Raw genomic sequence first — 56783 nt, 5'->3', positions numbered from 1 at the left:
GGCCGACGACACCCCGGGTGTCGGCTGGTGTGACTGCTACGCGCTGAACGTTGGCCGGGAGCTGGTCCACGCCTGCCCCTACACGGATTTCCCGCTGGTCGAGCTCGACACGAACAGCGTCCGGACCGTCACGCCGAACCCCGTCACCAGATGCACCGGCCTGGCCGTCTCCGATTCCGAACTCGCCTTCCTCGACCAGCACCGGGCCGACGGCGGGTTCCGCTGGGAGATCCGCCGGGCCCGCCGGGAAGGTGGAGCCGTCGTCGAGACGGGTCGCGAGCACCTGGTGCTGCCGGGCGGCCGGCAGCCGAACGCCTGGGCGCGCGGCAAGGTCGGCCGAGACGGGACGCTGTGGCTGTACGAGGACGGCGACCCGCGGCACTGGTACCGGTATGAGATCGGCGCCTGACCGGCCAGGAAGGCGACGCCGGGAGATCAGCCGCCGGGAGTCCAGAACGAGACGAGCCGGCCGCTGCCCGGCCACAGGTCCGCCCAGGCGCCGTCGAACTCGATGACCGCCGTCGCCGCGGTCGGAAAGTGATCGCCCGCCCCGCCGGTCAGCCCGAAGACGAGCTGGTGCATCGAGGGGTTGTGCCCGACCAGCAGAAGCGTGCCCAGGTCGTCGGGCTGCTCGCGCAGCAGGCCGAGGATCTCCTCGGCGTCGTTGTCGTACACCCGGGCCTCGAAGTCGACGGGCGCGTCGAGCGCGAGCCCGTCGAGCGTCTGCCGGGTGCGCAGGGCGGTGGAGCAGATGACCCGCTCGGGTAGCCGGCTCGCGGCCCGCAGCTCCTCGCCGGCCCGCGCGGCGTCGGTCCGCCCGCGGCCGGCGAGCGGGCGTTCGATGTCGGGGGTGCCCAGCGGAGACGCCGCCTTGGCGTGCCGCAGCACGATGAGTGTGGGCATCAGCGCGGCGAGAGGAGGACGGCGACCACCATGATCACAAGCACGATCGCGATCATGACGCCGATGAGCAAGGCGAAGCCCTTTGCCCCGGACGGCTGGGAGTTCTGCATCCCCCCAGTCTGCCCTGCCCGCGCAGCGCCCCGTCCACCCCCCACTCGGGTCCGGGGCTCGCCGCCGTACCGGCTCTAGGACGGCGAAAGGGCCGGGTGTCGCCACCCGGCCCTCTCCGCTCGTTCGTGCGTCAGGAGGCCTTGGCCGAAGCCGTCTCCTCGTCCGCCTCGGCCGAGTCGCCCTCGGCGTCCGGCGCGCCGGTCACCTCGGCCGGCTCGCCCTCGTCCTCGATCGAGGACGCGCGCCGCTTGGAGATCACGATCGCACCGACGATCACCGCGACGGCGATCACCGTGACGATGATCCTCAGCGCGTCGTTCGCCGCGTACGTCACGACCGCCTGAGCGATCAGCAGAGCGACCAGGTTCATGACCTTGATCAGCGGGTTGATCGCCGGGCCCGCGGTGTCCTTGAACGGGTCGCCGACCGTGTCGCCGATGACCGTCGCCGAGTGCGCCTCAGAGCCCTTGCCGCCGAGGTTGCCCTCTTCGACGAGCTTCTTGGCGTTGTCCCACGCGCCACCGGAGTTGGACAGGAACACCGCCATCAGGGCGCCCGCCGCGATCGCACCGGCCAGGTAGGCGCCCAGCGGCGCGTATCCGAGCGCGAAGCCGACCGCGATCGGCGTCATGATCGCCAGCAGACCCGGCGTGGCCAGCTCACGCTGGGCGTCCGCGGTGCAGATGGCGACCACCCGGCCGTAGTCCGGCTTTTCCGAGTAGTCCATGATCCCGGGCTTGGTGCGGAACTGGTTCCGCACCTCCATCACGACGCGTCCGGCCGCGCGGCCGACCGCCATGATCGCCAGACCGGAGAACAGGAACACCACTGCGGCACCGATGATCAGCCCGATCAGCACGTTCGGGTTGTCGACGCTCAGGGTGAAATTGCGGAAGACCGGACCCAGTGCGTTCTGCACATCCTTGATCGGATGGGCGGGGTTGTTGACCTTCGCGAGCTCGGACTCGATCGTCGTACGGAACGAGCCGAACAGCGCGGTCGCAGCCAGCACGGCCGTCGCGATCGCGATGCCCTTGGTGATCGCCTTGGTCGTGTTGCCGACGGCGTCGAGGCTCTCCAGGACGCTCGCGGCCTCGCCCTCCACATCGCCGGACATCTCGGCGATGCCCTGCGCGTTGTCGGAGACCGGACCGAAGGTGTCCATGGACACGATCACGCCGACCGTGGTCAGCAGGCCGGTGCCGGCGAGTGCGACGGCGAACAGCGCGAGCGTGGTGTTGCTGAAGCCGAGCAGGAACGCGCCGTACACGGCGGCGGCGATGACCAGCGCCGTGTAGACCGCCGACTCGAGACCGAGCGAGATGCCGGACAGGATGACCGTCGCCGGGCCCGTACGGGCCGAGTTGGTGACGTCCTTGACCGGGCGCCGGTTGGTCTCGGTGAAGTAGCCGGTGAGCAGCTGGATCGCGCTGGCGAGAACGATGCCGACGAGCACCGCCCCGAGCGCCACCCACCGCGGGTCGACGTCGGCCAGGTGCGAGTCGCCGGCGACCTGCGAGCCGTGCAGCTTGGCGAAGGAGTCCGGCAGGTAGAGGAACGTCGCCACCGCCACGACGATCGCGGAGATGATCGCGGAGATGAAGAAGCCCCGGTTGATCGCGCTCATGCCGGAACGGTCCTTGGCACGCGGCGCGACCGCGAAGATGCCGATCACCGCGGTGATCACGCCGATCATCGGCACGATCAGCGGGAAGACCAGACCCTCGGTGCCGAAGGCGACCCGGCCGAGGATGAGGCTCGCCACCAGCGTGACGGCGTAGGACTCGAACAGGTCGGCCGCCATGCCGGCGCAGTCACCCACGTTGTCGCCGACGTTGTCGGCGATGGTGGCGGCGTTGCGCGGGTCGTCCTCGGGAATGCCCTGCTCGACCTTGCCGACCAGGTCGGCGCCCACGTCGGCGGCCTTGGTGAAGATACCGCCACCGACACGCATGAACATCGCGAGCAGCGCGGCGCCGAAGCCGAAGCCTTCGAGCACGGCGGGGGCGTCGCCCTTGTAGATGAGCACGACGACGGCCGCGCCGAGCAGGCCGAGGCCGACGGTGAACATGCCGGCGACACCGCCCGTGCGGAACGCGATCCGCATGGCGATCTTCTCACCGCTCTCACGTGCCGCGGCGGCCACGCGGACGTTGCCGCGCACCGCCAGCCACATGCCGGTGAATCCCGTAGTGCCGGAGAACAGCGCACCGATGACGAAGAAGACCGATCTACCGATCCTCACTCCCCATTTGTGCTCCGGCAACAGGAGCAACAGAAAGGGGATCAGGATCACGAAGATGCCGACCGTACGGAACTGGCGCTTGAGGTACGCGAGTGCGCCCTCCTGCACCGCTCCGGCGATCTCTTGCATCTTCTCGGTGCCCTGGCCCGCCGCGAGTACCTCGCGGACCAGGACGCCGGCGACGGCCAGCGCCAACAGAGCGATCACACCGACAACGACCACAAGCGTCAGGTCGCTGCCGCCGAGATTCAGTTCTGCACTGGCCTGGGCGGGCACGTGAAGCCCAGACATGCATCCTCCTCGACAGGGCGTTAGATCCGGCCGCCTACGAGGGCTGACCGGCCATTACCACGCGTCAAGCTGGCAATGGTGCCGGGAGTCTACGCATGCGTAGCCGGAATTAGAAGCCTGCTCGATTGCTTAACGATATCGGGATAGAGATGTGACGTCACCTACACCTGACCTTAATCTGCAGGTGTTAGGTAAAGGCGTCTTTCCAGGTCAATGGCGCACGCCTTGCAAATTAGTCAATTCGCTGTAGACCATGCGCCTTACCCAATGAGATCGGATCTGGCTACTTAAACGGACATTATACACACGACCAAAAACCCCTTTTTACGGGGGGTGGTCGTCCGGACACGAAGAGCCCCTCCGGGCCGCGGCGGTACGCGGCCCGGAGGGGCTCTAGGCTCTTCGGCGTCGGCTCAGTCCTTCTTGGCCGGCCAGCTCATCGTTATCTCGACCCCCGACGGCGTCGAGGAGATGTTCACATCATCGGCGAGCCCGGCGATCACGGCGAATCCCAGGTTGAGGTTGCCGTTGAGCTCGGCCAGGTCGGGCGAGACCTCGGGGGTCCCCCCGGCGGCCGGGTCGTCGTTGGGCACGCGATCGGTCACCACGACCTCGAAACGGTCAGCCCCGTCCCGCAACTCCACCCGCACGGGCTCGGCGGGGCACTGCTGCTGGTGCGCCTCCACCGCACGCGAGCAGGCCTCGCCCACCGCCAGGCGTACCTCGTCGAGCAGGGCCTCCTCCACCCCACCCCGTCGGGCGACGGCAGTGGCGATGAGCCGCGCGGTGCGTACGTGCACCGGCAGGGGGCTGAACGTGAGCTCGACGGTCGCTGTCCTGGGGGCTATCTCGGGCGCCATCCCCGGCCTACTTCTGCTTCTTGCGATTCTCTCGCGCGTCGTCGACGGAGTCGAAGATGCCGAAGACCTTGGTCAGGCCGGTGATCCTGAAGATCTTGAGGATGCGCTCCTGCGTGCAGACGAGCTCGAGGGAGCCGTCGTGCGCCCGCACTCGCTTGAGGCCACCGACGAGGACGCCCAGACCGGTCGAGTCGAGGAACTCCACCTTCTCCATGTCGACGAGGAGGTGGTACTTCCCCTTGTTCACCAGGTCGATGAGCTTCTCGCGGAGCTTCGGCGCGGTGTAGACGTCGATCTCTCCCTCCACGTTGATGACGGTGAGGTCATCGTCAGTGGTGTAGTCGCTAACCTTCAGGTCCACAGATCCTCCTGCGCCGTACCGCGTATAAAAGTCGGGGCACGGGACCCCGCCGTGATTCAACCACGCTCCGCCACCGTGTCTACACGAAATCGGCACACAGGGCGACTTCCCCCACGTGCCGCGGGTCTCATGTGAGCCCTGGGGGGCACCACGGACGGCGGTTCAAAGCGTTGTGCCCAGGATGCCAGACTGGAAACCTCCACACGCCGAACCGCTCCGATGAGAAGGAGTGACGCAGGCCATAGACACTTCGCAGTCCGGCGGCGAGCGGACGCCGCCCTCCCGGCCGACGGGTGACGTCCTGCGTCGGCTCCTGAACGATCCGCGCAACCGCGAGCGCATCACCCACGTCGAGAACGTCCCGGCACGTGAGGGACGACACGCCGAGTGGCCCTCGTGGGCACCTCGGCTGCTCCTCGACCGCCTGCGCCACGCGGGCATCGAGCGTCCCTGGGAGCACCAGGCGCGCGCCGCCGAGATCGCGCACTCGGGTTCGTCCGTGATCGTCGCGACCGGTACGGCGTCGGGCAAGTCGCTGGCGTACCTGCTGCCCGCCCTCGACGCGGTGTTCGACGGCGGTTCCGTCCTCTACCTCTCGCCGACCAAGGCGCTGGCCGCCGACCAGCTCCGCGCGCTGCGCGGGCTCAAGCTCGCCCAGCTGCGCGCGTCGACCTTCGACGGCGACACGCCGCCCGAGGACCGCACGTGGGTCCGGCAGTACGCGAACTACGTGCTGACCAACCCGGACATGCTGCATCGCACCGTCTTGCCGGGACACGCCCGGTGGGCCCCGTACCTGCGCCGTCTCCGCTATGTCATCGTCGACGAGGCCCACGGCTACCGCGGCGTCTTCGGGTCCCACGTCGCGCAGGTGCTGCGGCGGCTGCGCCGGGTCTGCGCGCGGTACGGCACGACTCCCGTGTTCATCCTCGCCTCGGCGACCGCGTCCTCGCCCGGAGCGGCGGCGTCCCGGCTGACGGGCGTCCCGGTCGAGGAGGTGTGCGACGACGCCTCGCCGCGCGGCGCGACGTCCTTCGCGCTGTGGGAACCCCCGCTGACCGAGCTGCGCGGCGAGCACGACGCGCCCGTACGCCGTACGGCGACCGCCGAGGCCGCCGACCTACTCGCCGACCTCGTGGTGGAGGACGTGCAGACCCTGGCCTTCGTACGCTCGCGGCGCGGCGCCGAGTCGGTCGCGCTGGGCGCGAAACGGGCGCTGGCCGAGATCTCACCGTCGCTGCCGTCGCAGGTCGCGGCGTATCGCGCGGGGTTCCTGCCCGAAGAGCGCCGCGCTCTGGAGAAGGCCCTGCGCTCGCGGTCGCTGGTGGGTCTGGCCTCGACGAACGCCCTCGAACTCGGGGTCGACGTGTCCGGGCTCGACTCGGTGATCGTGTGCGGCTGGCCGGGCACGCGCGCGTCACTGTGGCAGCAGGCGGGCCGGGCCGGCCGCGCCGGCCAGGACGCCCTCGCCGTGCTCATCGCACGCGACGACCCGCTCGACACCTACCTCGTGCACCACCCGTCGGCGATCTTCGGTACGCCGGTGGAGGCGACGGTCCTCGACCCCGACAATCCGTACGTCCTGGCTCCGCACCTGTGCGCCGCCGCCGCCGAACTGCCGCTCACCGACGCCGACCTGCCGATGTTCGGCCCGTCGGCCACCGACGTGCTGCCCGACCTCGTACGCCGGGGCATGCTGCGGCACCGTCCGGCGGGCTGGTTCTGGACGAAGCGGGAGCGCGCCAGCGACCTGGCCGACATCCGCGGCGCGGGCGGCCCGCCGGTCCAGGTGGTCGAGGCGTCGACCGGACGGCTCCTGGGCACGGTCGACGAACCGTCCGCGCACACGATGGTCCACGAGGGCGCGGTCTACCTGCACCAGGGCGAGACGTACGTCGTACGGACGCTCGATCTCTCCGACTCCGTCGCCCTGGTCGAGGCCGCCGACCCCGACTACACGACGACCGCGCGCGACGTCACGGACATCTCCATCCTCGAGACTCTGCGCTCGACGTCGTGGGGCGAGGCGACGCTGTGCTTCGGCACGGTCGAGGTGACGCAGCAGGTCGTGTCGTACCAGATGAGGCGGCTCGCGAGCGGCCAGGTGCTCGGCGAACGCCCGCTCTCCCTGCCACCGCGCACGCTTCGTACGCGGGCCGTGTGGTGGACGCTGCCGGACACGTCTTTCCTGGGCGACGCCGATGTTGGCGGCTCGGCGCACGCGGCCGAACACGCCTCCATCGGGCTGCTGCCGCTGTTCGCGACGTGCGACCGCTGGGACATCGGCGGGGTGTCGACGGCGCTGCACCCGGACACGTCGCGGATGACGGTGTTCGTGTACGACGGCCACGAGGGCGGCGCGGGCTTCGCCGAACGCGGCTACGTGCGGGCGGCGGCGTGGCTACGGTCGACTCGCGAGGTCATCGCCGCGTGCGAGTGCGACCACGGGTGCCCGTCGTGCATCCAGTCGCCCAAATGCGGCAACGGCAACGAACCCCTGGACAAGGCCGGCGCGCTGGACCTGCTCGACGCTCTGCTGAAACAGGCGCCCCAAGAATGATGACTTGACCGGATCGCCACTTTAGTTAGAAGGTGTCACGTCTGAGCGGCTTCCTCGTGTCACGCGTCGAGGGGAAACACGTCCGATGATCTTGGTGGGAATCATCCTGGCCGGTGCCGCGGTCTGCGTGGCCGTCGGCATCATCTCCGAGAACACGGCTCCGGCGACACTCAGCGTGTTCGGACAGCACGTTCCCGGCGTAACGTCGCAGGCTCAGATCTTCGTCGCGGGCATCATCGTCACGATCTTTTTCGTCATCGGCCTGACGATCTCGTCTCTGGCCCTGGGCCGCTCGATGCGAGTCCGCCGCGAACTCCGCGAGCTGCGAGAGGAACATGAAGAGTCGCTGAGCACGCTGGAGATGGAACGCCAGCAGTTCCAGCGCGAACTCGCCCGTGCCCGCGCCCGCGGCGGAATACCCCAGACGACGAGCGACGTCCCGGTCGCCGGCCACCGCGACCCGGTCTCACCGTTCTTCGACCAGTCCGCCTGAGATTCTTCTGCTCACGTGCCAGGCCCGGCCCACCGCCGCGGTCTCGTGGACGTCGTTGTCCTCACTGGGCGGGCCGCAGCTCCAGCCGGATCACAGGCGCCGACTCGGCGAACTTTCACGCCCACCGTGTCATCCCGCTGGCCGACGGCCTGCCAGATCTGATCGCCGAGCCGCTGACGACACTTGCGGTCTACTGAGCCACCGGTAGCTCGCCGGACCTGACTACCAACCCGTCACGCCGCCCGCGGCCTGCTCGACCGAATCAGCGGCTTCGGCCGGCTCAGTTACGGCGGCGGCGTCCTTGGTAGGCACGGCCACGGCCCGAGCCGCGGCGGTGAGACGTGGGCGCGTCCGACGCGGGGCTGTCCGCCTGCTGCCCGTCGGCGGCGTCGGACTGGTCGGCGGCTTCCGTCTCGTCGGGCGCCTGGCCGGTGCCGACGGCCTTACCGAGGTCGAGCGTCTCCGCGTCGGCCGACTCTGCTGCGGCGGCCGTGCCCGTCGCGACGTTGAGCACCTCGGACGATTCGTCAGAGTTGATCGGCTGGGAGTCCGTCGCGGCCGGTGAGGCTTCATCGACCGGTGAGGCTTCATCGGCCGCCGGCTTGGTGAGAACACCCGTCGCAGCCATCATCGCGGTGGCCTTCCGGTCCTTCCCGCGCCTGGCCTTCGTCTTTCCGCGACCGGACCGCTTGCCACCCGCGGCGGCGCGTGCGCCTTCGGCGGCGAGGCGCTGGCGGCGGGACCACATGCCCAGATGCGCCGAGATGATCAGCAGGACGAGCGCGATGGCGAGGCTCTGCCCCCACTTGATCGGCGTCGTCTGGGAAACGTTCCGTGCGGCCGGCTGGGCCAGCGGCGAGGCGACCTGCGGCTCAGGGCTGGGGTACGCGAAGTTCAGGCCGGAGCCGTCGGGCGCGACGGACGGAAGACTGAACGGCGAGGCGCCATTGAGCGGGTTGGCCCCGGGATTCCCGACCGTGGCGCCATTGCCGACGTTTCCGGTCGGCAGCGATCCGGACGATGTACGGTTGCTGCCGCTGCCAGAGCCGGGGGTCTTGCTGGGCGAAGCGGCGTGCGTCGACTTCGCCGGGGAAGGCCGCGCCTTCACCGAGAAGCCCTCGGTCTTGTACGTGCACCCGGTGCCGTTACCGATCACCGCCAGCGTGAAGGCACCGGCCTTGGGCATGGTGACGTCGCCCTCGATCTTGCCGGTCCACTCACTCTTGCCGACCTGCTGGTTGAGGCCCGGCCCGGAGATCTGCAGGTGTGCCTGCAGCAGCATCAGCCCGTTGATCTGAGCACTGACGTGCACGGTCGAACCGACCGTGACGGTCCCGGACGGAGCCGCGATGGTCGCGCTCCCGAGCGGCGGACACGACTCGGCCGCACGCGCTGGCTGGCTGAGACCGACGGCGATCGCTGCGGCGACCATCGGGGTCATCAGGCCGACCGTGGCTGCCTTGCGGACCCTCGTCACGACGCCGTCCCTTCGTCGAGAACCTTTCATCGTCTCTGGCCAAAGCGGCACCAGACGACCAGCACCGATCCCCGAGTCGGCGGCCCATGATGCCGGAGGGTTTCATCGGCCACCGACCAACCGCAACCGCATGATCATCGGAACCCGACAGTCACCCTATCGGACTCTGTCTCTAATAGAGGCACGGTTTCCCACAAAATGCAACGATCCGAGTCGATCTTAGTAACGAACCCCCGGTATTCGACTCACAAATCGCACACTGGCCGCTACGCACGGACGCAGCCGTAGGCGGCCGTAGACCGAGAACACCACCCTCCGCTGTACTGCCCGCCATGCCGCATCCAGACCTAACCAAGGCCTGACCAACGCGCAGAACGAACCGACACTCGGAACTGACCAACGCGCCGGACCGACCAAGCGCGGAACCAACCCACGCGCGGGACTGACCGACGCGCAGGACGAACCGATATTCGGAACTGACCAACGCGCGGAACTGACCAACGCGCGGGCCGACCAAGCGCGGAACAAACCCACGCACGGGACTGACCGACACGCGGGATCGACCACGCGCAAGGCCGACCAAGGCGTGGGAGTGGCCAACGCGCGAGAGCGACCGATGCGGGGACGCGTCGCGCATGGCGCGTGGCGCGTGGCGCGTTGGCACTCACGCACGTGCCCGGCACCGAGGTCACCGAAGCCACCGAAGCCACCGAGTTATCCACAGAACTCGATTCAACTGGTCCGACGGCAACGACTTGGTCACGCTGAGTCATAGCGCTCCCGCGCCCACCACCCGACCAAGGAGGGGACCGCATGCACAAGCTGTCCGTACTGTGGCGCCGATGCCGCGACTACGGCGACCGAGGCATGTCCACCGCGGAGTACGCAGTGGGCACCGTCGCCGCCGCCGCCTTCGCCGGCGTGCTGTTCAAGATCGTAACCAGCCCGGAAATCCGAAAGATGCTCTTAACGATCATCCACAGAGCGCTCAACCTGGTCGGATGATCCGCCCCGGCCTCGGTCGCCTCACCCGTGCCGAGTCCGCCGATGCGGACAGGACATCCCCGATGCGTCCATCAGCGCGGGCGCGTCCCGAGCAACGCGACTCGCGATCGCGTCTCGAGCAACACAGCTCGCGATGGCGTCCCGGGCAACACGGCTCGCGATCGCGTCCCGGGCAACACGGCTCGCGACCGTCCGGCCTACACGCGCCCGCCGTCGGCCAGCACGGCGGCGGGCGACCCGCCGGCCGTCACCCACCCGATGGACGGCCACAGCGCGTCCGCGCGCGAACCGCACCGTCTCGACGCCTTCACCCAACCACGCGACGCGGTACGGCAAGAGGCGGTCGGCACGTCTCGCCGCGAGGCGGCCGACGTGGCTCGATCACCGCCGAGACGGCCGTCGCCTTGCCCGCGCTGGTGGTCGTCCTGGCGGTCGCGCTGTGGGGCGTGAGCGCGGCTGCCGCCCAGATCGCCTGCCTCGACGCCGCACGGGCCGGAGCAAGAGCGGCGGCACGAGGAGAGCCCCAGGCAGAGGTCCGTTCGGCGGTGCTCCGCGCCGCACCGCCGAACGCCCGAGTCATCGTGAGCCGCGACCAGACCACCACGAAGGTCGTCGTCCAGGCCCAAGCCGACTCACCCCTGCGAGGCCTCTTCCCCGCCTTGAAGCTCAAAGCACAGGCCATCGCCGCCACAGAACCCCAGCCGAACGACACCGCTTTCCCCACAGGAAGCGGCGCTCCGCCTGCCCCGACCGGATCAGAAGGTGCTCCACCTGCCCCGACCGGATCAGAAGAGGAGGACGAGAAGACTCAGTAACACACGAGCCCAGGACGGCCCCGCTGCCGCCCACACGGAACAACCCATTCGCGCGCCTGCGGTATGCCCCCGGCCTAAGCGAGGGGGTGACGCCCCGACCTGGGCAAGGGGGCGCCCCCGACCTGGGTGAGGGTGACGCCCCGACCTTGGTGAGCGGGTGCGCCACCGACCTATAAGAGGTGCCGCGGCGCACATGCTGCCGACATGCCACCGGTTTGGAATTGGAGCTTGCCGCCCGCTTTGGGCGGTGGGGCATGCGGCCGACTGGGAGAGGCGGACCATGTCCCCGGCAAGTCCATGGACTGGAAGTACACCACCGACCTGAGAAAGGAACGGACCGCTGACTTCGCCAATGCGGTGTGCCATCGGCACGTTCGCGGGCAGGCACACGACCGGGAAAGGCGACCCATGCTGCCGACAAGTCCGTGGACTGAAAGTGCACCGCCAACCTGAGAAAGGAACGGACCGCTGACTTCGCCAATGCGGTGTGCCATCGGCACGTTCGCGGACGGGCGACGGCCGGCAGATACAACCCATGCCGCCGACAAGCCCCTGGACTGGAAGTACACCACCGACCTGAGAAAGGAACGGACCGCTGACTTCCGAAAGGGGGAGCACGGCGATGCGTGAGCGCCGAATGGGCGATAGGGGCTCAGGAACCGTTTGGATGCTCGCGCTGATCGGCCTGACGTGGGCGATGGCGATGATGGCGATGACGGTCGGCGGCGTGCGTGCTGCTCGGCATCGTGCCTACGCTGCTGCCGATCTCGCGGCGCTCGCCGCCGCCTCACATTCCGCGGACGGGCCGCACGCTGCATGCGGCCTGGCCGCACGCATCGCCCGCGGTTCCGGCGGCCGTCTGCGGAGTTGTGTGCTTCACGGCAGGGTTTCGGAGGTGACCGTCAGCTCTGGCCTGACAAGCGTTCCAGCACTACGGAACCTGACCGCCACCGCACGGGCTCGCGCAGGACCGGAACAACTCCCGATCCCTACGACCATGCAACTCTCAGACAGCTAAACGAGGAGGTTCTGCGATGCTGCCGTCTTAACGACCGCGATCAGGCCCCTGCTCGTCACCAATGCACGTACGTCGACCAGCCCCCCGCGCCGGTCAGCCCCCCGCGCCGGTCAGCGCGGCGCGTCGGTCAGCGCGGCGCGTCGGTCAGCGCGGCGCGTCGGTCAGCGCGGCGCGTCGGTCACCCCCGGCGTTGATTAGTCCGGCGCGTCGGTCACCCCCGCGTCAGTCAATCTGTCGAGCGCGACGGGTCTGCCCTGGGCCAGGTCATGGCGCATGGTTTCCGGTGGTCAGACAGGTGGTTCGGGCAAGGATCGACCCAGTGCGGCGGCCAGGTCGATCGTTCTGCCGGGGGTGGGGCACTGCTTGGCCAGGCTGGTCTGATCGAGCCGACCGTTACGGGCTTGGAACAGGAACCGTGCGGCGGGGTGCCGTCTCATCTCCTCCTTGGTGAGTTCGCCGGCGATACGGTGTGCGGCGGCGGCCAAGGTAGGGAGTGACGACCGGAGATCCGCAGCCCACTTTTCGAGGTTTCCCAGCCAGCTTCGCGTCGCGGGATCGGAGCCCGGGGAGTACCGTGCGATCGCTTCCGCCAGCTCTGGCCAGGTGAAGTCGCGCCAAGGCTTGGTCTTCAGAACGGGCAGCTGCCATTCGACCTTGACCTTCGACCAGTGATCCGCGTGGGCCGAGACCGAGTGGACGGTGTGCTCCGGCAAGCACAGCGCGGTCAGGTTCCAGCCGTGGCAGGCACCGGTGTCCAGGCCGAAGATCCTGTCGTCGCGGATCATCGGCTGGCGCCCGGTCACATGATGGCCGAACACGACCGGCTTGGCATCGGCGTAATGGTCGTGCCAGTGCTCGCCCGGGAACAAAGTGGTCAGCTCCCGTTCGCCACTGGTCGAGCCGCAGAGGATCTCCTCTTTCTGGTCGGCCAGCGGAACCCCGGGCAGCATCGCGGCGTGGATGACGCGGACGTGCTCGTTCTCGAAGTAGTACGGCAGCGTCCGCATCCAGTCGACCGTTTCGGCGTAACGGTCACCCAACTGCAGGCGCGTGATCTCTTGCGCGTACGAGAAGATCCCGCGCACGTGCTTGCGTTCGTGGTTGCCCATGACCACAACCGAGTTCGGACGGTTGCGGAAAAAGCCGACCACCTCGCCGGGTGCCGGACCGCGATCGACCAGATCACCGACGCTGATCAACAGATCGTCCGGGCGGAGGCCGACTTCGCCGAGCAATTCGAGTAGCTCGTCGAAGCAGCCGTGGATGTCGCCGACGATGACAGTGCGCCGCACATCGGCGAGGCTACGGGGACCTTGATGCGGTGGCCAAAGGAATATCCGAGGACCTCTTCGCTCCTAGATCGCCACCTGTGCCACCCGGCGATGGGCCGCTTAGACCACGGCGCGTTCCCCGGAGAACGGGAGCATGACCAGCGGCACTGAGGCCAGCCGCCCCGTTTCCGGGAACCTCGCCGCCAACCCCAGGGCGACCGTAAGCCAGCCGGCCGCGAAACCGAGCAGCACGACGACCTCAACCACACCGAGCCAGTCGAGAAAGCTCGCCGACGGACTGGATCCCAGCAGGAAGGCGACTCCGGTGAGCGCCGCGATGGCGAGCAGGTTGGTCAGCAGACTCGCGATGACGTGACCGGTCAACACCGCGCTGCGCGAAACGTCCACGGTCGGCTCGTCCGGGGTCCTCGGGCGGAAGGCTCAGGGGATCAGCACGTTGCGGGCCATGCCGGCGATGGCGGGAACGATCCCCAGGATGATGAAGGCGGGGAGGAAACACAGGCCCAGCGGGGCAACCGCGCGGATGCCGGCGGTCCGGGCGCGGGCCGAGGCCGCGGCGCGGGCGGTACGGCGTTGGTCGCGGGCCAGGCGGGCCAGGGTCGCGGCAACGGGGGCACCTCCGGTGGCGGCTCTCGCGGCGGCTCGGCCCAGAGGGGCCAGTGCTGGATCGTCCGCGAGGTTGAGCCACTCCTGGGCCGGGTCGGCGCCCAGGCGGATGCGGGCCGCTACACGTGCCAGCGCTTCGCCGAGGGGGCCGCCTACCGCCTCCGCAACGGCCTCTACCGACGCGTGCCATGCCCCGCCACCGCGTAGGCACGCGGCGAGCAGATCGATCGTCAGTGGGAGTTCGGCGATGATCCGCGCTCGGCGCTGTCTCACGGCTCGAGGTTCGAGGCGTGAGAGCACGCGTATGCATCCCACGGTGATCAGCACGCCGGCCGTCCAGCCCGTCACTCCACCTATCAGCAGGCCAGAGACGAATCCGGCCAAGCCGCCGACGGCCCAGCGCATATGCGTGTCTCGCTTGCCGCGCTGAGCGGCGACCTCAGGCGGGGCGAGGAGAATCTTGGTCAGTCGCCTTGTGGCCTCGTTGCCGGGTACGGCCAGGAAACCTGCGACGCCGCAGCAGAGTACGGCCAGCAGCGACAGCAGCATCGTCACCATTGTCATCGCTCGGCTTTCTGGAACACGCCCGCACGCCATGACCGCCGACTACCTCGGTCGCCCCCGGCTGAAGGGCTCCGGCGTCGCACGCCCGCGCCGCCGAACAACCCCGGCCACGACCGCCGCGGACCGACTCCGGCGGCAGACGGCCGGACGCCCAACTGCCGGGAACGGGAACGGCGGAACGGGTTCAGGAGCAGGCGGTGTACTCGGCGGAAGTGGCGACAGTGGCGGAAGGAGACGAGCCGTCGTGAGGATGAGGCGCGGCGGCCAGTGTGGGCCTGTACGGGCCAGGGGCCGACGCCCCAGGACGATGACGGCAAGCACCCTGGCCACTTACCAGGAGCCGCGACGGCCATTCCGTCGTCTCGCCATGCCGTGGTTCCCGTTCGCACAGCCGTTCTCCTTCGCTTCGCCGTTTCCGCGGGTCCTGCGGCTCCGTTTCTCCAGCCGCTCCGTCGGCAGTGCCGCGCTTGTAGGCGCCGCCGTTCCCGTTCGTGGTTGCGGTTCCCGATCGCCCCGCCGCGCAGGCCCGCGCCCCGCCGAGCACACTCGTGCCGACACGCACGCTCGTGCCAGCGGACAGGCTTGTGTTGGTGGGCGTATTCGTTCTGCTGCGGTGGCCATTACGTGGCCAGGTGAGGGTCCACCACAGGCCCAGGGCATCGAGTGCGGCGCCCAGACAGAGGCACAGGGCACCCGACAGCGAGCCGAACAGGAACTCCAGGGCGACGTCGTGCGCGCCGCGGTTCCCGTTCGCGCCACCGCTGCACGCTCGCGCCAAGGTGACGCTCGCGCCAGCGTGCAGGCCCGTGCCGACGGGCGCGCTCGTGCCAGCGATCAGGCCTGCGTTGGTGGACGTGTTGATTGTGGTGGTCATTCGAGGTGCTCCGCTGACGTGGCCAGGTGGGAGGTCCACCACAGGCCCAGGGCATCGAGTGCGGCGCCCAGACAGAGGCACAGGGCACCCGGCAGCGAGCCGAACAGGGACTTCCCGGCTTCGCGCCCAACGCGGCGGCCATCGCCGGGCCAAACGCGGGTAGAACGGCCAGCAGCCGGGCGGTGGCGCGTGGGCCAGGAACTTCCACGGCCTCGCACCCAGCGCGGCGGCCATCGCCAGACCGAGCGCCGGCAGGACCGCCAGGAGCCGGGCGGTGGCGCGCGGGCCCGCCAATTGCAGGGCGGTGTCGTCGCGCCACGGCTCCCGCCCGCGCCACGGCCCCGCGCGCGACGGTTCCCATTCACGCCACGGTTCTCGCCGGCGCCGACGTGCACGCTTGCGCGGACGTGATGCTCGCGCCAGCGGTGGTGCTTCGTGACGCTTGTGCCGGCGGGCAGGCTTGTGTTGCTGGCGTGTTCCTGTTTGCGGTGGTCATTGGAGCCGCTCCGCTGAGGTGGCCAGGTGGGAGGTCCACCACAGGCCCAGGGCATCGAGTGCGGCGCCCAGACAGAGGCATAGGGCGCCCGGCAGCGAGCCGAACAGGAACTCCCACGGCTTCGCGCCCAGCGCGGCGGCCATCGCCAGACCGAGTGCCGGTAGGACCGCCAGGAGCCGGGCGGTGGCGCGTGGGCCCGCCAATTGCAGGGCGATCTCGTCGCGGTGGGACTGCTCGTCGCGGAGGGAGTCGGCCAGGCCGTCGATGACGGCGGCGAGCATGCCGCCACGGTCGACGCCGATGCGCCAGCAGCCGGCGAGGAGGCGTAAGGCCTCGTTGCCTCGCACGTCCGAGGCTCGGATCAGTGCGGCGGGCACGTCGTCTCCGTTCCGGGCCGCGTCGACCACTGCGTTCAGGCCCGGCAGGTCGTGGAGGGCTTCGGCCGCGCAGGTAAGGGCGGTGGCCGCCGGGCGGCCGGCGGCGAGTTCGGTCGCGATGGCGTCGCAGAGTTCGATGACGGCACCGCGCCGGGCGGCCAGCCGTTTTCGGCGGCCGGTCAGGGAGCCGGCCGCACGGCGGAGCTGGGCGATTCGGACGGCCAGGGTCGGCCCGGCGGCGCCTGGCGACCCCGGTCCGAGCACCGTCGTCAGGCGGAACGTCGCCGGGGACGGCAGGGACAGCATCCACACCGAGACGAACACGCACGCCGCAGCCGCCAACACGATCATCGAGTGCGTCCCGCGAGACGAGTCTGCAAGGTGGGCATGCCCGGGCCGTGGGTGATGCCGCCGTCCGAGCCGAACAACACCGCCGGGACGACCTCCACCAAACCGCTCTGAGCGCGTTCGAACACACAGATCTCCGCCACACGACGCCGACCGCCTGGAGCCTCCCGTACCAGATGGACCACCACGTCCAGCGCGGCGGCGAGTTGGCTGTGTACGGCGTCGCGGGTGAGGCCGGCCGTGCAGGCCAGGGCCTCCAGGCGGGCGGGAACGTCGGCCGGGGTGTTCGCGTGGACGGTGGCGCAACCGCCCGGATGCTTTGTCAAACCATCAATGTATCTCCGCAGGTGAGCGCAGAACAGCCCCGGCACCTTGCGGGGTACCGGGGCTGTGTCGCGCGCGTCACGCCTGGGCGTCCTCCTGGTCGCCCTGGTCGTCTTCCTGGACCGCGTCGTCCTGCGCGTCACCGCTGCGCTGCTGTGCGCTGCGCAGCACCGCACGCAACCGCGCGTACTCCTCCGCGTTGAACGGCAGCTCGGCACCCCGCCCGCTGTTGCCGCTCATCTAGAGAACCGTCCAATCGTCATCGTCGTATCTCCGTAGGTATATGAACTTCCACGTCTCTTCCGCGACGACGCTCTGTAGGTCCCACCACGATGCGGGCAGACACGTCGCCACGGTCAGCGCCCGTCGCGCGCGGTCTTCGATGTCGGCGATGAGCGGGCGCGGCGCACGCACGAAGACGCGGCATGTACGACGGCCAGCGGAGAACACGACGCGGTAGCCGGGGAACACCTGATCTCGGGTCACCACTGGCCACGGTGTCGGCCGCGATACGCGAAGCGCCGACGGCGGTCGAGTATGAGCGCTCCACCCGCGACGGCCAGCCACGCGACTGCGAGCGTTCCGGCGAGCCACGCGACCCCCGTCACGGCAGCAGCCGTTCGCGCTGACGGTCGATACGCGCTGTCTCAGCAACGCAGGCGGCCTCAGTGGGGCCGAACGCGACTGGCTCTGTGCCAACGGCGCGCTCACGTGAGGTCAGCGGGGCGCGTACTTCGGCTTTCCAGTAGCCGCCTGCCTCGTTGTACGTCGGAGCGCACCACCGTGAGGATGGGGCGGCGGTAGCGTGGTCTGTCATGGGTGACTCCCTTCGCGAGTCGTCCTAGACCCCGGTGCGGCGGTAGCACGCCGCCCGGGGTCGCTGTGTGTCTTACGACTCTTGACGATAGACGAGAACACCCGTGAACACACGAGAACACCAGGCATACCACCGTGCATGCGAGCGTGTTCTTGTGGACCTGACCGCGATCAACCTCGACCAGCCCCGCCCGGCATACCGGATCATCGCGGGAGCGATCGCGGACGAGATCCAGGCGGGTCGACTCAAGCCAGGGCAGCGCATCCCGTCCGCGCGCACCATCGCGAGCGACGTAGGGGTATCGCTGCGGACCGCTGACGCAGCCTTGCGGGTACTGCGCGAAGACGGATTGACCGTGAGCGTGCACGGGTTGGGGACGTTCGTCGCGGAGGATGCGGGCGACTAAGGCCCATTGTGCAGCGCTGCACACCACTCAGACAAAGCAAATGCCCCCGGGGACGAACCCGGGGGCATTTCGTGTGTCGCCTAGTCGTGGCAGGCCGAACGTGTGATCTGTTCCGCCTCCGCGATGATGATTCCACCCGGCGCGATCAACTCCGGCCGGTCCAGAACAACCGCGTCCGTCGCGGCCCGCCACGTGCGTTCTTCCGCCCGCGACATCCGGCCGTCGTTAACGAGCGTGGCAAGTAGGTCATTCACGATTTCCGCGAGCACATCAATTTTCGCTTCCGCGTCGAGAGTGACCGGGATTCCGTAGTCAGTCGCGGTGTCGTCGCGGAACGCGGGCGCGCTATGGTTGCTTTCCATGGGGTGATTCCTCCGAGACAGGTTGATCCCCTAGGCCCGGATCGGTGTTGGCGCACCGGTTCGGGCCGCTTGTGTTTGATCAGGAGATCACTCGGAGAACCCTCTGTCAAGCGATCTAGAAACGGCCGAAACGGGGCCACGTAAGGCGCTCACGCGGGGGCTCCGCAAAACGTCTTACGGAGCTTCCACTAACGCGAGACTTGTGCAGCGCTGCACAAGTGAGTAGCACGCGAAAAAGCCCCGGACCACTCCGGCTGTTCGCCAGAGCGATCCGGGGCAAGGCACTAAGACACCATTGACATTCGACGCGAAACGCGCACCCCCGCTGTCGCCTCCGCGTAACGCATGACGAGCAGGTGACACCGAAGCGTCAACGCTTTCCATTCGCGTCAACCGGGCGACGTCACCGGCGACACTGCCTTGTCGTCTCGCGGAGGTACGGGCGACAACGGCGACAACTCCCGGCGTCGCGCCTTACGCGGCGGAGCGACAAGCGCGTAACCCGCGTTAACGCCAGCGTGCCGCGCATGTCGCTTGGAATTTCGATACGTCAACGCTGCCGTAATCTGCGTGACCTGTGGATATTCGCACTACGGGTGAACGCGGCGACGAACGCGTAGCCACACCGCGTCAACCCCTGTAAAGCGGATTCGGAATGACCGCATCACCGTTGTCGTTCACGGCCCAACGGTGCGGTGAACGGCCGCCCCAGTTGACATTCAACTCGACGTCGTGCGCCACCGCCCAAGCCTCGATGTCGTCTGCCAGTGAACGCTTTTCGGCAGCGTCCGGTGAACCGATTACGTCGGCGTAAAGGGCATCGACGCCAGCGTCCACCACGAACCAGTCGGGCAATTCCGGGGCTACGGTATTTGCGGCCTTACGGCGACGCGGCTTCTTAGCGCTCACCTCGACCACCGCGCACTGGCCGCACGGGAAGCCTGCTCAGTCCGCGTCATGACTCGCCGCGAGTCATCTTCCGAACCGGCAGCCTCCAATCCCAACTGACGCATCAGCGCGGCGAACTGCGCGCGGTGAAATCGAATCTCCGCGATAAGGGGATTTGCGACCTGTTGCCTCATGCTGCCCTGCACGATGAGCGGTTCGCCGACGAGCGCACCCCGCATCGCGGCAATGGTGTCGAGGCAAGCAGCGGCCGAAGCCAGGATGCGGAGGTCACCGGGCGAGAAATCGTCGGCGTCGTACTCGGCGAATACTTCGTCCCAAAGACGCGTACCGTCGTCACCGAGAGGTTCGGGCGGGGTCGGTGTGGTGGTCACTGTGGGTAACTCCTCTCGTCGGCCACGCGCAACGCGTTGACCAGGCAATACGTGAAAACAGGGGATGCGTGCTCGGTATCCGACCGCTCTTGCTAACCCCCGCCGTGCACATGACCCCTGATCGGCGGGCTCACCCCCTGGGTCGTCACGTGCTGTGACGCTTGCGAGCAACGCTGACAAGCTCAGAGACATACGAACGCGAACAAGCCTTGCCGCACACGGCCCCAGCCACCCGGGGCCGCCCAGGGGCAGGGCACAGGCCGCACGAACGCACGTCAGCGGGCAGGCCACCTCGTACACCACGAGCGGCACGCGGCCGGTCGGCTGGTCCCTCGCGGCGGAGCGGCAGGCCGTGCCGGAGCATGTGCGGGAGCACTGGGCGGGGCCGCCGGACAGCGCCCCGGGGACGTTCACGAAGACGCACACGGCCAAACACCCGGGGATCCCTAATCGGGTAGCCCCGGGTGTTTCGCGGCCGTCTCAGCGCTGCGCAATGTCAGGTAGATACGGTGGGCGATTCGCCGCGATAGCAGCGTTTACCGTGTCCGCCTCACTCTGATTCAGGATGGTTCGTGGCCAACCCTTTACCCGCGAGAACCGGCGAGGATTCGGAATCCATACCATGTCCCCGATATTGACCGGCTTCACCTCCGCGCCACCCCGCGCTGTCGGATCATCGCCTGGATTTCGCGGACGGACCGGCCCGCTTGGATCAGTCGCCCTACCTCCGCGTTCGAGAGCGGCCCGGCGAAGTGTGCGGCAGACTCCGCCGACTCATGGGCGGTTACACCACTTCCGATCACGTGGAACTCTGGAAGTGGTGCGTATGACGGCAACTCCGTGGGCTGCGCAGCCTGGGCGTTCTTCGCGGCCTCCGCGTCCATCTGCCGCCAATGCTTCTGTAGGTCGCGGTTGATATCGAACGCATCGTCGCCGTTTGCGAGACGATTGTTCACGTAGCCCGTAATCATCGCCTTGTCGGCGTCGCTGAACTCAGGCATCGTCGCTCATCCCTACACGCGCCGCACCGGTACGGCTGATCTGAGACTCAGGAGGCAGGCCGTCTACGTACTCGATACGGTTCCCGTTCTTATCGCGCTCTAGCGAGAGAGCAAGCGCGGGTTCCATCTGGAACTCCGCCCCGTTCACGCCGCGCACACGCCGCATGGCGGGGAGACGTTCCGCCGTGTCCGCCGGACCGTATTGGGCGTCCAGCCACCGCAGCACGTTGGGTACGACCATGGACGCGGGGAGCCGTGTGCCACTGACGTTCTGCGTGGCCGCCTGCGGTAGTCCAGACGAGCCCGTGTAATCGTCCGTGCCGCGCGAGAACTGTTCAAGGTCACGCCGGTATGAGAACGCCTGCGCGAACGTGTCACGCGCCCTCTCAAGTGCCGTTTCGGCATCCTTGTAAGCCTCTCCCGCCGCGACAATCGCGGCCTGCGCGTCCGGAATCGCGAGCGGAGCGGCTTCCACCAATGCGACCCACGCGGCGGAATCGGCCTTGTCCTTCTCGCGCACCAGCCGGAACCATTCGCCGACAATCCCGGGACGCTTGTCCTCCGCGTCAGCGACGTAACCGCCTTTAGGCCGCTCCGGGACCGTTCCGCCGTTTTGAATCGCACGAACGTACGCAGACTCCTTACCCTCTGCGACCTTCCGCCACTGCTCCGAAAGCAGATCATCGTTCTTGCCGTCGTAGTCGTCCAACGCGTTGTACGCGGACTCCAGCGCAGCGCGCGCCGCCTTCCACTCCGGCGTGGTGCCAGCGGGCAGAAGGTTCAGCGGGGTACGGAGTGCAAGTCCGTTGTAACGCTGGTCGGCAATCAGTAGTTCCATTGTTGTTGTTGCTCCATTTCGCGGGTACTGCGAGTGAGAAGCCCCGTACGGCGTTAGAACAGCCCGGGGCGTAGTCGGAGAAGAATCAGTGCTTGCGGAGGGCTACATAGAGCCAGTACACGAGCCATAGCAACGCCGCAATGAATTGCAGGCCAACCGCGATCACGACGCACGCCTTTGCAGCAGTGCACGCACTTCGGAAGCCCAGTGGACCCACCAGTCGTTCGGTGTCTGACTGGGCGACGGAGGGGGCGGAAGGTGGGGCCGCTTGCCGCTCCGGCCACGGCGATTGCGACGCGCGGTCATGAAACACGCCCCGTACGGCGTTCCTCGAATCGACGGCCATCCGCGAAGTACAGACCGGGGTACCCCAGAACCGCGAACGTCGGCAGTCGGGAATGCTCGGTGCGACACGACCACCATGGGGTCGTCTGCGGCATATCGAGCGGCGTGGGGTGCGTGTCATTCATCGTCATCAGTCCAATCGGTCGAATAGGTCGCCGCGCCTTTGCGCGACTCGGGCGTAGTCGCCCACAGCATGAGGTCTCCTTGTGCAGCGCTGATCGAGCACCGAAGGTCGTGATTACGCTCCGCTCCGGCCGGCGGGGACACAGCGTGACGAAGCGCAGGTCAGAGGGTTGGGGTTCGCGGCCGTAATCGCGGGGAAGTGCCCAGCCGTCCGGCGGGGCAAGAAATGCCCCGGTGGGGCAGAAACACAGCCTGTTTCCAAACTCTCTGTATATAAAGAGAGAGGAGTTTGAAATCAAGGGTGAAAACTGCCCCACTGGGGCGAAAAACTGCCCCTCGGGCTACCGCTCGAAAATCCGGCCAGTGTTGGCGGCCTCTGTCGGCCGCGAGCCGGGCGGCGTGATGCCAACGAAGTAGAACACTCCGCCGATCTTCCGACACTCCACACCGCGTTCCGCGAGCGCGTTCCCGACTGCCTTGGGCGCGAACTTCGCGGTACGCCCCTCTCCGTTCTCGCGTCGCCACTCCTGCAACGCGGAACGGAACTCCGAACGCGGCATGCGCTCCCCATCCGCGTAAACGAACAGCTCCCCCTCAAGCTGACTGAGAGGGTCCACACCGGCCCGGTGCTTCGTCTTCGCGGCCATAGTGCTGTCTGTGTCCGGTAGGCCGTCTACGTACGCCCTGTGAGCCGCTAGGGCTATCGCGGTGGCAATGCCGTCCGCTTCGGCCGCAAGTTTGGCGTCCAGGTCCACATCGGGGTTATCCGCGAACGAAACGGGAAACTCAACGGCCCGTAGCCGCGTCCACAGCGCGTTATCCGTTCCGGTGAACTCCGGAAGGTGGTTCGTGGTGAACACGACCGTGTAGCGCGGGGAGTACTCAATTTCCGTGAGGTAGTTCCGCCGGAACGCCATGGAGTCGTTTCCGGACATTCGCTTGACTAGTTCGTCGTCCATCGCGACACCTTCATTGGTCTCGTTCGCGATGACCAACCATGCGAGCGCGAGCCGTGCGAGTTGTTCGCCGTGCGCCTGCCCGCGTCGTTCGAACATTCGCACGTCCGGCATTACCACGGCCGAACCCAACAAGTGCTGCATGAGCCGCGTGATGGTGCCCTTGCCGTTCCGCCCCTTGTGCCCGTACCAAACGCCGAACACGTGGTGCCGCTGGTCGCCAGTGAGCGCGCGGCCAAGCATGCGCATTACGTGTTCGCCGTTGTCGGCCGCGTCCGGGAAGACCTCGGATAGGAACTGGCCCCACCGTTCCGCGACGGCCGACCGGCCGAAGTCGGCGTTAACGCAAGCGGTCCGCATGTCGTCCGGATACCACGTACCGGACTGGAATTCGCCGGTCCGAGGATTGAACGTACCGTTGCGGAACGGGATTCGCGGGGATGCGTTCAGCCGGTCGGCAGGCGCGACGACATCCCGCTTGTATTGCATCGCTTCCGCGATTTCGCGTCGGTGGCGCTGTACTCCCATGAGCTTGCTTTGGTTTGTCAGTCCGCGAGCGCGGAATGCTCCGGCCGTCTCGTCAATCGCGTCGAACGCCACGGAGTAACGGTCATGAGCGGCGGCCCAATGCGTGCCGGTCCATTCGAACCAGCCGAATCCGGGAACGAACCGCAACCGGTCGCCCGTGATTTTGATGGTTGCTTCCGCGTACGCGGCAGTGTTGATGAGTTGTCCGCCCATACGTTCGGCGGTCGCGTCCATCGGTGCGGTTTCTACGGCCATAGCTCCCCACCATGCGTCTGACAGTTCTTGATTCGCGGCCCCGGGAACGGCGGGAATGCCGTTGTTCTGGAGCGAGGTAACGATCACGTCGTCCGAGATGGCTTTAACCATCCTTTCGACGGCGAAGCTGATCTTTCGCCAGAGTGGCCGCATTGCTCGCGTCCACTCTTCCGGCTCGATTTCTCGCGCGCTGAGTGCGAGTGCCAGCCGGATTGCTTCGTTCTCTTCGGGGGTACGCTCGCTCACTTGTTCCCCTCCCCGCGCATCGCGGCCGGAATAAGCCGGTAGGTTCCGCGCTTCGTCGGGTTCTGGCAGTGGGAGACGCGCGTTCCGTAGTAGGTGTGCGCGTCCGCGACGTTGGGACCTGCTCCGTGTATGTGGGTCCGCCCGCAGAATGGGCAGTCAGCAATACGGAATGTCCAGTTCTCGTCTGCGAAGTTGGGGGACACGAGTCGCGCCCTGACTTCTGGGTAGTCGCCGCTCATGCGGAAACCTCCTAAACGCAAAAAGCCCCCGGTCTCTCCCTGCTGCAACTCAGGGAGAGACCGGGGGCTCCGGTTCGTGCGCCGCGATACGTTCACGGGAGACGCCCTACCGTTCCGGTTGCAGTCGGAACGGTGGCTTGCTAGGCCGTGGGAAGGTGCGTGCTTTAGCGAAGTAGAGCCCCCGCTGTACGCGTCGCAGCGCGCACGCTGTACGCGGGGGAGTCAAAGAGGCGCGCGGGCTTATCGGCGACCAGAGCGGCCATTCGCCACCCGTACGCCGCGCCCGTTGCACGCTGACACCCTCGTTACCGCCCCCAGCGCGGGAATTGTTCGCGCAAGGTTTGGTGACGTGGGTCACGTGGTCTCATGCGCGCTTCCTGCCATCCGGCCCGTGTTGTGCATCGCTGATCAACCGGCCTGATGGCGGAATGGCGTTTCGGGCCCTAGTTCTGTATTGCTTTAGAGCGCTCTAAAGGAAAACCAGAACTAGGGTCCGATTCACCATATGCCAATTGAGGCATATACGAGGAGGGCTGCCGTACCTCCGCGAGTCGCTCCGGGTCGCCCGTGCACGCGCGCGGTCGCTCGCGGGGTCGCACGGGCTTGCCCGCTGGTCGCTCCGCGTCGTCCGCGTGGCTGTTCGCGTCGCTCCGGAGTTGCCCGCGTGACCGCGTGGGCGTACGAGGAGGGGACGTCCCAGGGGGTTGTTCGCCCACTGCACTTCGCGGCGCGGAGCGCCTGAGGCGTTCGGGGCGTGGCCGTGCGTGCGCGAAATGCCCCTAGAAGCCGCTGAGAGGCCCCAGAGCGCGCGAAAGCCCCGAACCCTATTCGAGGGGTCGGGGCTTTCCTGTGGGGCCGTTGCGGAGGTTCTCCTAAGCGTTCTACGCGGCGGCGCTAAGGAGGTTGCTCACAGCGATTCTTCCCACGCGATAGCCGCGAGTTGCGCTTCAGCGGGGTTCAACTCTCGCCACCATTCAGGACCCGTGAAGTCGACATCTGCGCGGGTCTCGCTGAATCGCCGTTCCGCGCCAACGGCAAGCGGCCGGACGGTGACCACTGCACCGAGATCGCGCAACAACGCATTGCGGCCCTCGACCGTGCGAGCCTTCCATTCGTCGGCGAGAGATACCCCGCTGTCCTGCCACTCAGTGCGCGCAGGCGTAGCGGCCTCGCGCTGGAGTGTTTCTAGCTTGCTTTCGAGCGCTGTTATCTGGCTAACGACGGCTTGTGCCGCGCGGCCTCCTGCGGGCAGTGCCGCAAGGTTGCCGCTCAGGTTGTCGAGCGCCTGTTCAGCCTCTCGGAGTTCGCGGGCGACGTCGCGTCCCTCGCTGTGGACCTTGACCATGAGGCCGATCCGCCGGAACACCTTTAGAAACTCCGCCTCCGTCCGCTGTTCAAGCCCACGGGCCTGCACGACGTTGGACGCGTGGTCGCTGTGCTTGCCTACGCCGCGCGGGCAAACGTACGTGCTGTAGTCCTTACCGTTCGCGGTGCGCCGCTGGTGGTACATCGGACCTTCGCATTCCGCACAGCGGGCCACGTGCAGCAGCATGGCCTTGCCGGTCCGGTCAGCGCCCCGACCTACCGCGCGCCCTTCGATCGCGTCGCGCACGGTTGACCACGTTTCGGCGTCGAGCAGTTCCGGGCCGACCTGGTGGGGTTCGCCGCTCGCGTCGAGTACGGGCACGAGGTTCCGCGCGGTACGCGGCTTACCCGGTGCGCTCTGTACGAGGTACCCGCGAACAGCAGGCGTAACGAGCACATCCCGTAGCGTCGTCGTACTCCACTTAGCGCCGCGCGTCTTCCGTCCGGCCCGCTGTCGGGCGTGATCGGCAGGCGGGAGAATGCCGCGCCCGTTCAACTCTCGTGCGAGCCCTGCCAGCGAGGCACCGTGCCGCGTGAGTTTCTCGGCGCAGTCGCGGACGATCGCGGCTGCCTCAGGGTCGATGTCGAGGTACGTACCGCCGTCCCGCTTGATCAGCCGGTAACCATACGGGGCCGCGCCGCCCAGCCAACGGCCGACCGTACGCAGGTGGTTCTTCGACGCGTTGATACGCGCCTTGATCATGTCGCGTTCATATTCTGCGAACGCGGACAAGACGTGAACGACGAGCTTGGACGTGTCTGGGCTCAGGGTCCCGTCCGCCGTAACGAGGGTCGCACCAGAATCGTCGGCAGCGCGCAGCAGGCGGGCGAACTCCAAGACGCTGCGCGCGTACCGGTCGAGCTTCGCGGCGATCACGTAATCGGCGGAGCCAAGCGAGTCGAGCACGGTGGACATCCCCGCACGGTCTTCAAGCTTGCTCGCGCCGGACACGTCAACGTCTTCAGCGACGAACAGCACCCGCCATCCGCGCTGTTCGGCGTAGGCGCGGCATGCTGCCGTCTGCGAAGCAATCGAGGTGGAAGCGTCGCTGTCGCGCGACAGCCGGGCGTAAACGATGACTGTGGGGGCTCGCATGGCGCTCAGATCTCCACCACGGGCGCGCCCATGGCGTCGAGCATGGCGGCGGCGTGCTCAGCGGCTTCACGGAGATTGATCTCAGGGCCGTAGTGAGACTTCACGCCCCGGCGGGCAAGCTCCTGCATGACCATGTTGACGACGGTATACGGGTCCATTGTGTGCTCCCTGCGGCCATGTACGAACATTGATGGCTAAGCGAAACACCCGCCCTCGTGACCGGTGTTCAACGCGCTCAGCAGGTCCACCACCTCGCGACCGCGTACCTCTCCGACGACGAGACGGTCGGGGCGCATGCGTAGCGCCTGGCGTACGAGGTCGTGGAGGGTTACGCCGCCGGCGCCCTCGACGTTGGGCGGGCGGGCCTCGAGGGTGACCACGTGCGGGTGGGCGGGGCGGAGTTCGGCGGAGTCCTCAACCAGGATGATGCGCTCGCCTGGATCGGCCAGAGAGAGCAAGGACGACAGGACCGTCGTTTTGCCTGAGCCTGTGCCGCCGGTGACCAAAAACGCGACACGAGCGGCCACGAGGCCGCCGAGTAGGGCGGCTCCCGCTGCGGGGACCGCGCCGGCCGCGACCAGTTCCTCGAGGGTGAAGGCTCTACGCCTCGGAAGCCTCAGGGACAGCGTCGTGCCGGCGGACGCGATCGGTGGCAGGACCGCGTGCAGGCGTACACCTCCGGGCAGGCGGGCGTCGGCGTACGGGGCGGTGTCGTCCAGGCGGCGTCCGGCCAGGGCGGCCAGGCGCTGGGCCAGGCGTCGTACAGCGGGCTCGTCGGCGAAGCGCACCTGGGTCAGGCGGAGGCCCTCTCCCGCGTCGACCCAAACCTCGCCGGGGCCGTTGACCAGGACGTCGGTGACGCCGGGATCGCGCAGGAGGGGTTCGAGCGGGCCGGCGCCGACCAGGTCGGCGCGTACCTCGTCGGCCAGGGAAAGGATCTCGGTGTCGCCCAGCATGCGGCCTTCGGCGCGTAAGGCGGCGGCCACCTGGGCAGCGGTCGGCTGCACGCCGGAACCGATGAGGCGGGCACGTACGGCATCGGTGAGGTCGTTCATCCGGTGCTCCCTCAACAGGCCTGGTCGTGGACGCGCGGGCGGCGAGCCGTGGGCAGACCGCCCAGGAAACGGGCGCAGAACGCGTTGAGCGGGCCGCCGCTGCCCGGTGACTCGCCGCGTTCGATGGCGGTGGGCAGGTGCCGGTCGGCGGACATGACGCCGGCCAGCGGTAGCCGCAGCGACTCGGCGATGACGTCGGGCTTGAGACCGCCGGGCGCGGGGCCGCGCACGACGAGGCGGAGGTCTCGGGTGTAGCGGCGGGCCTGGTCGGCGACACGGTCGGCGGCCACCGCGGCGCGGACCTCGGCGGGAACGACGATCAGCGTTATGTCGGCGGCGGCCAGGGCCTCGGCGCTCGCCTCGGTGAGCTGGCGGGGCAGGTCCGTGACGACCAGGTCGAAACCTCGCACGGCGGCGTCGAGGACCGATCGCATGGTTTCGGGGGCGACCGGTTCGACGGCTCCGCGGTGCCACGAGAGGATGGCGAGGCCCTCGCACGCCGGTAACGAGTCGTGCAGTGCGGTGCTGCTCAGGCGGCCCCGGCGCTCGGCGTAGTCGGACCAGCGGGCTCCGGGAGTGCGTTCGGCGCCCAGGACCAGGTCGATGCCGCCGCCGAGCGGGTCGCCGTCGACGAGCAGTGTGCGAAGCCCGCGTTTCGCGGCGGAACTCGCCAGGGCCGCCGCGAGCACGCTGGCGCCGGCGCCGCCACGGCCGCCCATGACGGCGATCGTGGTCGCGCCGGACACTGATGGCTCGGTGGCGGCGGCCATGCGTTCGACCAGCCAGGTCTCCGCGTCCGGGAGAGCGGCGACGTCTTGTGCGCCGATGTCGACGGCGAGACGGTAGACGCTCTCGCCGTCCGGATCGGCGGTCGCCAGGATGACGCCCGGCCGGCGCGGTGGGGCGCGGTCGGCCAGCTCGGCGACCAGGTCGGGGCCGGCGACGACGAGCGCGGCGTCGCGCCACGCCGACCGGGCGGCCAGGGCGTCCGAGGCGACGCGGGCCTCGACGTCGGCGGCTGCGGCGAGCCGGAGCAGGTCATCGACCAGCTCGCTGTCGCCGGAGACGATCAGAACGGCGGCTGACATGGCATCCCCCTCGGTTCGGCGAGGTCAACGATGCGCCCGCGAGGTGAACCCGCGAAAGCCCCCGTCCACAGGTTGTGGATAACTTCGGAGAGCGGAACGGCGCCATCTGGGACCGGGTCGCCGCGCGATGGTCGGCACACCACCCGACAGGCTGGGCCGCGACCCGATGGGCCGGTACGCCACCCGATGAACCGGGCCGCCACACAACGGACCGATACGCCACCCGACGGACCGATACGCCCCCCGGGCTGGTGAACGACGTCGAGCCCGCGCCGCCCTTCGCCAGCACGCACACGGCCATCACCACCAGGACGGTGACCTCCAGGACGAGCAGGACTCCCAGGACCCGGGCGCTGGTGTGGATGCCGGTGAAGCCGAGCCAGGCCACCAGCGCGACGCCCACGAGCGCGAATGCCCACCAGGGGAGCGACAGGCCGGTGTACTTCTCGAAGGACTGCGTCGCGTAGAGGCCCAGAGCGCCGTACGTGCTGATCTGCAGGGCGTTGTAGGCGAGGAGGGCCAGCGTGGCCGCGCCCGCGCCCATCGGCCGGCCGAGGCCCCGGTGATCGTGGCGTAGAACGCCCCCGCGTTGCGGACGTACCGGCTCATCGTCATGAAACCGACGGCGAAGAGCGCCATCACCACGCCCGCCACGAGGTAGCCGCCCGGGACGGCGGCGCCGCCCTTGAGGAAGTGCAGCGGTGCCACGGCGACGATCAGGGTCAGGGGTGCCAGCGCCGCCAGGACCGTGAAGACGAGGTCCTTCGTCCCCATCGCGTTCGTCGCCAGGCGGTCGGTACCTGGGGGTGTCGACATCGTCATCCGCCTCCGGAGTCCAGAGAAGGCAAACGCCAGGCAGCGGCCAGCCCCGGCAGAAGTGGACGTTGCGCCCCAGGTCGGGGCGGTCGTTGTACGGATCGTCCCGGCGAAACGGGGTCCGCGTCCCGGCCGCATCAGCGCGCTTCGCTCCGCCGGCGCAGCGCGAACCACAGCTCCATGCGCACGTCGGGGTCGGTCAGGTCGCGGTCCAGGAGCCGGGTGATCTGGCGCATCCGGTGACGCACGGTGTTGCGGTGGACGCCGAGGTCGGCGGCGGTACGATCCCAGCTCCCGTGGTGCGCGAGCCAGCTCCGCAGCGTGCCGAGCAGCAGGGCCGCGTCCTTGGGCGACCCCGCGTCGAGGCCGGCCAGGAGCCGGTCGGCGTATCGGGCCGCCTCCGGGGTGGCCAGGAGTGCCAGCAAGCCCTGGGGTTCGGCACCGGCCACCACGCTCCGGCCCTGGATCCGCGCGCCGTCGAGGGCGGAGCCGGCCTCGCCCCACGCGGGATCGAGGTCGGCGGCGGAGTGCGGGCGGCTGATCCCCGCGAGGAGACCCGCGTCGTCCACCGCGCGCAGCCGTTCGCCGGTCGGCCGGTCGTCCGGCACGATCGCGACGAAGGCGTCGCCGTCCTGCTCGACGAAGGGGGTCTCCAGCAGCACGGACAGCCGCTGGCTGACCGTCTCGCGGGAGCCCGGCGGCTCGCCGAGCAGGCCGCGGACGAGGCGCCACGGCACGTCCTCGGCCAGATCGAGCGGGGCGGCCAGCCCGCGCGCGAGCGTGGGGAGCCGCAGCAGGCTCGTGACGACGGCCGCGCCGAGCGCCTCGGGCGAGCTCGCCGCCGAGGGCGCGGTGAACAGCAGCGACAGCGCCGAGGCGGCCACGCCGACGAGGCCGCGGTCGGCGACGGTGAACGGCATGCGCCGCGCGATGGCCATGGCGTAGCCGACCGGGGCCGGGCCGAGGAGCCGCTGCACCTCGACGTTGTCCTCCGCCGCGGTGAACGCCGCGCTCATCGGCGACCGGCTCGCGCAGGCACGCTCCAGCGCCTCCGCGACTTCCGGGTCCCGCCGTACCGGCCCGGCGGACCAGGTCCGGTCGCGGTTGCGGTCCACGACCAGGACCCAGCCGTCGAGGAGCTCGGCGAGCCGCTCGACCACGGCCCGCAGCGGCCCGGGGCCGGCGGCCGCCTTGATCAGCAGTCCCTGGCCGTCGGAGAGACGCTTCAGGTCGTGGGTCTCGGCCCGGACCAGCTCGGCGTGGTGGAGTTCGACGATCGAGGCGAACGGCACGCGCGGCGGCACCTCGAGCAGGGGCAGGCCGTGGTGGTCGCACGCGGCGACGAGCTGCGGTGGCACGGCGTCGAAGACCGGTGTCACCCCGAACCCGACCGCGACGACCCCGGCGTCGCTCAGGCGCCGCGCGTAGTCGTCGCTGTCGGCGGGGCGGAAGCCGGTGCCGGCGAGCAGGAGGAGTTCGCCGCCGCGCAGGAACGGCGGATCGGGCAGTTCGCTCACGTGCACCCAGCGGACCCACCGATCGGCGGGGTCGGCCGCGCCCAGCGGGCGCAGCGCGAGCCGGTCCACGAAGAGCCGGAGGGGGACCACGGGTCAACGATAGGCGGACCGCTCACCTGCTCCGATCAGTGTGTTTCAGCGGGTCACGGCCACGAAGATCTTGCTCGTGGGCTCGATCGTCACCCAGTCGCCGGCGAATCCCCGCGGGATGAAGAACGCCTCGCCCGCGCCGAACTCCGCCCGGCCGCCGTCGAGGTCGGCCACGGCGACCCGGCCGCTGAGGAGCACGCAGATCTCGTCGTACGGCCACGGGTCGATGCGCACCGCTCCGGGCTCGCCGGTCCAGTACCCGCCGGAGTACTCCCGCGCCGGGCCGCCGTAGGCGAGGTACTCGGTCTCCTCCCAGCGCTCCGACAGCACCTGGTAGCCGTCGAGGGGCGGCACCGTGGTCCTGCCGTTCTGGGGGGTGAGGCGGACGATGTCACTGATGCTCATGGGGCGCTCCGATCTCGCGGGTCAGGAACCGGTCCAGCGCGTTGCGGACGATGCGGTCGACGAACGGATCGCCGACGCTGAGGGCGTGCGCCCACTCCGTCGAGCCCCCGTTGAACACCTCGCCCCGGCCCCGGGTGAAGGCCGCGATCATGCCAGCGCCGCGCATCTCCCCCTCGTGGACGTAGTCGGGCTGTAGATGCCGCCGAGGCCGTTCAGGCCGATCGTGGTGGCCCCCGGGCGCCCCACCGACTTGGCCTCCCAGACCGTGGTGGCCGTCCGCGGTGACCGGGCGGCGTCCGGGTCGAGCGCGGGCAGCCGGTAGCAGAACTGCGTCGTCAGATCGTCGCTCAGCCTGCTCGTACCCGTGCCGCTCGGCCCACTGGACGAACGGCCGCTCGTAGGTGGCCCAGAACGCGTCCGCGTGGTGTCGGCTGTAGCCGTTCAGACGAGCCCACTCGTACGAGGCGTACCGGGGTGCGCCGTTCATCGGCAGGGTGAGGTGGTTCGCCTCCCGTGGCACGCCCGCGGGTTTGCGGATCATCCCGCGGGCGATCGGCCGCCGGGTGGACGACAGCGGGCTGCCCGCGTCCTCACGCGGGTCGTCGCCCAGCCCCCGGTAGTGGTTGGCGCCGCCCCAGTCGTTGTAGGCGAGCATCGTGCTGGTGGTCAGGACGATCGCGCCCCTCGGCCGCCGGGCGGGCGCGGCCTTGACCACGAAGAAGTGCACGCTCGCGCTGAGGTGGAAGGCGACCGTCTCGCCGGGGAAGGAGGAGAACCGGTCGGTGTAGCACCACACCTCTTCGGCGTCCGGGACGGCGTACGCCCGCTCGGACGGCCACCCCTTCGGGGACCAGGCGAATGCGGGCTTGGGGTTGTGCACGGTTCTCCACTCCTCGGTCGTTCTTCAGGGCCGTCCGCCGTCACGGCCCACGGCGAGGACGCTGAGCAGTTCGTAGGCGACGTGCGCCGCGGCGATCCCGGTGATCTCCGCGTGGTCGTAGGCCGGGGCCACCTCGACGATGTCGGCTCCGACGATCTCGGCACCGGCCAGTCCCCGGAGCGTGGCCAGCAGTTCCCGGCTCGTGAGGCCGCCGGCCTCCGGCGTGCCCGTACCGGGGGCGTGGGCCGGGTCGAGCACGTCGATGTCGACCGACACGTACACCGGCCGGTCGCCGAGCCGCGCCCGCATCCGCTCGACGGCGGCGGCCGTCCCGCCGGTCTCGTAGTCGTCGGCCCGGATGATCTGGAACCCGAGCACGCCGTCGTCGGTGAGGTCCTCGCGCGAGTACAGCGGGCCGCGGATCCCGACGTGCATGCAGTGTTCGGGATCGAGCAGGCCCTCCTCGGCGGCCCGGCGGAACGGGGTGCCGTGCGTGTAGGGGGCGCCGAAGTAGGTGTCCCAGGTGTCCAGGTGGGCGTCGAAGTGCAGCACCGCGATCGGGCCATGGTCGCGGTGCAGCGAACGCAGCAGCGGCAGCGCGATGGTGTGGTCGCCGCCGATCGTCAGGAGCCGGGCGCCCTCGGCGCGCAGCTCGTCCGACCGCCGCTCGATCGTGTGGATCGCCTCGCCGATGTCGAACGGGTTCACCCCGATGTCACCGGCGTCGGCGACCTGCTGGAGCCCGAACGGCTCGACGTCGAGCGGCGGGTGGTAGGGCCGGAGCAGCTTCGACGACGCGCGGACGTGGCCCGGTCCGAAGCGCGCGCCCGGCCGGTAGGAGACGCCCGTGTCGAACGGCACGCCCACGATCGCCACGTCCACCTGGTCGACCTGGTCGGTGCGCGGCAGGCGCGCGAAGGTGGCGGGCTCGCCGTAGCGCGGGATCTGCGTCGCGTCCACCGGCCCGATCCTCGGTGCGTCCGTCATGAGTCGCAGCCTCCAAATGCAGATAGGGGACAGGTCACTCGGCGTCCTCGCCGAACGCCGACATGACGTGCTTGACGCGCGTGTACTCCTCGACGGAGTAGAGCGACAGGTCCTTGCCGGATCGCGTCGGCCTCGCCGGCACAGGTCTGCACGGTGACCACCGGCCCGAAGAGCTCGGTACGGCCGAGCTCGTCGGCCGCGGTGATCCCGTCGACCACCGTCGGCCGGTAGAAGTACCCGGGCCCGCCGGCCGTCTCGCCGCCCTCGATCACCTTCGCGTGCGACGGCGTCCGCGCGACCAGGCCGGCGACGTGCGCGAGCTGGGCGGGATTGTTGAGCGGTGGGATGGCCAGCGTGCCGTCGCCGGTCTCCTCCGGCGACAGCCTGATCGCGCGCACCCGGTCCACGAGCGCGGCGACGAACGCGTCGTGCGCCCGTTTCGCGACGATCACCCGGGTGGCCGCGGTGCAGTCCTGACCGGCGTTGAAGTAGCCGGCGAAGCCGACCGCCTCGGCGGCGGCCTCCAGGCCGGCGTCCTCGAAGATCACCACCGGCGCGTTGCCGCCGAGCTCCAGGTGGGCGCGTTTGACGGTGTCCGCGGCGGACCGCGCGACGGCCCGGCCCGCCGCCGTGCTGCCGGTGATCGAGACCATGGCCGGGACCGGGTGCGCGGCCAGCGCGGCGCCGGTGTCCCGGTCGCCGCACACGACGTTGAGCACCCCGGGAGGCAGGGTGCCGGCGAAGAGCCCGGCCAGGTAGACCGCGCTGGCCGGGGTCGTGTCCGAGGGCTTGAGCACGATGGTGTTGCCCGCGGCGAGCGCGGGGCCGATCTTCCACATCGCCATCAGCGCGTCCGCCATGCGCAGCAGGTGGCCCATCCGCTCGGCGGGCGTCGTCCGCCGCCACCCGCCGAACGCGCGCGCCGCCGCCGCGCAGGCCCGGTCGATCTCCCGGGCGTCCGACCGCGGCGCCTCCGCGTACACCTCGCCCGTCGCGGGGTCGACGATCTCCGTCTGGTCGCCCGCCATCGAGACGAACTCCCCGTCGACGAAGTTCGCAAGCTCCATGGACATCAGGCTAGGAAGCCGGTCGCCCACCCCGCGTGGTACGAACCGGCCCAGCCGCCGGGCCCGGTTGTGCAGTCCGGACAACGTCCGGGCGCCGGGCGTGGCCACAGGCGGTCAACGGTCCGCGAGACCGCGCGGACGAGCCGCCGCGGCCGGAATGACCGGTGAGAAAAAGGCGTGGAACACCGCACGGCCTGCGAAAACGAGGCGACCCCCGCCGGGGGGGAGAGCGGGGGTCGCCGTACGGTCCGGCTCTGGGGGGGTAGAGCCGGTCCCGTTTTTCCGAGGGAAGTCTGTTAGCCAACCTAAATCGGAAGACAGGCCATCGTCAGCAAGAACGTATACCTAGCTTCCCCAGTGTATGCAGATTCGACATATGTTGCCCCATCACCGTCCGTTGCGTCGAGAGGCGTTCTATTTCAAGAAGCCTCCAGGACACCGTCCCCAAGACATATTCGGACATACACCACCTGTGTCACAGCGTGAACACCGACCGCGAGTTCCGCAGCGTAGCGGCCGAGTGCGCGTCGGTTCTGAACGCGGCTTGACCGAACCAGGCGGAACATAGATCACTCTAGGTAACCGCTTGACCTGATGGCGGGAACGACACGCCCCTTCCACCCCCACGTGACATCAACACGGCGAACATCCGGCGAACGCCCCGTGCCGGACCCACCGTACAGGGCTTGTCATCTGCGGGAATTCGGCGTAGACAGGTGACAAGGACGTATAGTCCGAGCACGGCAGCCGGGCACCCACGCGCGACCAGCCGCGGTAGGCGTGTCGAGACGGGCTTGACCCGGTCCGACTGATGAAGGTGCACGCTTGGTAACCCGGTCTGACGTGACGGCGAGCGACGTTCCCACGGGAACGCCGCTCGCTTTGCTTGCACCCTCAATTTCGTAAATTCGGGCATTAAGCTCATCTGCGTGTGAATGCCTCGCAAACCGCCAAGGCATCCCGGGCACCAAGTGCGGTCGCCTCCGCACAGTGACGCACCCATTGCGCCACCCCCGACGGAGCGCCCGAGACATAGGCGCGGATCGCTTCGCCATAAGCGGATCCGAGTTCCACATGCCCTACTTCCGGTGCCGCCAGCGACTTCGGGTCCAAACCCCGGTCGATCAGCGTCAGCCGTGCCGCCGCCCGCGCCACCAGGCCGTCCGCCGAGCCGAACGGCCGCAGCGCCAGCAGTTCCCCTTCGGCGACGGCGGCGACCACCAGGGCCGGAGCCTCGGTCGGCGCCGTCAGCAGGTCGCTCAGCGACGACAGCCGGTCCGCGACCTCCGACGGCGACGGCGGTGATCCCAGCACCAGCGGGTCCGTGGCCTCGAGCGACGCACGGGGACGTCCCAGCTCCTCCGTGTCGGAGCCGGAGACGGCCAGGACGTGCAGCCGCGCCAGGGCCTGGCGCGGCGCCACCCGCCACGTCGGCGCCAGCGACCCCAGCGACGCCGACACTCGCAGCGCCCCCTGGACCAGCGGATCCTCCACCAGCCCCGCCCGTACGTCCTCGAGCGGCGCCGGCGCACCCTCCAGCTCCGCGGACGCGCGTGCGCCGCGCAGGGCCGACTCCGCCGAGACCTCCGCGCTCCGCCGCCGTAGGATTCGATGACCGAGCAACCGGTCCACCGCCTCCCGCGCCGAGGCGACGGCCTCGGAAACCCCGGACAACGCCGCGACATGGGCAAATGGGTCGTTCATTCGGATGACCCTAATCGGCGGTCAGCGGGTACCCTGCGCGGGGCCCGGTGACACGGGCCGCTGCCCCTTGTCACCACCGGCGTAGAACTGCTGGAGTGGCTAGATAGACCACCGACTCACCCATTGGCTGAAGGAGCGCACCGTGGCGCAGGAACCCCCAACCGAAACCCTGTCCAACCTTCTTCAAGAGAGCCGGCGGTTCGCTCCCCCCGCAGAGCTGGCCGCGGCGGCCAACGTCACCGAGGCAGCCTACGGCGAGGCGGCGGCGGACCGTCTGGCGTTCTGGGAGAAGCAGGCGGAGCGGCTGCACTGGAACACCAAATGGGACAACGTGCTCGACTGGTCGAACCCCCCGTTCGCCAAGTGGTTCACCGGCGGGCAGCTCAACGTCGCGTACAACTGCGTCGACCGCCACGTCGAGGCGGGCAACGGTGACAAGGTCGCCTACCACTGGGAGGGCGAGCCCGGCGACACGCGGACGATCACGTACGCCGACCTCAAGCGCGAGGTCAGCAAGGCCGCCAACGCCCTCACCGAGCTGGGCGTGAACAAGGGCGACCGCGTCGCGATCTACATGCCGATGATCCCGGAGACCGTGATCGCGATGCTGGCCTGCGCCCGGCTCGGCGCGCCGCACACCGTGGTCTTCGGCGGCTTCTCCTCCGACGCGCTGCGCAACCGCATCGAGGACTGCGACGCGCACATCGTGATCACCGCCGACGGCGGATACCGCCGGGGTGCCCCGAGCGCCCTCAAGCCCGCCGTCGACGAGGCGATCGAGGGCCTCGACCACGTGCGTAACGTTCTCGTCGTCCGCCGTACCGGCCAGGACGTGGCCTGGAACGACGACAAGGACATCTGGTGGCACGAGTTCGTCGACCGGCAGAGCGAGGAGCACGAGGCCCAGCCGCACGACGCCGAGCACCCGCTCTACGTCATGTACACCTCGGGCACGACCGCACGTCCCAAGGGCATCCTGCACACCACGGGCGGCTACCTCACCCAGGTCGCCTGGAGCCACCACGCGGTCTTCGACCTCAAGCCCGACACCGACGTGTTCTGGACCGCGGCCGACATCGGCTGGGTGACCGGGCACTCCTACATCGTGTACGGACCGCTGGCCAACGGCGCGACGAGCGTGATGTACGAGGGCACGCCCGACACGCCGCACAAGGGCCGCTGGTGGGAGATCGTCGAGAAGTACAAGGTCACGATCCTGTACTGCGCGCCCACCGCGATCCGCACGTTCATGAAGTGGGGCGCGGAGATCCCGGCCGAGCACGACCTGTCCTCGCTGCGGCTCCTCGGCTCGGTCGGTGAGCCGATCAACCCCGAGGCCTACATCTGGTACCGCACGCACATCGGCGGCGACCGCACCCCCGTCGTCGACACGTGGTGGCAGACCGAGACCGGCGCGCTGATGATCTCTCCGCTGCCGGGCGTCACGCACGCCAAGCCCGGTGCCGCGATGCGTCCGCTGCCCGGCATCGAGGCCGACGTGGTCGACGACCAGGGCAAGCCGGTGCCGGACGGCGGCGGCGGGTTCCTCGTGGTCAAGGAGCCGTGGCCGTCGATGCTCCGGACGATCTGGGGCGACGACGAGCGGTACGTCAAGACGTACTGGTCCCGGTTCGACGGGCTCTACTTCGCCGGCGACGGCGCGAAGAAGGACGAGGACGGCGACCTGTGGCTGCTCGGCCGCGTCGACGACGTCATGCTCGTCTCCGGCCACAACATCTCCACGACCGAGGTCGAGTCGGCCCTGGTCTCCAACCCGAAGGTCGCCGAGGCCGCGGTCGTCGGCGCGACCGACCCGACGACCACCCAGGCGATCGTCGCGTTCGTGATCCTGCGCGGCGACACCGTGGACGACGGCGAGGCGCTGGTCGCCGAGCTGCGCAACCACGTGGCCAAGCACCTCGGCCCGATCGCGAAGCCGCGCCAGATCATGATCGTCCCCGAGCTGCCCAAGACCCGCTCGGGCAAGATCATGCGCCGCCTGCTGCGCGACGTCGCCGAACACCGTTCGCTCGGCGACGTCACCACCCTGACGGACAGCACGGTCATGGACCTGATCAAGGAGAAGCTGCCGGCCCAGAAGGAGGACTAGACACGCCGGTGGCGGGCCGGGATCCGGGCGTGACGCCCGGGCCGCCAGTACGCGACACGGGAGGGCGTGGCCGGTGGGCCGCGCCCTCCCGCGCGTGTGCGGCACCGTTACGGGGAATCCGAAAAGGGATGGTCACGACGCGTGACGCCGGACAGGGCTAACCTCTGACGAGGCGGTCTTCGATCACTCAGGCTTCGATCACTCCGGCCGCCGTCGCCCGCGCCCGGGGACGCGTCGTCCCGTACGGAGGAGGAGAACCATGACGGAGGTACGGTCCGACGGGCAGCTCGAGGACAAGTCGCTCGGCGAGCTGGTCGCCATCGCCACCGGGAGCGTCTCCCGCCTGGTCAAGTCCGAGATCGAGCTGGCCAAGCTCGAGCTCAAGGACGATGCCAAGAAGGCCGCCCTCGGCAGCACGCTGTTCGCCGTCGCGGGGCTCATCGGCGGCATCGTGGTGATCCTGGTGTCGATCGCCGCGGCGCTCGCTCTGATGACGGCCGGCATCTGGGGTTGGGCGGCCTTCCTCATCGTCGCCGGCGCGTACGTCGTGCTCGCCGCGATCCTCATCGGGATCGGCCTGTGGCGGATGAAGAAGATGACCGGCGTCAGCCGGACACGCCGCACCATGAAGGACGACATCGCCATGCTGCGCCGAGGCAACGACGAGTCCAAGCCCGCCCTCACCGAGTAGGTGTCATGTCCGACGAATCCGCCGTCCTGATCGAAGGCCCCTGGCGGCATCGGTCGGTGAGCGCGGGCGGCACCCGCTTCCACGTCGCCGAGCTCGGCGACGGGCCGCTGGTCCTGTTCGCGCACGGGTTCCCGGAGTTCTGGTGGACCTGGCACCGGCAGCTGGAGACGCTGGCCGCGGCGGGATACCGCGCGGCAGCCGTCGACCTGCGCGGGTACGGCGGGAGCGACAAGCCGCCGCGCGGGTACGACCTCGTCACGCTGGCGGGCGACGTCGCCGGCCTGGTGCGTTCGCTGGGCGAGGCGAACGCCACGGTCGTCGGCCACGACTGGGGCGGCCTGCTCGCCTGGACGATGGGCGTCTACTACCCCAAGGTCGTGCAGCGCCTCGTCGCGGTCTCGACCCCTCATCCGCTGCGCCTGGGCCACTCGCTGCTGACCGACCTGCGCCACCAGGGCTGGGCGGCCCGCCACGCGCTCGGCTTCCAGCTGCCGATCGCGCCCGAGAAACGCCTGGTCAAGGACGACGCCGCCCTCGTGGGCGAGCTGCTGCGCGACTGGTCGGGGCCGGGCTGGCCGGACGCCCGTACCGAGGAGGTGTACCGCACGGCCTTCCAGATCCCGGCCGTCGCCCACTGCGCGCTGGAGTACCACCGCTGGACGATCCGCTCGCTCCTGCGCCCGGACGGCATCCGCTACTCCCGCCGCATGCGCGCTCCGATCCGTGTACCGGTGCTGCACCTGCACGGCGCGCTCGACCGTTCGGTGCTGCCGCGCAGCGCGCAGGGCTCGGGCCGCTACGTCGAGGCGCCGTACCGCTGGAAACTGATCGAGGGCGCCGGACACTTCCCGCACGAAGAACGCCCCGAGAGCTTCGACAAGGAGCTCCTCGGCTGGCTGTCGGACCCGGAGCCGGACCGATGATGGACCGCGACGAGACACGCCGGACCCGCGACGAGGCGGACCGCGGCCGCGACGCCCGCGACCGCGACGAGGCGGGCCGGGCCCGCAACGCCCGTCCCCGGGACGCGTACGGCCGCCCGCTCCCCCACGGCGCGCAGGGCGAGGAACGGGTGCCGGACGACTACGTGGCGCCGCCGGAGGAGGCCCTGGCCGAGGCGCAGCGCCTGCTCGACGCCGACCGCCCGTTCCACGCCCACGAGGTGCTGGAGGCCGCCTGGAAGGCCGCCCCGGACCCCGAGCGCGAGCTGTGGAAGGGCCTGGCCCAGATGGCGGTCGGCTTCACCCACGTACGGCGCGGCAACGCCCAGGGCGCCCAGGCCCTGCTCCGCCGCGCCGCCGACCGCATCGCGGCCTACGACCCGGCCCCGTACGGCATCGCCGCCGGGTCCCTGTCCGAGCGCGCCCGTACCCTGGCCGACCGTATCGGCCGAGACGGCCTGACGTCGGTCACCGTCGACGACCTAGCCCCACGCCTGGTACAAGACGGCGAATAACCGGTACGGTGACCGGCTTGCGGGCCAGGAGGAAGGCTCGCGGCAGGGACTCGCCCTCCTGGCGTTCACGGAACACGCGCGTGGTCACCGTGAGGCCCGCCCTCGTCATCTCGTCGGCGAGGAGCTCCGGCGGGCGCAGGTGGTAGTCCAGGGCGATCTCGTGGCCGAACGCCTCGGTGCGGTGAAGCCGCTCGTCGCCGACCAGGACGGCGATCAGCACGTGGCCGTCCGGCTTCAGCGCGCGTTCGAGCGGCTGGTCGGCCAACTCGTCGTGGAAACGCTCGGCGTAGCGCCCCGCGATCGTGTCATAGGCCGTACGCGTGGCCTCGAGGAAACCGGTCATTCAGTCGGAGCAGGACTGGGTCGAGACCTCGTGGACCGCGTTCACGCCCGCCTGGGCGTCGGGGGCCACCTCGGCGGCGGTCAGGACGTAGCCGGTGTCCTTGTTGTCCAGCGCGGCGGCGAAGACGACGCCGTAGACCTTGCCGTTCGGGGCCAGGAGCGGTCCGCCGGAGTTGCCCTGCTCGACCAGGGCCCGGATCGCGTAGATCTCGCGGGTGACCTGGCCGGAGTGGTAGATGTCCGGGCCGCGTGCCTTCTGCTTCGCGCGGATGCGGGCCGGGCGGGTGGTGAAGGGGTGGTTCTTCGGGAAGCCGGCCACCACGGCGTCGTCGCGCGTGTGGGCCGTGCCGTCGAACTTCAGCGTCGGCAGGGACAGGCCCGGCACGTCGAGGACGGCCACGTCGCGCTTGTAGTCGTACAGCACCACCCGGCCGCTGAACGTGCCGCTGCCCATGGTGAACACCCGGGGGTTGGAGTCGACGCCGGCGACCACGTGGGCGTTGGTCATCACGCGGCCCGGGGCGTACACGAAGCCGGTGCCCTCGATCTTGCGCTGGCAGCTGCGGGCGGTACCGATGATCTTGACGATGCTCTTGCGGGCCTGGCGCAGCTCGGGAGTGTTGAGGATCTTGTTGTCCGGGGGCGGGACGTCGACGATCGACTCGCCGCCGAGCCCGCCGAAGACCTGCGGGAAACCGGTCTTGGAGACGAACCCGCGGAAGGAGGAGAACCAGGTCTCGGCCTGGTCGGGCATGAAGGCGTTCACGCCGTGCAGGATGGTGGAGTCCTTGACCTGCGTGCGCGGCCACACGAACGGCGAGGTGACCAGCGAGGTGCCGATCAGCCACGCGACGATCAGGACCGCGACACTGCTGACGCACGCGCCGCCGACCGCGTCGACGCTGCGGGCGGAGTCCCACGTCACACGGCTGCGCAGGGCCGAGCCCACCGAGGAGGCCAGCAGCTGGCCCAGCGTCGCGGTGAGGAACGGGATCACGATGGCCAGCAGGGCCTGCTGGGCCGGGCCGTCGACGACCGCCTTGACGATCGGCGGCGCGATGAGCATGCCGACGATGACGCCGCCGACGAAGCCCACGAAACTCAGCGAACCGACGATGAAGCCCTGTCGGTAACCCGAGATCGCGAACAGAACGACGAGCGCCAGAAGAATCAGATCGAGAAGGTGATCGCCCAGCACTGGTTCACCGTATAGCGGAAAGGCCGTCGCGCACGTCCCCTCGGCGGACCAGATCCGCTCCGGCAGCGTACGTATGCGGGACTACTCGCGTTTGCCGAGCTCGATGACCTCGGACGGAAGCTCTTCGACGCGGCTCTTGTCCCATGGGCGTTCCCAGCCTCCGACCTGGAGTACGCGGTGAAGAATCCCGGCGGTGAATCCCCATACGAGCATGCCACGAGCGCGGAAGGCGGGCCCCAGATGTCCGGAGGGACCGCGGATCCGCAGCCGGTTGACCGGGTCGGCGAGCTCGGAGATCGGCACGCGGGCCACCGAGGCGACCTCTCCGGGGTCTCCGGCGGCGATCGCGGACGGCTCGCGCCACCAGGCGACCACGGGGGTCACGCGGTAGCCGCTGTGGGAGACGTAGAGCTCGGGCATGGTCGCCAGCACGGCGACGCCGCCGGGGTCGAGGCCGGTCTCCTCGGCCGCCTCGCGCAGCGCGGCGCCGACCGGTCCGTCGTCGCCGGGGTCGATGCCGCCGCCCGGGAAGGCCGGCTGCCCGGCGTGCTTGCGCAGCGTGTCGGCGCGCTGCAGGAGCAGCAGGTCGGGACCCTCCGGGCCCTCACCGAACAGGACGAGGACCGCGGCGGCGCGTGCGCCGTTGGCGGGCGGCCTCAGCTGCTCGGGCACCTCGGTGGCGGGCGCCGCTGCCACGAAGTCGCGCAACCACTCCGGGCAGTCCGGAACGTCGAACGCGCGGGTCACGAGAACGGACCCGGCCGGACCAGCTTGCTCGCCGTCTTCTCATCCGTCGGCCCCTCGCCGAACGACGGGCAGAGCGGCGCGAGCGGGCACGCACCGCAGGCGGGCCGCCGCGCGTGGCAGATCCGCCGGCCGTGCCAGATCAGGCGGTGCGACAGGATCGTCCAGTCCTTGCGCGGGATCAGCTCGCCGACCTCGTACTCGATCTTGACCGGGTCGGTCTCGGTGGTCCAGCGGAACCGCCTGACCAGCCGGGAGAAGTGCGTGTCCACGGTGATGCCGGGCACGTCGAAGGCGTTGCCGAGCACGACGTTGGCGGTCTTGCGCCCCACTCCGGGCAGCTTGACCATCTCCTCGAGCGTCCGGGGCACCTCGCCGCCGAAGTCGTCACGGATCGCCGCGGACAGCCCCATGACGGACTTGGTCTTGGCGCGGAAGAACCCGGTCGGCTTGAGGATGCCCTCGACGTCTTCGGGGTCGGCGGCGGCCAGATCCTCGGGCGTTGGGTACTTGGCGAACAACTCCGGAGTCGTCAGGTTGACCCGCTTGTCGGTGGTCTGCGCCGAAAGCACCGTGGCGACCAGCAGCTGGAAGGGGGTCTCGAAGTTCAACTCGCAGTGAGCGTCGGGATAGGTCTCGGCCAGCACTCGGTTGATCTTCCGCGCGCGCCGCACGAGCCCCAGACGCGTCTCCGACTGCCACTTGCGGGCTCGCGCTCGTGGGGTCACATCCGTCGCCATGCCTGCCAGGGTAGAGCGTCGGGACGGGGCCGCGACCACGGTTCCGCATCGCGCCGGTGCCGCGGGCCCCGCAGGGCGGGCCGTACGAACCGAATGACGGTAATCCCTGGTCGGCACGGACGGAACGTGAGAGTAAAAGGGGGGCCGCGTCACGTTCACACTGCGACGTGCGTCACACTTATGGTCGTAGGTTACCGAGGAGGAAACGTGAACGACCGCGACGTCGAGGTGCTCGGCCGCGCGCCGCTCTTCGAGGCGCTCGACGAAGAGGGATCGAAGGCGCTGCGCGCGACGGTCACAGAGGTGCACCTGTCACGTGGTCAGACGCTGTTCTCCGAGGACCAGGAGGGCGATCGCCTCTACGTCATCCTCGAAGGCAAGATCAAGCTTACCCGTACGGCCCCCGACGGCCGGGAGAACCTCCTCAGCGTGTTGGGACCGAGCGAGATGTTCGGCGAGCTGTCGCTGTTCGACCCGCGGCCCCGTACGGCGAGCGCGATCGCGGTGACCGAGGGACGGCTGGCCGCGCTGAGCCACAGCGACCTGTGGCCGTTCCTCAAGGGCCACCCCGAGATCGGCATCCACCTCCTGCGCGCGCTGGCCCAGCGGCTGCGCCGCACCAACGAGATCATGGCCGACCTGGTCTTCACCGACGTGCCGGGCCGGGTCGCCAAGGCCCTGCTCGACCTGGCCGAGCGCTTCGGCCAGCCGACCGAGACCGGCCTGCACGTCCACCACGACCTGACGCAGGAGGAGCTGGCCCAGCTCGTCGGCGCCTCCCGCGAGACGGTCAACAAGGCCCTGGCCGACTTCGCCCAGCGCGGCTGGCTCCGCATCGAGGCCCGCGCCGTGCAGGTCCTCGACATCGAACGCCTCCGCAAGCGCTCCCGCTGACGGCAGGGCCGCCCGGTGCAGGCGGTCCTTCGCTCTCGTCAGGGACGGGCGCCGAGCGTGTTCACCCAGCCCATCGCCTCGTACGTCATGGTCAGATCGGGCGACCCGCGGCGCCCGGACTCCTGGGCGAGAAGCCGCCCCGTGCTCGGATCGACGATCAGGCGGATCTCCGAACCGTCCCTGGCCTCGGCCGCCGATCCCGCGGTGAGCGTCACGCCGCGACGGCCCAACGCGTCGGTGGCCGGGCCGAGGGAGTGGACGCCCGGCAGCCCGGCGAGCACGCGGTAGAGCGCGGCTCGGGCGCCCGGTGTGAGCGGCCCGGCGAGCAGGTCCTGCGCCTCGCCGAAGACGTACTGCGTGAAGTCGCCGACCGCCGGCTCGCCGTCGTGCCGTTCGGCCGACCGGTTCTCGTGCCCGAACCAGATCCGCAGCGTCCGCTCCAGGGCGGCCGGGTCGGCGGGCAGCCTCATCAGGGCGTCAACGGTCTTGTCGCGCTGGGTGACGCTGAGCTTCACCTTCGAGAAGTCGTAGTTGCCCACCTGCGGCCTCTCGGACTCGTCCAGCCCCCACCGCCGCTTGGCGCCGGCGCTCAGCCGCTGCCACTTCGCCTTGTCGGCCGGTGAGGCGAAGCGGATCGCCCGGTCGATCCCGGTGATCGTACGGTCGTGGCGGTCGCGGCCGGACCAGCTGTCCTCCGTCTGGGAAACGTACGCGCTGAGCGGCGGTGACTGAGGTTTGCGCGGAGGCGCGCCCTTGGAAAGCTTCTTGGCGATCCTCCTCTTCTGCGCGGCGGTCAGGCTGACGGGGCTCAGGAATGAGGTCTCGCGTTCCCGGACGTACCAGTAGGCGCCCGTGGTGGCCGGTGCCTTGGCGGCGCTGTCGGCGCTGGCCAGGAGCACCGAGCGTGCGTCCATGGCCGGCACGGGCGCCGGCCGGCCGTGCCCGCCCGACCCGTCCGTGGCGACGATGACACCCGCCGCCGCAGCGGCGACCGCCCCGGCGGCGAGTGTCGCCACCAGCAGGCGCGGCATCCGGCGCCGCGCCGTGCGTGCGGGAGCGGCCGCGTCGGCGCCGTCCCACGCGGCGGCCAGATCCCGGTCGCGGCGGCGAGCGTGCGCCTCGGCGACCAGCGTGTCCAGGTCGGCCGGCCGGAGCGTACGGAACATGTCGTCGGCGTTGTGCTGCTTCATCGGGACTCCAGAGCTCATCGGCTCGCCTGGTCGGCGACGCGGGAGGCGGGACGGTGGGTACGGGGGGTGGGCGCGCTGTCGATCGCTCTGGTGAGGCGGCGGCGCGCGCGGTGCAGGCGGACGAAGAACGTCGCGGTCGAACAGCCGACGACCTGGGCGGCCTCCCGTGGGGCGAGGCCATGCCACATGACGAGCGACAGCAGTTCGAGGTCGTCGTCGGGGAGCCGCGCGATCGCGGCCAGCGCGCTGTCCCGCTCGACGACGTGATCCGCGACGTCCCACGCCACCAGGTCCGCGCCCGTGGTCAGGGCGCTGATCCGGTCGACCAGCGCACGGCGCCGCAAGCCGTTGTCCCGCTGCTTGAGCAGCAGGTTGCGGGCCACGCCGAGAAGCCAGGGCAACGCCGGCTCGCGGTTTCGGTGAGTCGGGGGACCTTTCACCGTTACTTCCGTGGACCCCCGCCCACCTTTAAAAAAGTCCGGACTACTGCTCGGCCGCGAACCGTGCCGGGTCGAGGAAATCCACCGCACAGTACGGGTCCTCGCCGGTCACCAGCTGGGCGAGCAGCTCACCGACGCCGGCCGCGTGCTTGAAGCCGTGCCCGCTGTCCCCGCCCGCCACGACGAGACGGGACCGTCCGGGAGGCCGCCCGACCACGAACTGGCCGTCGGCCGAGTCCGTGACCATGCACGGGATGACCTTCGCCGGCCGTGGGTCCAGCCCCGGGAACGCCGCCGCGACGGCGGCGGACAGCTCGTCCAGATCGCGGGCCGGATGGATGTACCGGTCGAGCTCTTCCGGGTCGACGACCTCCTGCGGCTCGTCGCGGTGCAGGCCGACCTTGACGCCGAAGTCCTCGTCGGAGCCGTGGCCCCACAGCCCGTCGCCGTTCTCCCGGCGCCAGATGAACGCGGGAAAGCGCGCGAGGGTGAAGTCCTGCGACGCCGGATCGCGCGGTGCGAACCAGTACAGCGGCGTGCGCCGCGGCTGGAGCGGCAGGCCGGGCACGAGCGTGCCCAGCCAAGCGCCGGCCGCCACGACCACCTGCGCGGCGCGGAAGGCGACCGTCGGCGTCCGTACGGTGACGCCGTCGTCGTCGGCCTCGATCCCGGTGACCATCGTGTGCGGGTAGACGTCGGCACCCAGCCGTCGCGCGGCGGCGACGTGAGCCCGTACGCTCCGCTCGGGGTAACAGATCCCCGCCCCCGGGTCCCACACGGCGACGTCACCGGGCGCGAGGCCCGCGTACTGTGGCTGCCGCGCGACCAGCTCCCCATGGCTCAGGGACGACACGGGCACCCCGGCGGCCGCGGCGGCCTCCAGCGAGCCGCGTACCGGCCCGCTGTCCGGCGCGCCGGCGCTGAGGCAACCCGTCTGGCGTACGAGCGTCTCTCCGACCTGTTCGCCCAGCGACGTCCACAGCTCGAGAGTCTTCAGCGCGATCGGCGGCAGCCCGGGATGCTCCTGACATGCGACGCGGAACAACCGGGTCTGACCGTGCGAGGAGCCCAGGTGGTGGCCGATGGCCTGGCGTTCGACGCCGGCGACGTCGACGCCCCGGTACGCCAGCCGCCACAGCGCCGCCGAGCCGAACGCCCCCAGCCCGACCACGACGACGTCCTTGCGCAGCGTCTCCATCAGGGCGAGACCCCGCGTTCGGCGAGGTACTCCAGCTGCGCCGCCACCGATGACTCGGCGACCGGCCACAGGGAGCGGTCCACGTCGACGTACACGCGTTCCACCACCTCCCGGGCCGTACGGGCGCCGGCGGCGAGTGCGTCCTCGACCTGCTGGAGGCGTTCGCGACGGTGGGCGATGTAGTAGTCCAGCGCGCCCACCGGGTCGTCGAGCTTCGGCCCGTGACCCGGCAGGATCACCCGCGTGCCCTCGGCCATCGCGCGCAGGCGGTCCAGGGAGGTCAGGTAGTCGCCCAGGCGATGCACCACCGTCGTGCCGCGGCCCAGGACGGTGTCGCCGGTCAGCACCGCCTGGTCGGCGGGCAGCCAGAACGTCAGCGAGTCCGGCGTGTGCCCCGGCGTCTGCATGACCCGCAGCTCCAGGCCGTCCAGCTCCACCACGTCGCCCTCGGCCAGGCCCTCCTCACCGAGCCGCAGCGCGGGGTCGAGCGCGCGTACGGGCACCCCGCCCACCATCGACGCGAACGTACGGGCGCCCTCGGCGTGGTCCGGATGGCCGTGCGTGAGCAGCACGAGCGCCACCGGGCCCGCCACCTCGGCGACCCGGCGCAGGTGCCCCGCGTCCTCCGGCCCCGGATCGATGACGAGGGACCGCGCGGCACCCGGCTCACGCAGCACCCACGTGTTGGTGCCGTCCAGGGTCATCTCGGAAGGGTTCGGCGCCAGCACGCAGAGCGCCCGCTCAGTCCCCATCCCGTCGATGCTCATTGGTCGCTCGCCCTCCTCGCTCACAGGCTGACCCCCTCGGGCATGACCAGGTACACGCGGCCGTCGATGACGCGGGCGGAGGGTACTCGGGGCTGGATCGTACGGCGCGCCGCCAGCACGGCGGCCACGGAGTCGTACGCGGCCAGCTCGGTCAGCGTCACCAGCGTCGGCGGGAGCATCGGCATGTCGCCCCGCCGGGCGGCTTCCGCCGCTTCGCCCGGCCGGATCCACAGGACCCGGTCGGACTCGGTGCTGACGTCGCGGGTGTGCTGGCCCTCCGGAAGAGCGGCGACGAAGAACCTCGTGTCGTAGCGGCGTTTTTCGACCTCCGGGGTGATCCAGTGCGCCCACGGGCGCAGCAGGTCGCCGCGGAGCACGAGGCCGCGCCGGGCGAGCAGCTCGGCCAGCGACGACGACCGGTCCAGCAGTGCCTCCCGGTCGGCCTCCCAGTCGTCGGCGCTGGTGTCGGGCACGATGGCGTCCTCGGCCGGACCGGCCAGCAGCACACCCGACTCCTCGAACGTCTCGCGTACGGCGGCGCAGACCAGCTCGCGGGCGATCGTCTCGTCGGCGCCGAAGGCGGCGCCCCACTCGGCCGGGGACGGCCCGGCCCAGCCGATCGTGACGTCGCCGTCGCGCCGGTCGACCGACCCTCCGGGGAAGACGTAGGCGCCCGGCGCGAACTTCATCGACGACACCCGTCGCAGCAGGTAGACGAGGAGCCCGGCCGGGGAGTCGCGGAGGAGGATCACGGTGGAGGCGTCGCGCGGCGTCACCGCCTCCACCCTGCCCTCGCTGATGTCTCGTGCGCGTTCGGCCAGGCCATCGGGCAGCCGGAAGCCGGGTGAGTCCGCCAAGGCGCCTCCTCGCTCAGGACGGTCCCCTGCCGACAGGGGCGTACCGACCGAAATCTAGTGCTGTGGCAGGGCAATGTTCACCCTGTTGTGGTGTGGGCCTTCCCTCCGCGAAGTGTGGACACCCCGTGTGCTGCGTGGAAGCGGTTGGGGAGCTGCGTGGGCTTGTCAGGTGGCGTGGCCGCTGTGTGTTCGCTCTCGGGCGGGTGTCGATCAGGTGGTGAGGGCTACCGAAATTCTTGTCGTATGCACCTGCTGTAATCGCCTGGTGCCTCGACGTGATGAAGGTGGGTGGGTGGTCATGCGGACCGCCCGCATCGGTCTGCGTACCTCTGCCAGGGAACGGCGCCGGTGTTTCGGATTGCTGGTCGCGGCAGGGGACGTGTGGGCGTGCGCGCTGGATATGAACCGCTGGCGACGCCAACGCGGCCTGCCGCCGATCGTGGGGTATCAGGCGTTGTGCCGGGAGTTGTCGGCTGCGGGGCCGGGCACGTTCGGGGAACTGGACACGGTCGGAGCGCGGTCGGTGCTGCGGCGCAGCAGTGACGCCTGGTTCGCCACCGCCAAACGCCGCAAAAACGGTGACGGGTCGGCGCGGTATCCGCGGCGGAAACGCCGGTTGATGCCGGTGCGTTACTACCACGGCACGTTCACCCTCGATGGGCAGCGGTTGCTGCTCCCGGCCGGTCGCGGGAACCCTCCGTTGTGGGTCCGGTTGGACCGGCCGGTCCCCTACGAGGCGGGGCAGGTGCGGTCGATCACTCTGGTGGCCGAGGCCGGCGCGTTGTTCGTCGATGTCACCGCCGAAGTCCCCATCACCGCCTATCCACCAGAACGGCAACCCGATCCTCACCGCGTGGCGGGAGTGGACCTGGGAGTGATTCACCCGTTTGCGGTGGCGGGCCCGGACGGGGAAGGGCTGGTGCTGTCGGGCCGGGCGATCCGCGCCGAAACCCACCTGCACCTACGTGACACCAAACACCGGCAGCGAGCGATGGCACGCCGGGCGCCCGAACCCGGACGGGTCGGGTCACGACGATGGCGGAAACACCGGGCCCGGCAGCGCAACGTCGAGGCTCGGCACCGGCGGCGGGTCCGCCGAGCCCAACATGAAGCCGCCAAAACCGTCGTCGACTGGGCGGTCGCACGCCGGATCGGCACCCTGACGGTCGGGGACCCGCGCGGCGTCCTGGCCCTCAAGGCGGGGCGAAGGCACAACCGGCGGATCCAACACGTTCCCGGTGGTGATCACGCACCGTCGAGCCGGACGGCACCTGCCCGGTGCCGGACGGTCCCGGCGTGACCCCCGACGGTCCCCCCATCACGGCACCGCCGCGGGGCCCCATGGCCGGCCGTGGCCCGCCCCACCAGAAGTGGGGAGTCGCTCGCCCACCACAGCGAGGATCAGCCAACCCCGCCTCCCCAACGAGGCAGACGTTGACTGACACGGCACTATTCGACTTCGGCGATCAGCTCTACCTCGACCGGGGCGTTCCGTGGCAGCACCGCGACGCCGACCGCGCTGCGGGCGTGCCGTCCCGCGTCGCCGAACACCTCGCCGAGCAGATCGCTCGCTCCGTTGATCACCTGCGGCTGGCCGTAGAAGTCCGGCGCGCTGGCCACGAAACCGACGACCTTGACGATGCGCCGTACGCGCGACAGCTCGCCCACCTCGGCCCGTACGGCGGCGATGGCGTTGAGCGCGCAGACCTTGGCCAGCTCGGCGGCGCGTTCGGGGTCGATCTCGGCGCCCACCTTGCCGGTGGCGGTCAGCTCGCCCTTGACGACCGGCAGCTGCCCGGAGGTGTAGACGTACGCGCCCGAGCGCGCCGTCGGCACGTACGACGCCAGCGGCGTGGCGACCTCGGGAAGCTCAAGACCCAGCTCGACGATCCTCTCCTCGGGTCTCATGGTCACGCTCCCCTCCTCACTCGCTCCGCGGCCGGCTCGTCCCTCACCGGCCACTCCGCTCGCTCGTCGGCTCGCCGCTCCGGCGTACTCACGCCTTCTCCCGCTTCAGGTAGGCGACGAGGTTCTCCGGGTTGGGGCCGGGAATGACGGTGACGAGCTCCCAGCCGTCGTCGCCCCAGTTGTCGAGGATCTGCTTCGTCGCGTGCACCAGCAGCGGCACGGTCGCGTATTCGTAGCGTGTCATGAGCGGCACTCTAACCGTCCCGGCGGCGTCACTCCGGCCGCAGGCCCAGCTCCGGTCCGAGGTAGTCGGGGTCCTTGTCGGACCCGTTGCGGAACGTTCTGAACCGCAGCTCCGCCGGGGACTCGCAGCCGAGTGCCCGCAGCGCCCCCACGGCCTGCGTGGCCAGCGGTCCGATGTCCGCCCACACCGCCGGCTCGCCGAGCGTCCACTCGGCGACGTCCGGGTAGTGCTGCCGGACCCTCCACCCGATCTCGAACATCCGCCGCTCGCGTTCGGTCAGCTCGCCGTCCGGCTCCGGTGGGCACGCGGGATCGAGTGCGGGGTCGAGTGCGCCGGTCGCGATGGTGCCGTTGTAAGGGTGGGTCATGAACTGCACGGTCGTCGTGCCGCGCGTCGGGCAGGTGATCAGCACGGCTGCGTCGGTGGGAAGGGTCTGCAGCACCCAGTCCAGCCGCCGTCGCAGATCGTCCCAGTCGGTGCACTGCTCGGCGGCACCCCGGGATGAGGGCCGCTCGTCACGGTGCCGGAGCCTGTACGGAGCGGTGATGGGGCCGTCGTCGCCCCAGGCCCAGCAGCGCACGCGCTCCTCCGGCACGGCGAGCACGTCACGGAGCGCGCCGACCACGCTCTCCGCTCGGCCGGCGAGGAACTCTTCGTCACTCTCGTACCACCTCCAGCCGATGGTCCAGGTCGGCGTGATCGGCGAGGTGCCGATGCTCTCCAGGGCCCAGCCCAGCGCCTTGAGGCGTTCCTCCTGGTCGCCGGACAGCCCACGGGCGTCGAAGACCTCCGCGACGACGTAGCGCTCCATGAACTTGCTCAGCACGACGTACGCCCCGGTCTCCGGGTCGCCCAGCCGCCAGCGGGCGCCGTCGGCATCGCCGCCGTCCAGGTATTTGGTCACGAGCGACGTGGCGCCGCTGTCGGGGTACGGCGAGGCGAGGATGTCCCAGACCGAACCCGGTCCGGCCTGTTCGCCCGCGCTGTCGTCGGTAGCCGCGTTCATCCGGCGATGGTGGCAGCAACGCCCGAAATGCCGCCCGACAATCGCGCGTACTCGTGAGTATTGCCGGTGCCCCTACTGCGGAGGCTGCTTCGGCGACTCGATGCCCGGGTGTTGAATGGGCGCCTCAGCCTCCAGGCCCGGCACGGGCGGAACGTCATCGGCCGAGCCGATGGACGAGGGCTCGTCGGCCTTGGCGAGGTCCTCCTCGGCCTTGGCCAGGCGTTCGGCCAGGTCGGGCCGGTGGCCCTCGGCGCGCTCCGGCTGGCCGGCGCCGGCCGCCCGGTCGAAGAACCGCAGCAGTTCGACGGGGAAGGGCATGACCAGGGTGCTGTTCTTCTCGGCCGCGACCTCGACGACGGTCTGCAACAGGCGGAGCTGGAGGGACGCCGGGTCCTGGGCCATGACCTCGGCCGCGGCGGCGAGACGCTTGGACGCCTGGAACTCACCGTCGGCGGTGATGATGCGCGCCCGCCGCTCCCGCTCGGCCTCGGCCTGACGGGCCATCGAGCGCTTCATGCCCTCCGGCAGCGAGACGTCCTTGATCTCGACCCGCTGGACCTTGATCCCCCAGGGAGCCTCGGTGGCCTGGTCCATGATCCGCTGCAGTTCGACGTTGATCGTCTCGCGTTCGGAGAGGAGTTGCTGCATGTCCGACTGGCCGATGACGGACCGCAGGGAGGTCTGCGCCACCTGGGAGACCGCCCAGTTGTAGTTCTGCACGTTGACGATGGCCTTGACCGGGTCGATCACCCGGAAGTAGACCACCGCGTCCACCCGCACGCTCACGTTGTCCTGTGTGATCCCGTCCTGAGCGGGCACACCCATGGCGACCGTCTGCATATTGACCTTGGTCATCCGGTCGACCGCGGGAAAGATCAATGTCAGCCCGGGCGCACGGAAGTGCGGCTGCACCTGGCCGAGACGGAACACCACGCCACGCTCGACCTGCTGCACGACCTTGACGGACGAGACGACGATGAGCAATACGAAGAATGCGAGGACGCACAGGAGAATGATCGCCGCTTCAGCCACGAGGCTCACCTTTCTGACGGCCACTTCCCTCTATGTCCGACACTAGCCCTTCACGTGGTAGGCGTGTCAGACGTCACTTGCACTCGCCGGGAACCGGCCTCGAACCGGACGATAACCTCGCAAGAGTGAGGGCGAGAGACACCGATTGGGACGGCGTGCGCCTGCACGTGGTCACCGGCAAGGGCGGCACCGGGAAGACGACGATCGCCGCCTCGCTCGCGCTGGCCCTGGCCGCCGGGGGCCGTAAGGTCCTGCTCATCGAGGTCGAGGGGCGCCAGGGCATCGCCCAGCTGTTCGACTGCCCGCCGCTGCCGTACGAGGAGCGCAAGGTGGCGATCGCGCCCGAGGGCGGCGATGTGTACGCCCTGGCGGTCGACCCCGAAGAGGCGATGCTCGAGTACCTGGAGATGTTCTACAACCTGCGGCGGGCCGGCAAGGCGCTCACCCGCCTGGGCCTCATCGACTTCGCCACGACGATCGCGCCCGGCCTGCGTGACGTCCTGCTCACCGGCAAGGCCAGCGAGGCCGTGCGCCGCAAGGACAAAAAGGGCCACTTCATCTACGACGCCGTCGTGATGGACGCTCCGCCGACCGGCCGCATCAGCCGCTTCCTCAACGTGAACGCCGAGGTCGCCGGGCTCGCCAAGGTCGGACCGATCCGGCATCACGCCGACACCGTGATGAAGGTCATCCGCAGCCCCGAGACCGCCGTGCACTTCGTCACGCTCCTGGAGGAGATGCCCGTCCAGGAGACGGTCGACGGCATCGCCGACCTGCGCCGGATCGGCCTGCCCGTCGGCGGCCTGATGATCAACATGGTCCGGCCGCCGATGCTGCCCGAGGCCGACCTCGCCGCCGCCCTCACCGACGAACTGGACCTCGAGACCATCCGCATGGGCGTCAAGGCGGCCGGCGTCGAGGACGACGCCGCGGAGATCGCCCAGGCGCTCGCCGCCGAGGCCGCCGACCACGCGCGGCGCACGACCTTGCAAGGACGCGAGATGGCCCGGCTCACCGACGCCGACGTGCCGCAGTACGAGCTGCCGCACCTCAGCGACGGCATGGACCTGGCCGGGCTGTACGAACTCGCCGAGGAGCTCAGAAGGCAGGGGGCGGCGTGAAGGTCCCTCCGGTGTTCGACATCGACACCCTCATCGACGATCCCGACACGAAGATCATCGTGTGCTGCGGGTCCGGCGGCGTGGGCAAGACCACGACCGCGGCGGCCGTGGGCGTACGCGCGGCCGAGCGCGGCCGTGACGTCGTCGTGCTGACCGTCGACCCGGCGCGGCGGCTCGCGCAGGCGCTCGGCCTGACCGAGCTGGACAACACCCCGCGCCCGGTCGAGGGCGCCGAGGGCGACCTGCACGCGATGATGCTCGACATGAAGCGCACCTTCGACGAGATCGTCGAGGCGCACGCCGAGCCCGAACGCGCGCAGCAGATCCTGGCCAACCCCTTCTACCAGTCGCTGTCCTCGAGCCTGTCCGGCACGCAGGAGTACATGGCGATGGAGAAGCTCGGCCAACTGCACCGCTCCGGCGACTGGGACCTCATCGTCGTGGACACGCCGCCGTCACGCTCGGCGCTGGACTTCCTCGACGCGCCCGAGCGCATGGGCCGGTTCCTCGACGGACGGCTCATCAAGCTGCTGATGGCGCCGGCCAAGGCCGGCGGGCGGTTCGGGATGAAGGTGGTGACCGCCGGGTTCGGCATGTTCACCAGCGTCATCACGAAGGTGCTCGGCGGTCAGCTGATCCGCGACATGCAGACGTTCGTGCTGGCCTTCGACACGATGTTCGGCGGCTTTCGCGAACGGGCCGAGCAGACCTACAAGCTGCTTCAGGCACCGGGCACGGCGTTCCTCGTCGTGGCCGCGCCCGAACCCGACGCGCTGCGCGAGGCGTCGTACTTCGTGGAGCGGCTCGCCGAGGAGCGCATGCCGATGGCCGGTCTGGTGGTCAACCGCGTGCACCGCTCGGACGCCTCACACCTGTCGGCGGTGCGCAGCCAGGCCGCCGCCGAGACGCTGGAGGCGCGCGGCAGTCACCGGCTCACCGCGTCACTGCTGCGGCTGCACGCCGAACGCATGCACATCACCGCGCGGGAGACGCGGCTGCGGGAGAGCTTCACGTCGTCGCACCCGAGCGTGCCGGTCGCGACCGTCGGCGCCATGGCCGAGGATGTCCACGACCTGGAGGGTCTGCGCGCGATCGGCAGTGACCTCGCCGGTGAGGCCACCGAGCCCGCGGCATGACGATGGCCCTCGCGGCATGACGATGGCCCGACCGCCCTCGTGGCGGCCAGGCCGGACGATGAATCAGCTCGCGACGAGCTCTTCTTCTGGGTCCTGAGACCGCTCGTACTGCTCCTTGGCGGTCTCGAGCAGCTCACGCCACGACGTAACGTCGGGACGCCGACGCAGCAGCGCACGACGCTCGCGCTCGGTCATGCCGCCCCACACACCGAACTCGATGCGGTTGTCGAGGGCGTCCGCGAGACACTCGGTGCGCACTGGGCAGCCACGGCAGATCAGCTTCGCCCGGTTCTGAGCGGCGCCCTGCACGAACAACGCGTCGGGATCCGCGTTACGGCAGGCGGCGCGGGCGGTCCAATCAGTGATCCACATCTTGGCCCCACTCCCCTTGGTCGGTTGTCGTTGCGAGCCCAGGCCGGACGGGCGCGGACGTCAGGCCGCCATACGAAAGCCGTGGGGAAGAACTTACGGAACGACGGGAGGATTCAACAGTCCCCGATGGGCCCATTCTCGAAATAGCCCCTCCGGGCCATCCGACGGCAACGAACTAGTCATCCGTCTGCGGTGACCTGTGCCAAATGTACGTCTCGTCCCGCGTAACCTATGGGGCGTGACGGGTGCGAGGGAAGATCGAGAGCGTGTGATCGTCAAGCTGCTGCGACTGCTGGGCGCGGCTGCCTTCGCGGGAGTGCTGGTCGGCCTGCTGGCGCTGCCGGGTGTGGGCAGTGTGGGAATGGCGGCGCGGGACGCGTCGGACAACTTCCAGAACATGCCGGATGACTTCAGTCTCTCGCCTCCGCCGGAGCGGAGCACGGTGTACTCCGCCGACGGTGAGGTCCTCGCGGTGTTCTATGAGCACAACCGCGAGTCGGTGAGTCTCAACCAGATCGCCCCGATCATGCAGAAGGCCGTCGTCGCCATCGAGGACGACCGGTTCTACGATCACGGCCCGCTCGACTTCAAGGGCTCCTTCCGCGCGCTCGTCACCAACGCGCAGGACGGCGGGATCAAGCAGGGCGGCTCGACCCTGACCCAGCAGTACGTCAAGAACCTCCTGGTCGAGAACGCCAAGAACGAGAAGGAGGCCCAGGCCGCGAAAGCCCCCAACTTCGGGCGGAAGCTCCGCGAGTTGCGGTACGCGGTCAACGTCGAGAAGCAGCTGACCAAGCAGCAGATCCTCGAGGGCTATCTCAACATCGCCTACTTCGGTTCGGGTGCGTACG

The 56783-nt window shown here is 69.6% G+C and carries 56 protein-coding genes and 2 pseudogenes (1 of these 58 running past the window's edge); 16 read left to right on the top strand and 42 right to left on the bottom strand.

What is annotated here, in order from left to right; all coding sequences use genetic code 11:
- Positions 1 to 409, top strand: the 3' portion of a protein-coding gene (locus tag ABEA10_RS31445; RefSeq protein ID WP_345470102.1) for a hypothetical protein. 311 nt of this gene lie to the left of the window's left edge; 409 of the gene's 720 nt are visible here — the last part of the coding sequence; its start codon lies beyond the left edge, outside the window; its stop codon occupies positions 407 to 409.
- A 26-nt stretch (positions 410 to 435) separates the two neighbouring features.
- On the opposite strand, the gene ABEA10_RS31440 is transcribed toward ABEA10_RS31445, so the two are convergent.
- The 4 genes from ABEA10_RS31440 to ABEA10_RS31425 form a co-directional block, all read right to left on the bottom strand.
- Complete coding sequence (locus ABEA10_RS31440; RefSeq protein ID WP_345470100.1) at positions 436 to 903, bottom strand: SixA phosphatase family protein; 468 nt, start codon at positions 901 to 903, stop codon at positions 436 to 438.
- 241 nt (positions 904 to 1144) lie between these two features.
- A complete protein-coding gene (locus ABEA10_RS31435) occupies positions 1145 to 3550 on the bottom strand; it encodes a sodium-translocating pyrophosphatase (protein WP_345470098.1) in 2406 nt (801 codons plus the stop codon).
- 413 nt (positions 3551 to 3963) lie between these two features.
- A complete protein-coding gene (locus tag ABEA10_RS31430; protein ID WP_345470096.1) occupies positions 3964 to 4410 on the bottom strand; it encodes an ATP-binding protein in 447 nt (148 codons plus the stop codon).
- A gap of 7 nt (positions 4411 to 4417) precedes the next feature.
- A complete protein-coding gene (locus ABEA10_RS31425; RefSeq protein ID WP_285584522.1) occupies positions 4418 to 4771 on the bottom strand; it encodes an STAS domain-containing protein in 354 nt (117 codons plus the stop codon).
- A 229-nt stretch (positions 4772 to 5000) separates the two neighbouring features.
- Here ABEA10_RS31425 and ABEA10_RS31420 point away from each other — a divergent pair, with 229 nt between their 5' ends.
- Entirely contained in the window at positions 5001 to 7331 is a 2331-nt protein-coding gene (locus tag ABEA10_RS31420; protein WP_425550983.1) for a DEAD/DEAH box helicase, read from the top strand.
- Between the two features lie 85 nt (positions 7332 to 7416).
- The gene (locus ABEA10_RS31415; RefSeq protein WP_345470093.1) at positions 7417 to 7824 is read left to right on the top strand and encodes a hypothetical protein; all 408 of its coding nucleotides are present in this window, start codon (positions 7417 to 7419) and stop codon (positions 7822 to 7824) included.
- A 280-nt stretch (positions 7825 to 8104) separates the two neighbouring features.
- Here ABEA10_RS31415 and ABEA10_RS31410 read toward each other — a convergent pair whose 3' ends face one another.
- On the bottom strand, positions 8105 to 9301 hold the full coding sequence (locus ABEA10_RS31410) for a hypothetical protein (RefSeq protein WP_345470091.1): 1197 nt from the start codon (positions 9299 to 9301) through the stop codon (positions 8105 to 8107).
- 813 nt (positions 9302 to 10114) lie between these two features.
- Here ABEA10_RS31410 and ABEA10_RS31405 point away from each other — a divergent pair.
- The 3 genes from ABEA10_RS31405 to ABEA10_RS31395 all read left to right on the top strand — a co-directional run bounded on the left by ABEA10_RS31405 (position 10115) and on the right by ABEA10_RS31395 (position 12139).
- Positions 10115 to 10306, top strand: coding sequence for a DUF4244 domain-containing protein (locus tag ABEA10_RS31405; RefSeq protein WP_345470089.1), 192 nt, complete (start codon positions 10115 to 10117; stop codon positions 10304 to 10306).
- Complete coding sequence (locus ABEA10_RS31400) at positions 10303 to 11121, top strand: TadE family type IV pilus minor pilin (RefSeq protein WP_345470087.1); 819 nt, start codon at positions 10303 to 10305, stop codon at positions 11119 to 11121. Before ABEA10_RS31405 ends, ABEA10_RS31400 begins: the two co-directional genes overlap by 4 nt.
- A 622-nt stretch (positions 11122 to 11743) precedes the next feature.
- Positions 11744 to 12139 (top strand): Rv3654c family TadE-like protein, encoded by a 396-nt coding sequence (locus ABEA10_RS31395; RefSeq protein WP_345470085.1) that lies wholly within the window; start codon positions 11744 to 11746, stop codon positions 12137 to 12139.
- Between the two features lie 287 nt (positions 12140 to 12426).
- On the opposite strand, the gene ABEA10_RS31390 is transcribed toward ABEA10_RS31395, so the two are convergent.
- From ABEA10_RS31390 to ABEA10_RS31365, 6 genes are all read right to left on the bottom strand, one after another.
- Positions 12427 to 13431, bottom strand: a complete 1005-nt coding sequence (locus ABEA10_RS31390; RefSeq protein ID WP_345470083.1) for a metallophosphoesterase — start codon at positions 13429 to 13431, stop codon at positions 12427 to 12429.
- 99 nt (positions 13432 to 13530) lie between these two features.
- Entirely contained in the window at positions 13531 to 13818 is a 288-nt protein-coding gene (locus ABEA10_RS31385; protein WP_345470081.1) for a hypothetical protein, read from the bottom strand.
- 33 nt (positions 13819 to 13851) lie between these two features.
- The gene (locus ABEA10_RS31380) at positions 13852 to 14586 is read right to left on the bottom strand and encodes a type II secretion system F family protein (RefSeq protein ID WP_345470079.1); all 735 of its coding nucleotides are present in this window, start codon (positions 14584 to 14586) and stop codon (positions 13852 to 13854) included.
- 1381 nt (positions 14587 to 15967) lie between these two features.
- Complete coding sequence (locus ABEA10_RS31375) at positions 15968 to 16699, bottom strand: type II secretion system F family protein (RefSeq protein WP_345470077.1); 732 nt, start codon at positions 16697 to 16699, stop codon at positions 15968 to 15970.
- Positions 16696 to 17022, bottom strand: a complete 327-nt coding sequence (locus ABEA10_RS31370; RefSeq protein ID WP_425550982.1) for an ATPase, T2SS/T4P/T4SS family — start codon at positions 17020 to 17022, stop codon at positions 16696 to 16698. The genes ABEA10_RS31375 and ABEA10_RS31370 overlap by 4 nt, the downstream gene beginning before the upstream one ends.
- 76 nt (positions 17023 to 17098) lie before the next feature.
- The gene (locus ABEA10_RS31365) at positions 17099 to 17260 is read right to left on the bottom strand and encodes a hypothetical protein (protein ID WP_345470075.1); all 162 of its coding nucleotides are present in this window, start codon (positions 17258 to 17260) and stop codon (positions 17099 to 17101) included.
- A gap of 731 nt (positions 17261 to 17991) precedes the next feature.
- On the opposite strand from ABEA10_RS31365, the gene ABEA10_RS31360 reads away from it, so the two are divergent.
- On the top strand, positions 17992 to 18243 hold the full coding sequence (locus ABEA10_RS31360; protein ID WP_345470073.1) for a GntR family transcriptional regulator: 252 nt from the start codon (positions 17992 to 17994) through the stop codon (positions 18241 to 18243).
- 80 nt (positions 18244 to 18323) lie between these two features.
- Here the strand turns inward: ABEA10_RS31360 and ABEA10_RS31355 are convergent, their stop codons facing one another.
- The 17 genes and pseudogenes from ABEA10_RS31355 to ABEA10_RS31275 all read right to left on the bottom strand — a co-directional run bounded on the left by ABEA10_RS31355 (position 18324) and on the right by ABEA10_RS31275 (position 36486).
- On the bottom strand, positions 18324 to 18605 hold the full coding sequence (locus ABEA10_RS31355; RefSeq protein ID WP_345470071.1) for a hypothetical protein: 282 nt from the start codon (positions 18603 to 18605) through the stop codon (positions 18324 to 18326).
- A 630-nt stretch (positions 18606 to 19235) separates the two neighbouring features.
- Complete coding sequence (locus ABEA10_RS31350) at positions 19236 to 19514, bottom strand: hypothetical protein (RefSeq protein ID WP_345470069.1); 279 nt, start codon at positions 19512 to 19514, stop codon at positions 19236 to 19238.
- Positions 19511 to 19885 carry a hypothetical protein gene (locus tag ABEA10_RS31345; RefSeq protein WP_345470067.1) on the bottom strand — a complete coding sequence of 125 codons (375 nt, stop codon included), beginning with the start codon at positions 19883 to 19885 and terminating at the stop codon, positions 19511 to 19513. The genes ABEA10_RS31350 and ABEA10_RS31345 overlap by 4 nt, the downstream gene beginning before the upstream one ends.
- A 644-nt stretch (positions 19886 to 20529) precedes the next feature.
- On the bottom strand, positions 20530 to 20886 hold the full coding sequence (locus ABEA10_RS31340; RefSeq protein ID WP_345470066.1) for a hypothetical protein: 357 nt from the start codon (positions 20884 to 20886) through the stop codon (positions 20530 to 20532).
- Entirely contained in the window at positions 20879 to 21724 is an 846-nt protein-coding gene (locus ABEA10_RS31335) for a hypothetical protein (protein WP_345470064.1), read from the bottom strand. Before ABEA10_RS31335 ends, ABEA10_RS31340 begins: the two co-directional genes overlap by 8 nt.
- An 809-nt stretch (positions 21725 to 22533) precedes the next feature.
- Positions 22534 to 24177, bottom strand: coding sequence for a DNA primase family protein (locus ABEA10_RS31330; RefSeq protein WP_345470062.1), 1644 nt, complete (start codon positions 24175 to 24177; stop codon positions 22534 to 22536).
- A 1146-nt stretch (positions 24178 to 25323) separates the two neighbouring features.
- Positions 25324 to 26877, bottom strand: a complete 1554-nt coding sequence (locus ABEA10_RS31325) for a recombinase family protein (protein WP_345470061.1) — start codon at positions 26875 to 26877, stop codon at positions 25324 to 25326.
- Between the two features lie 5 nt (positions 26878 to 26882).
- Entirely contained in the window at positions 26883 to 27035 is a 153-nt protein-coding gene (locus ABEA10_RS31320) for a hypothetical protein (RefSeq protein ID WP_345470059.1), read from the bottom strand.
- Positions 27036 to 27080: 45 nt separating this feature from the next.
- Positions 27081 to 27932, bottom strand: a pseudogene (locus ABEA10_RS31315) (TadA family conjugal transfer-associated ATPase); the annotation flags it as partial.
- 11 nt (positions 27933 to 27943) lie between these two features.
- The gene (gene ssd, locus ABEA10_RS31310) at positions 27944 to 29020 is read right to left on the bottom strand and encodes a septum site-determining protein Ssd (RefSeq protein ID WP_345470057.1); all 1077 of its coding nucleotides are present in this window, start codon (positions 29018 to 29020) and stop codon (positions 27944 to 27946) included.
- The gene (locus ABEA10_RS31305) at positions 28971 to 29564 is read right to left on the bottom strand and encodes a hypothetical protein (RefSeq protein ID WP_345470055.1); all 594 of its coding nucleotides are present in this window, start codon (positions 29562 to 29564) and stop codon (positions 28971 to 28973) included. Before ABEA10_RS31305 ends, ssd begins: the two co-directional genes overlap by 50 nt.
- Before the next feature lie 409 nt (positions 29565 to 29973).
- The gene (locus tag ABEA10_RS31300) at positions 29974 to 31443 is read right to left on the bottom strand and encodes a PucR family transcriptional regulator (protein WP_345470053.1); all 1470 of its coding nucleotides are present in this window, start codon (positions 31441 to 31443) and stop codon (positions 29974 to 29976) included.
- A gap of 45 nt (positions 31444 to 31488) precedes the next feature.
- Positions 31489 to 31848, bottom strand: a complete 360-nt coding sequence (locus tag ABEA10_RS31295) for a cupin domain-containing protein (protein ID WP_345470051.1) — start codon at positions 31846 to 31848, stop codon at positions 31489 to 31491.
- A complete protein-coding gene (locus ABEA10_RS31290; RefSeq protein ID WP_345470049.1) occupies positions 31835 to 32728 on the bottom strand; it encodes a N,N-dimethylformamidase beta subunit family domain-containing protein in 894 nt (297 codons plus the stop codon). Before ABEA10_RS31290 ends, ABEA10_RS31295 begins: the two co-directional genes overlap by 14 nt.
- A 24-nt stretch (positions 32729 to 32752) precedes the next feature.
- Entirely contained in the window at positions 32753 to 33715 is a 963-nt protein-coding gene (speB, locus tag ABEA10_RS31285) for an agmatinase (RefSeq protein WP_345470047.1), read from the bottom strand.
- 34 nt (positions 33716 to 33749) lie between these two features.
- Positions 33750 to 34788, bottom strand: a pseudogene (locus ABEA10_RS31280) (aldehyde dehydrogenase family protein).
- A 915-nt stretch (positions 34789 to 35703) separates the two neighbouring features.
- Positions 35704 to 36486, bottom strand: a complete 783-nt coding sequence (locus tag ABEA10_RS31275; RefSeq protein WP_345470045.1) for a Fic family protein — start codon at positions 36484 to 36486, stop codon at positions 35704 to 35706.
- A gap of 142 nt (positions 36487 to 36628) precedes the next feature.
- Here ABEA10_RS31275 and acs point away from each other — a divergent pair, with 142 nt between their 5' ends.
- The 4 genes from acs to ABEA10_RS31255 all read left to right on the top strand — a co-directional run bounded on the left by acs (position 36629) and on the right by ABEA10_RS31255 (position 40743).
- Complete coding sequence (acs, locus tag ABEA10_RS31270) at positions 36629 to 38596, top strand: acetate--CoA ligase (protein WP_345470043.1); 1968 nt, start codon at positions 36629 to 36631, stop codon at positions 38594 to 38596.
- A 259-nt stretch (positions 38597 to 38855) separates the two neighbouring features.
- Positions 38856 to 39287, top strand: a complete 432-nt coding sequence (locus tag ABEA10_RS31265; protein WP_329248163.1) for a phage holin family protein — start codon at positions 38856 to 38858, stop codon at positions 39285 to 39287.
- Between the two features lie 5 nt (positions 39288 to 39292).
- Complete coding sequence (locus ABEA10_RS31260; protein ID WP_345470040.1) at positions 39293 to 40210, top strand: alpha/beta fold hydrolase; 918 nt, start codon at positions 39293 to 39295, stop codon at positions 40208 to 40210.
- On the top strand, positions 40207 to 40743 hold the full coding sequence (locus ABEA10_RS31255) for a DUF309 domain-containing protein (RefSeq protein ID WP_345470038.1): 537 nt from the start codon (positions 40207 to 40209) through the stop codon (positions 40741 to 40743). The genes ABEA10_RS31260 and ABEA10_RS31255 overlap by 4 nt, the downstream gene beginning before the upstream one ends.
- Here ABEA10_RS31255 and ABEA10_RS31250 read toward each other — a convergent pair.
- The 4 genes from ABEA10_RS31250 to nth all read right to left on the bottom strand — a co-directional run bounded on the left by ABEA10_RS31250 (position 40697) and on the right by nth (position 43767).
- Positions 40697 to 41086, bottom strand: a complete 390-nt coding sequence (locus ABEA10_RS31250; protein WP_345470036.1) for a hypothetical protein — start codon at positions 41084 to 41086, stop codon at positions 40697 to 40699. The genes ABEA10_RS31255 and ABEA10_RS31250 overlap by 47 nt on opposite strands.
- On the bottom strand, positions 41087 to 42283 hold the full coding sequence (locus ABEA10_RS31245; protein ID WP_425550981.1) for a MarP family serine protease: 1197 nt from the start codon (positions 42281 to 42283) through the stop codon (positions 41087 to 41089). It abuts the gene before it with no gap.
- Between the two features lie 81 nt (positions 42284 to 42364).
- Positions 42365 to 43030 (bottom strand): NUDIX hydrolase, encoded by a 666-nt coding sequence (locus ABEA10_RS31240; RefSeq protein WP_345470034.1) that lies wholly within the window; start codon positions 43028 to 43030, stop codon positions 42365 to 42367.
- Positions 43027 to 43767 (bottom strand): endonuclease III, encoded by a 741-nt coding sequence (gene nth, locus ABEA10_RS31235; RefSeq protein WP_329248182.1) that lies wholly within the window; start codon positions 43765 to 43767, stop codon positions 43027 to 43029. Before nth ends, ABEA10_RS31240 begins: the two co-directional genes overlap by 4 nt.
- Before the next feature lie 207 nt (positions 43768 to 43974).
- On the opposite strand from nth, the gene ABEA10_RS31230 reads away from it, so the two are divergent.
- Complete coding sequence (locus ABEA10_RS31230) at positions 43975 to 44661, top strand: Crp/Fnr family transcriptional regulator (RefSeq protein ID WP_345470029.1); 687 nt, start codon at positions 43975 to 43977, stop codon at positions 44659 to 44661.
- Between the two features lie 38 nt (positions 44662 to 44699).
- Here ABEA10_RS31230 and ABEA10_RS31225 read toward each other — a convergent pair whose 3' ends face one another.
- From ABEA10_RS31225 to ABEA10_RS31205, 5 genes are read right to left on the bottom strand one after another with little or no spacing between them, the layout of a single operon-like run.
- Positions 44700 to 45851, bottom strand: a complete 1152-nt coding sequence (locus ABEA10_RS31225) for a CU044_5270 family protein (RefSeq protein ID WP_345470027.1) — start codon at positions 45849 to 45851, stop codon at positions 44700 to 44702.
- A 14-nt stretch (positions 45852 to 45865) separates the two neighbouring features.
- Entirely contained in the window at positions 45866 to 46291 is a 426-nt protein-coding gene (locus ABEA10_RS31220; protein ID WP_345470025.1) for an RNA polymerase sigma factor, read from the bottom strand.
- Between the two features lie 43 nt (positions 46292 to 46334).
- Complete coding sequence (gene solA / locus ABEA10_RS31215) at positions 46335 to 47489, bottom strand: N-methyl-L-tryptophan oxidase (RefSeq protein WP_345470023.1); 1155 nt, start codon at positions 47487 to 47489, stop codon at positions 46335 to 46337.
- Positions 47489 to 48256 carry an MBL fold metallo-hydrolase gene (locus ABEA10_RS31210; RefSeq protein WP_345470021.1) on the bottom strand — a complete coding sequence of 256 codons (768 nt, stop codon included), beginning with the start codon at positions 48254 to 48256 and terminating at the stop codon, positions 47489 to 47491. The genes solA and ABEA10_RS31210 overlap by 1 nt, the downstream gene beginning before the upstream one ends.
- 20 nt (positions 48257 to 48276) lie before the next feature.
- Positions 48277 to 49113: an NUDIX hydrolase gene (locus ABEA10_RS31205; RefSeq protein ID WP_345470019.1), complete on the bottom strand. Its 837-nt coding sequence runs from the start codon at positions 49111 to 49113 to the stop codon at positions 48277 to 48279.
- A gap of 298 nt (positions 49114 to 49411) precedes the next feature.
- Between ABEA10_RS31205 and ABEA10_RS31200 the strand changes: the two genes are divergently transcribed.
- Entirely contained in the window at positions 49412 to 50413 is a 1002-nt protein-coding gene (locus tag ABEA10_RS31200; RefSeq protein WP_345470253.1) for a transposase, read from the top strand.
- 149 nt (positions 50414 to 50562) lie between these two features.
- Here the strand turns inward: ABEA10_RS31200 and ABEA10_RS31195 are convergent, their stop codons facing one another.
- The 4 genes from ABEA10_RS31195 to ABEA10_RS31180 all read right to left on the bottom strand — a co-directional run bounded on the left by ABEA10_RS31195 (position 50563) and on the right by ABEA10_RS31180 (position 53303).
- Positions 50563 to 51021, bottom strand: coding sequence for a RidA family protein (locus ABEA10_RS31195; protein WP_345470251.1), 459 nt, complete (start codon positions 51019 to 51021; stop codon positions 50563 to 50565).
- Positions 51022 to 51109: 88 nt separating this feature from the next.
- Positions 51110 to 51265, bottom strand: coding sequence for a Sp36 family protein (gene sp36 / locus ABEA10_RS31190; protein WP_285584477.1), 156 nt, complete (start codon positions 51263 to 51265; stop codon positions 51110 to 51112).
- Between the two features lie 28 nt (positions 51266 to 51293).
- Complete coding sequence (locus ABEA10_RS31185) at positions 51294 to 52271, bottom strand: TY-Chap domain-containing protein (RefSeq protein WP_345470017.1); 978 nt, start codon at positions 52269 to 52271, stop codon at positions 51294 to 51296.
- A 72-nt stretch (positions 52272 to 52343) separates the two neighbouring features.
- Positions 52344 to 53303, bottom strand: coding sequence for a slipin family protein (locus ABEA10_RS31180; RefSeq protein WP_345470015.1), 960 nt, complete (start codon positions 53301 to 53303; stop codon positions 52344 to 52346).
- Between the two features lie 125 nt (positions 53304 to 53428).
- Between ABEA10_RS31180 and bagA the strand changes: the two genes are divergently transcribed.
- Positions 53429 to 54424, top strand: coding sequence for an ATPase BagA (gene bagA, locus ABEA10_RS31175; protein WP_345470013.1), 996 nt, complete (start codon positions 53429 to 53431; stop codon positions 54422 to 54424).
- Positions 54421 to 55560 carry an ATPase BagB gene (gene bagB / locus ABEA10_RS31170; RefSeq protein ID WP_345470011.1) on the top strand — a complete coding sequence of 380 codons (1140 nt, stop codon included), beginning with the start codon at positions 54421 to 54423 and terminating at the stop codon, positions 55558 to 55560. The genes bagA and bagB overlap by 4 nt, the downstream gene beginning before the upstream one ends.
- A 63-nt stretch (positions 55561 to 55623) precedes the next feature.
- On the opposite strand, the gene ABEA10_RS31165 is transcribed toward bagB, so the two are convergent.
- Positions 55624 to 55932, bottom strand: a complete 309-nt coding sequence (locus ABEA10_RS31165) for a WhiB family transcriptional regulator (protein WP_285584468.1) — start codon at positions 55930 to 55932, stop codon at positions 55624 to 55626.
- Positions 55933 to 56170: 238 nt separating this feature from the next.
- On the opposite strand from ABEA10_RS31165, the gene ABEA10_RS31160 reads away from it, so the two are divergent.
- Positions 56171 to 56783, top strand: a 613-nt coding sequence (locus tag ABEA10_RS31160; RefSeq protein ID WP_345470005.1) for a transglycosylase domain-containing protein, incomplete at its 3' end; no start/stop codon positions are given.

This window comes from Actinoallomurus oryzae, from assembly GCF_039541955.1.
Lineage (GTDB): Bacteria > Actinomycetota > Actinomycetes > Streptosporangiales > Streptosporangiaceae > Actinoallomurus > Actinoallomurus oryzae.
The sequence above is the reverse complement of the archived record's forward strand: the minus strand, read 5'-3'. Positions and strand labels throughout refer to the sequence as shown.

What these genes read in the sequence shown, in the direction of transcription:
- ABEA10_RS31440 (WP_345470100.1), bottom strand. Translation starts at nt 903, where the DNA reads ATGCCCACACTCATCGTGCTGCGGCACGCCAAGGCGGCGTCTCCGCTG.
- ABEA10_RS31435 (WP_345470098.1), bottom strand. Translation starts at nt 3,550, where the DNA reads ATGTCTGGGCTTCACGTGCCCGCCCAGGCCAGTGCAGAACTGAATCTC.
- ABEA10_RS31430 (WP_345470096.1), bottom strand. Translation starts at nt 4,410, where the DNA reads ATGGCGCCCGAGATAGCCCCCAGGACAGCGACCGTCGAGCTCACGTTC.
- ABEA10_RS31415 (WP_345470093.1), top strand. Translation starts at nt 7,417, where the DNA reads ATGATCTTGGTGGGAATCATCCTGGCCGGTGCCGCGGTCTGCGTGGCC.
- ABEA10_RS31405 (WP_345470089.1), top strand. Translation starts at nt 10,115, where the DNA reads ATGCACAAGCTGTCCGTACTGTGGCGCCGATGCCGCGACTACGGCGAC.
- ABEA10_RS31400 (WP_345470087.1), top strand. Translation starts at nt 10,303, where the DNA reads ATGATCCGCCCCGGCCTCGGTCGCCTCACCCGTGCCGAGTCCGCCGAT.
- ABEA10_RS31395 (WP_345470085.1), top strand. Translation starts at nt 11,744, where the DNA reads ATGCGTGAGCGCCGAATGGGCGATAGGGGCTCAGGAACCGTTTGGATG.
- ABEA10_RS31380 (WP_345470079.1), bottom strand. Translation starts at nt 14,586, where the DNA reads ATGCTGCTGTCGCTGCTGGCCGTACTCTGCTGCGGCGTCGCAGGTTTC.
- ABEA10_RS31375 (WP_345470077.1), bottom strand. Translation starts at nt 16,699, where the DNA reads ATGATCGTGTTGGCGGCTGCGGCGTGCGTGTTCGTCTCGGTGTGGATG.
- ABEA10_RS31365 (WP_345470075.1), bottom strand. Translation starts at nt 17,260, where the DNA reads ATGAGCGGCAACAGCGGGCGGGGTGCCGAGCTGCCGTTCAACGCGGAG.
- ABEA10_RS31355 (WP_345470071.1), bottom strand. Translation starts at nt 18,605, where the DNA reads ATGGAAAGCAACCATAGCGCGCCCGCGTTCCGCGACGACACCGCGACT.
- ABEA10_RS31340 (WP_345470066.1), bottom strand. Translation starts at nt 20,886, where the DNA reads ATGCCTGAGTTCAGCGACGCCGACAAGGCGATGATTACGGGCTACGTG.
- ABEA10_RS31335 (WP_345470064.1), bottom strand. Translation starts at nt 21,724, where the DNA reads ATGGAACTACTGATTGCCGACCAGCGTTACAACGGACTTGCACTCCGT.
- ABEA10_RS31325 (WP_345470061.1), bottom strand. Translation starts at nt 26,877, where the DNA reads ATGCGAGCCCCCACAGTCATCGTTTACGCCCGGCTGTCGCGCGACAGC.
- ABEA10_RS31320 (WP_345470059.1), bottom strand. Translation starts at nt 27,035, where the DNA reads ATGGACCCGTATACCGTCGTCAACATGGTCATGCAGGAGCTTGCCCGC.
- ssd (WP_345470057.1), bottom strand. Translation starts at nt 29,020, where the DNA reads ATGTCAGCCGCCGTTCTGATCGTCTCCGGCGACAGCGAGCTGGTCGAT.
- ABEA10_RS31305 (WP_345470055.1), bottom strand. Translation starts at nt 29,564, where the DNA reads ATGGGCGCGGGCGCGGCCACGCTGGCCCTCCTCGCCTACAACGCCCTG.
- ABEA10_RS31295 (WP_345470051.1), bottom strand. Translation starts at nt 31,848, where the DNA reads ATGAGCATCAGTGACATCGTCCGCCTCACCCCCCAGAACGGCAGGACC.
- speB (WP_345470047.1), bottom strand. Translation starts at nt 33,715, where the DNA reads ATGACGGACGCACCGAGGATCGGGCCGGTGGACGCGACGCAGATCCCG.
- ABEA10_RS31275 (WP_345470045.1), bottom strand. Translation starts at nt 36,486, where the DNA reads ATGAACGACCCATTTGCCCATGTCGCGGCGTTGTCCGGGGTTTCCGAG.
- ABEA10_RS31265 (WP_329248163.1), top strand. Translation starts at nt 38,856, where the DNA reads ATGACGGAGGTACGGTCCGACGGGCAGCTCGAGGACAAGTCGCTCGGC.
- ABEA10_RS31260 (WP_345470040.1), top strand. Translation starts at nt 39,293, where the DNA reads ATGTCCGACGAATCCGCCGTCCTGATCGAAGGCCCCTGGCGGCATCGG.
- ABEA10_RS31255 (WP_345470038.1), top strand. Translation starts at nt 40,207, where the DNA reads ATGATGGACCGCGACGAGACACGCCGGACCCGCGACGAGGCGGACCGC.
- ABEA10_RS31250 (WP_345470036.1), bottom strand. Translation starts at nt 41,086, where the DNA reads ATGACCGGTTTCCTCGAGGCCACGCGTACGGCCTATGACACGATCGCG.
- nth (WP_329248182.1), bottom strand. Translation starts at nt 43,767, where the DNA reads ATGGCGACGGATGTGACCCCACGAGCGCGAGCCCGCAAGTGGCAGTCG.
- ABEA10_RS31225 (WP_345470027.1), bottom strand. Translation starts at nt 45,851, where the DNA reads ATGAAGCAGCACAACGCCGACGACATGTTCCGTACGCTCCGGCCGGCC.
- solA (WP_345470023.1), bottom strand. Translation starts at nt 47,489, where the DNA reads ATGGAGACGCTGCGCAAGGACGTCGTCGTGGTCGGGCTGGGGGCGTTC.
- ABEA10_RS31210 (WP_345470021.1), bottom strand. Translation starts at nt 48,256, where the DNA reads ATGAGCATCGACGGGATGGGGACTGAGCGGGCGCTCTGCGTGCTGGCG.
- ABEA10_RS31200 (WP_345470253.1), top strand. Translation starts at nt 49,412, where the DNA reads ATGCGGACCGCCCGCATCGGTCTGCGTACCTCTGCCAGGGAACGGCGC.
- ABEA10_RS31195 (WP_345470251.1), bottom strand. Translation starts at nt 51,021, where the DNA reads ATGAGACCCGAGGAGAGGATCGTCGAGCTGGGTCTTGAGCTTCCCGAG.
- sp36 (WP_285584477.1), bottom strand. Translation starts at nt 51,265, where the DNA reads ATGACACGCTACGAATACGCGACCGTGCCGCTGCTGGTGCACGCGACG.
- ABEA10_RS31185 (WP_345470017.1), bottom strand. Translation starts at nt 52,271, where the DNA reads ATGAACGCGGCTACCGACGACAGCGCGGGCGAACAGGCCGGACCGGGT.
- ABEA10_RS31165 (WP_285584468.1), bottom strand. Translation starts at nt 55,932, where the DNA reads ATGTGGATCACTGATTGGACCGCCCGCGCCGCCTGCCGTAACGCGGAT.